The organism is Kitasatospora sp. NPDC059673 (genome assembly GCF_042734215.1).
In the GTDB taxonomy this organism is placed as follows: Bacteria; Actinomycetota; Actinomycetes; order Streptomycetales; family Streptomycetaceae; genus Kitasatospora.
Genome location: NZ_JBHWEN010000013.1, coordinates 114,433 through 170,034, shown reverse-complemented (window position 1 = coordinate 170,034; position 55,602 = coordinate 114,433). Strand labels below are relative to the sequence as shown.

Here is a 55,602-nt window from a genome sequence, read left to right as displayed (position 1 = left end):
GACGGGCCGGTGGAGTCGGTGGCGGTGACGGTGACCGTGCTGGTGCCGGCGGTGGTGGGGGTGCCGCTGATCAGGCCGGTGGCGGGGTTGACGGTCAGTCCGGCGGGCAAGCCGGTGGCCGCGTAGCCGAGGGTGCCGCCGGCGGTGTCGGTGGCGGACAGCTGGAGGCTGGTCGCGGTGCCGACGGTGGCGGTGCGGGCGCCCGGGTTGGCGAGGGAGACCGAGCCGGTGTTGCCGCCGGAGCCGCTGCCCTGGGCGAGCCAGGCGGTGGCGTTGAGGGCGAGCGCGGCGTCGGTGCCGGCCGGGTCGTTCCAGCCGTTGTAGAGGGTGTTGCCCGACTGGCCGGTGCCGTCGTCGATCGGCGAGGAGTCGCCCCAGATCGCCACCCGGCCCTTGCCGAAGGTCGAAGTGGCGAACGCCGCGCCGGTGTTGCCGCTGTAACCGGTGCGGTAGACCAGGCCCTTGACGTTCGGGTTGTCGGCGGGCTTGAGGGTGAAGGTGGTGCCGTTGCGGATGATCGAGCCGGTGACGGTGCCGAACGGCCCGTTGATCACCGGGTCGGCGGTGGCGGAGATCGCCCGCGGGTTGTCGGTGGTGATGTTCAGCAGATCGACGGAGAAGCCGAACGGGTCGTTGTTGTTGACGCCGTTGCTGGTCAGCAGGTCGTTGATGATGGCCGGGGAGTCCCAGCCGTCGTTGTTGCGGTCGCTCTGGGTGTGGTCGGAGATCAGGAACAGGCCGCCACCGTTCTGGACGAACGTCATCACGGCGGTCTTCTCGGCCGCGCTGAGGCGGATGTTGGGCTCGGGGATCACGAACTCGTCGAAGTTGGCGAGGTCGAGCGCGCCGCCGGTGCCGTAGGTGATGGTGTTGCCGGCGGGCAGCGTCTTCAGGCTGTAGTTGCCGGTCTTCTGCAGGGCCACGCCCCAGGCCGAGATGGCGCCGGTCCAGCTGGTCTCGCTGCTCGGGTTGGCGTTCTGCGCCAGCGGGTCGGGCTGGCTGGTGGAGATGATCCAGTCCGCGTTGCCCGCGGTCTCCGCCTTGGTGTTGTCGAACAGCACCCGCTTCGGGGTGGTGGTGGCGGCGGCCGCGGCGGCGTTCTTGGGGGTGGCCGCGGTGGCGTGCTGCGGGACGGCGCTCGCGCCGGCGGCGACCACCAGTGCGGTGGCGGCGAGGGCCAGCGGGCGGGCGGCCTTCCACGTTCTGATCATCTGTCAATCTCCTCGAACCACAGGAACCATGGGGGTGCGGGTGCGCCTGCGCTACGCGCGTAGGCGGGCACACGCTGCCATGGTGGGGTAATCGGAGCTTGAACGGAACATGTCGATCACACGCCGTCCGCAATGATGCGGTTTGTCCCCACGTGATGGTGATCACTCAAAGCCGCGAGCCCGGAACGCCAGGTGGGACGGCGTTCCGGGCTCGGGGCTCAGGGCTCAGGGCTCGGGGCTCGGGCTCGGGCTCGGGCTCGGGTGGTGACGAGGTGTCAGGCAGCTGCGGGTTCGAGCAGGGCCGGGACGGGGCGCGGGTGGCTGTCGGCGTCGATGGCGACGAACGTGAGCCTTCCGGTGGCGACCCGGGTGACCGGGCCGGTGGCGTTCCAGCGCTCGGCGGTGACGGTGACGTGGACGGTCATCGAGGTACGCCCGGCCCGCTCCAGCTCGGCGTGCGCGGTGAGCAGGTCGCCGGCCCGGACGGGGGCGAGGAAGGTCATGCCGTCCACGGCGGCGGTGACGGCCGGGCCTTCGGCATGCCGGGCGGCAGCGGCGGCCGCGGCGTCGTCGATGAGCTTCATCACCACGCCGCCGTGGATGGTGCCGTAGAGATTGGTGTCGTGCTCACTCATGATGTGCGCGAGCGTCACCTGGGACGCCTGCGCGGGCTTGGCGGCGGACACCACGGGTGCGACGGTCTGATCTGCCACGTCAACTCTCCTTCGCGAGTCGCGGCTTGGGCGATCCGCGGCACCGGTGGGCGCTGCGGGCGGCGGCAGGTCTTCGGACTCGCGGACATCTCCCGTGGAGGGCCTGCCTACTGGCCGTCGCTTCCCGGACCGGTCGGGCCCAGTGCGTGTGACGGCGGTCGTTCCCGCTCACCGCTGCGAGGCAGTCCTGGACTCGCACCAGGTTCCCTCTTACGACGCCCCTGCCCTGGCTCGGACGGGTGCGAACCGCTGCCCGACCAGCCTATATCCCCGCCGGAGGTGCTCAGTCCGCCCGGCGGTCAAGGGGGCCGCCAGCCTGCCGGACGACGCCACGGGGCGTCCACGCGGGGCGGGGCGGCGTGAGTCGCAGCGCACAGGTCTCGGCGACGACGGGAGCAGGACGTGGTGGCAGGCCCGGAGCGCTCCCGTCCGACGGTCGGGCCCACGGCAGTCGGTGCTCCCGGCGGCCGCGCGAGTGGCGGGCCGGCCGGGGGGCGGTCAGGGTGTCGGGCGGTGCCAGGGGGCGTCGGGGCGGGTGGGGGTGGGGTTGGCGGTCAGGCGCAGGGCGTAGGTGTCGGTGGTGACGGGGCCGAGGTAGTGGTGGCCGGTGAGGTGGCACCAGGCGGGGAGGTCGAGGGGGGCGGCGGGGTCGGTGGCGTGGATGTGGACGAGGGTGCCGGCGGGGGCGTCGGCGATGGCGGCGCGCAGCCGCAGGAGCAGGGTGACGCAGAGCAATCCGCGTCCGTCGATGGTGAGTTGGGGGGTCTGGTGGTCCGTCATCGTCGGGCCCGGGTGGCTGCGGTGGCGAGGGCGGGGAGGATCAGCAGGGCGACCAGGCCGCCGCCGAAGGCGAGGACGGGGTAGCCGGCCAGGTCGACGACGGCGCCGGAGGCGAGGCCGCCGGTGGCGCCGGAGATGGCGATGGCGACGTCGACGCTGCCCTGGGTCTTGGCGCGGGTGGCGAGCGGGACGGCGTCGGTGAGGATCGCGGTGCCGGAGACCAGGCCGAAGTTCCAGCCGAGGCCGAGCAGGACGAGTGCGAGGGCGAGCAGCGGGAGGGAGTCTGCGGGGGCGAGGGCGGCGAGCACGCCGGCCGCGAGCAGGGTGAGTCCGGCGGCGGCGCCGACGGTGAGCGGGCCGTGCCGGTCGACCAGGCGTCCGGTGAGCGGGGAGGGCAGGTACATCGCGGCGACGTGCAGGGCGATGACGAACCCGGCTGCGGCGGTGCCCTGTCCGGCGTCGTGCATGTGGACGGGTGTCATGGTCATCACGCCGACCATGACGAGCTGGGTGACCACCATCACCTGCGCTCCGAGCAGGACGCGGTTGCGGGTGCGGGCCGTTGACGTGCCGTCGGCGGTGTCCGCCGGGGTCTCGGCGGCCGGGGCCGCCGCGGCGGCGGCGCGGGCGAGCAGCAGCGGGTCGGGGCGCAGCCGGGTGGCGAGGACGAGCGCGGCGGCGGCGTAGGCCACGCCGCCCAGCAGGAACGGTCCGGCGAGTCGGGGCAGGTGCAGGGCCTCGGCGAGGTCGCCGGTGGGGGCGGCGAGGTTGGGGCCGAGGACGCCGCCGAGGGTGGTGGCGACCAGCACGGTGGAGATCGCCCGGGCGCGGTGTCCGGGGGCGGCGAGGTCGGCCCCGGCGTACCGGGCCTGGAGGTTGGTGGCGGTGCCGGCGCCGTAGACGAACAGCGCGAGGAACAGCAGGACGGGGCTGTCGAGTGCGGCGGCGGCGATCACGCCGACGCTGCCGACGGCGCCGGTGGCGTACCCGAGGGCGAGTCCGGGGCGGCGGCCGCGGGCGGCGGATATTCGGCTGACCACGATCGCCGTGAGCGCGCTGCCGGCGGTGAACAGGGCACTGGGCAGCCCGGCCAGCCCGGTGCTGCCGAGCATGTCCTGGGCGAGCAGCGCGCCGACGGTGATGCCGGCGGCCAGCCCGGCACCGCTGAGGATCTGGGAGGTGACCAGGACCCGCAGGATGTGCCGCTGAACGGCGGGGTCGGCGGCGAGTTCGGCGGGTGGCGGCGCTGTGGTGCTGGTCTCTGACGTCACGGCTCTCCTCGGTTATCCAAAGTTTCGTGGAATATCCTAACGACCCCTCGCCGCAAAACCGCCCGGCGCACAGTTGGGGACGGGGCGCGCCAGGTGAGTGCGGCAAGCGCCCCCCTGGCGGGTGGTGAAAGGGGCCAGGTGGGCGGAGCGCGCGTCCCGGGGTGCGCGGCGCTGCCAAGGTGGGGCGGTGATCTCTCGACGCGGACTGCTCTTTGCTTCTGGCGGCGCGGCGGCCGCCGCCGCCCTGACCGGCCCCGGGGCCGGAATCTCTCGTGCGGCGGACGCGGCCCCGCCCGACCCGGCGCGGAAGGCGGCGGCGCTGATCATGGCGCGCCGGATCCTGCTGACCGACGCCGACCACAACGACCTGACCCTGGAGTACCTGAAGCTGCTGACCGGCCGTCAGCGCGTGAAGAAGACCGAGACGCGCGACGTGCTGGTGGTCGGCGCGGGCGTGGCCGGAATGGTGTGCGCCCGGCTGTTGCAGGCGGCGGGTCACAAGGTGCGGGTACTGGAGGCGAACCGCAGCCGGGTGGGCGGCCGGGTGAAGACCTTCCGCGGCGACGTGTGGCAGGACTCCCGGCTGCACGCGGAGGCCGGCGCGATGCGCATCCCGTCCAGCCACGTGCTGACCCTCGCGCTGGCCGACCACCTGAAGGTGCCGCGCCGCCCGTTCGACCTGGTGGACCTCCCGCCGCTGCCGGACCAGGTCTCCCACGACTCCAGGGTGGCGTACAAGTCGTGGACGGGTGAGGAGTTCACCAGCGGCGAAGCCCCCGCGTACGTCGCGCCGAAGGGTCTCGGCAGCCGCTTCGTGCACGTCAACGGACAGACCGTCACCAAGAAGCAGTACGCCGAGAACCCGGGCCCGATCAACAAGAGCTTCGGCTGGGACAGCAACCAGACCACCGCGGCGGCCTTCGACAAGGCGCTCGACACCGCCCGCGCCTACACCATGGACAAGAACCCCGACGGCACCTGGACCGACAAGCCGATCGCGGAGCGGGTCACCGGCATGGCCGACCTGCTGTACGACATGGACGGCTACTCGCTGCTGCGCTACCTGCAGGAGGGCGAGGGCTGGAGCGACGCCCAGATCCAGGCCGTCGGCACGCTGGAGAACCTGACCAGCCGGCTGTCCTACGGCTTCCTGCACTCGGTGTTCGACGCCGGTGACATCAACCCGTCGGTCACCTACTTCGAGTTCGACGCGGGCACCGACGCGCTCACCGAGGCGCTCGCCAAGGGCCTGTCGATCGAGCGCGGCCAGGTGGCCACCCGGGTCCGCACGGACGAGCACGGCGTGACGGTGACCGCCGAACCCGAGACCGGCCCGGAGGACGAGGCCTGCGACGGCGCGATCGGCAACAAGCCCACCGAGTACCGGGCCGACATGGTGGTGCTGGCGGTGCCGTTCGCGGCGCTGCGGCACGTCGACTTCGAGCCGCTGCTCCCCTACGGCAAGCGCCGGGCGATCAACGAACTCAAGCACGACACCGCGCACAAGGTGCTGCTGGAGTTCACCGAGCGCTGGTGGGAGTGGGACGAGGCGACCTGGAAGAACAAGCTCGGCAACGACTACAAGCCCGCCCCGCACGGCGACGCGGTGGCCGCGGTCGGCGGCGGCTGCGTCTCCGACGAGGCCGGCCGGTTCGTCTACTTCCCCTCCCACCCCAGCGACGGCGGCGCACCCGGCGGTGTGGTGCTGGCCGCCTACAACTGGGCGGAGGACGCGCTGCGCTTCGACGCCCTCACCCCCGCCGACCGGCACACCGAGGCGCTGGAACACCTGACCGGCCTGTACGGCGAGCGGATCCGGCGCTACGTCACCGACCGGCACGTCTCGCAGTCCTGGCTGCGCAATCGCTGGGCGCTGGGCGAGGCCGTCATCGAGACGCCCGGGCAGCTGCTCAGCCTCGGCCCGCACGTGGCGACGCCCGTCGAAGGGAAGCTGTTCTTCGCCGGCGACCACTGCCAGCCGCGCTACCACGCGTGGATCTCGGGCGCGATCGCCTCCGGCACGGAGGCCGCGCTGCAGGTCGCCAACACCGTCTGACCAGCGGCACCAAATCGCAGCGCCCGCAACGCTCGCACCGCCCGCCGCCGGTACCCGATGCTTCGTCAGTCGGGTGCTGGCGGCGGGCGTTTCGCCGTCCCGGCCGGAGCCCTTCCCGACGGCGGGTCGGGCTGCCCGACCGGCCATCAGCGGCCGTGTCCCGGCGGGCGGGGCGGCGGGCGCACCGATACCATCGGCGCATGCGCGACACCGGCGGGGACCAGCGGCGCTCCGTGCTGCTGGCGTTCCGCTCGGCGGTGGCACTGCACCGACTGCTGGACGTGCTGCCGGTGTTCGAGGGCGACGGCCGGATCTCCCGCTGGTTCACCCTGGTGCCGGGCTCCCGGTTCGACCTGGAGGCGCTGGCCGCGCTGGACCGCTCCGGCGCCCGGGTGATCGACTTCGAGCAGGCCACCGAACGGCCCTTCGACCTCGTCCTGACCACCAGCCCGAAGGGCGCGCTGGCCAGCCTGTCCGCTCGCGCCCGGGCCCTGCTGCCGCACGGCGCGGGCTTCAACAAGGCGCTGCGCGAGGAGGGTTCACCCGAGCTGCCGTCCGGCCTCGACCCGGCGTTCCTGCTCTCCGACGGCGCGCCGTGGGCCGATCTGCACGGTCTCGGTCATGCCGAACAGCTGTCCCGGCTGGCCGAGTTCTGCCCGCCGGCGGCCACCCGTGCGGTCGTCGTCGGCGATCCGACGCTGGACCGGATGCTGGAGTCGAACCCCCGCCGCGAGGTGTACCGGGCCGCGCTCGACCTCGGCGACCGCACCCTGCTGGCGGTGCTCTCCACCTGGGGGCCGGAGAGTCTGCTGGTCCAACGCCCCGAACTTCCGGGCGAGTTGGTGCTGGGCCTGCCGGTGGACCGCTACCGGGTCGCGCTGCTGGTCCACCCCAACGAGATCGGCGAACGCAGCCGCCTCGACCTCGCCGAGCAGTTCCGCCCCGAGCTGCGGGCCGGGCTGCTGCTGCCCTCCCCGCACCAGGACTGGGCGGCGGTCCTGGTCGCCGCCGACGCGGTGATCACCGACCACGGCTCCACCGCGCTGTACGCCGCCGCGCTCGGCCGCCCCGTGCTGAACGCCTACGACGGCGGGCGGGAGTTGATCGCCGGCACCCCGATGGCCCGGCTGCTGGCCGCCGCGCCGCGCTTCACCGGCCTGGAGAGCGTTCGCGGCCTGGACCTGGCCGCGACCACCCTCGCCCGGGGCCCCGCCGCTGACGCGTTCGACCGGCCCGGGCAGGCGCTGGGCCTGCTGCGCACCGAGCTGTACCGGCTGCTCGACCTGACGCCCCCTCGGCAGGTGGTGCTGCCGCAGCCGCTACCGGTGCCGTCGGTGCCGCGGTCGGCCGCGCCGACGCTCGCGGTGCGGGCCGAGGTCGACGGGCAGCGGGTGCGGGTGGAGCGTTTCCCGGCCGCCACCGAGCTGCCGATCCACCACCTGTCCGCCGAGCACCCGGTGGCCGCGCTGGCTCAGGTGCGCAGCGCCGCCGTGCTGTGGCGGCGCCCCGGTTCCGGCCGCTGGACGGTGTCCGGTTGGGCCACGCACGTACTGGACGAACTGCCCGCCTGCCTGACCGCAGCGGCGGTGATGTCCGCCGACCGCTGCGTCCTGCTGCACCGGCACCGCGGCCCACTGACCGTGCAGCTCGCGCCTGGCCGGGCCGGCGGCCGCATCCACCGGATCGATCCCACGGCCGCGGTCTCCGCCGTCCACGCCTGGCTCGGCGCCCACCCGGCGGCCGGTCTCCCCGCCGAACTCGACTGCGCGCTGGGCCCGTTCACCGCCCGGCTCACCGTCCGCCCGGCGCTCGCCGAGGAGCTCGACGCGGAGCTGTGACGGGCGGTGGCGGGAGGTCAGCTCTCGTCGGGGCCGGGGTTGGGCGTGGCGCCGGGGCCGGGTTCGGGGTCGGGCGCGGCGCCGGGGTCAGGGTCCGGGCCGGGGCCGGGTTCGGGGTCGGGCGCGGCGCCGTGGGCGGCCCGCAACTCGGCGGCGCGGGTGCGGTGTTGTGCGGCCTCGGCGGGGCGGCCGGTACGGTCGGCGAGGGTGGCGAGGTCGGTGCGGATGCGGGCCTCGTCGAAGGTGGAGCGGCGGGCTTCGGCGTCGGCGAGAGCGGCGGTCAGGTGGGGTTCGGCGTCCGGGTACCGGCCGGCCCGCAGCAGGGCCCGGCCGAGGCCGGAGCGGGCCCGGGCGGTCATGCGTTGGCGTCCGTCCATACCGGCGAATGCCTGGTGGGCCCGGGCGAACAGTTCGGCGGCCTCGGCCTGGTCGTCGGCGGCGGCAGCGGCTCTGGCGCACTGGTAGGTCTGGAGCGCCGCGCCGTACGCGTTGCCGATCGCCAGGTGGATCGCGCGGGCCGTGTCGAAGTCGGCGCGGGCGGTGGCGAAGTGCGCGCGGGCGGTGTCGGCGTCCCCGCGTTCGGTGGCCCATTGGCCTTCGGCGAGGGCGAGTTGGCCGTGGAAGTCGATGGCGGAGGCGGCGAGCCGGCGGTCGGCGAACTCCTCGCCGAGCAGCTCGGCGAGGGCGCGGGCCCGGTCGAGGGCGGTGGCGGCCTCCTCGAACCGGGCGGTCTCCCACAGCGGCCGGGCCAGCAGGCAGCGGGTGCGGATCCGGGCGGGCAGCTGGTCGGCGCGGTCGGCGGCGGCCACGGCGGCGGTGAAGGCGTCGATGGCGTCGGCGTGCCGGGGGTGGTCGAGGAAGTGCGTCCACAGCGATTCGGCGAGCGCCACGGCGTCCTGGTCGCGGCCGCTGTCGTGGGCGAGGGCGACCGCGCCGTACAGGGCCTGCCGGTTGGCCTCCATCCAGTGCAGCGCCTGGGACTTGGCGGTGCCGAGGTCGGCGTCGGGGACGCCCGGCAGCGGCGGCACCTCGGGTTCGACGGTGAGGCGGGTGCCGGCCATCACCAGGTCGGCGCGGGCGCTCTGGCGGCGCAGCCAGTGCAGGACGCGGCGCCGGGCGTCGGCGCGTTCGGTGCCGTCCGGGTCGGCCTGCCGGGCGCGGCGGGCGGCGTGGCCGCGTACCAGGGCGTGCTGGCGGTAGCCGCCGGTGCGGTAGTCGAGCAGTCCGGCGGCGACGAGTTCGGCGAGGGCGTCCTCGGTGGCCGGCAGGCTCCGGCCGAGCAGTGCGGCGGCGGTGTGCTCGGTGACGGACGGGCCGGGGCACTCGGGCAGGATGCGGTACAACTGGGCGGCGGCGGCGCCGAGTTCGGCGTAGGCGGCGTCCCAGACGGCCTCCACGGGCTTGCTCCCCTGCTGATGGAGTTCGGCGGTGAGTCGTTCGGCGAGCGCGGCGAGGCTGCGGTGCGGGAGGCGGCGGGCGAGTTCGCCGGCCACTTCGGCGGCCTTGGGCAGTCCGGCACAGGCGGTGGCCAGGGTGTGCACGGTGGCGGGGTCGGCGGCGGCCCAGCGCTGTTCGCCGGACAGCAGGCGCAGCAGTTCGGCGATGTGGTCGGTGGAGAGCGGAGCGAGGGCGAGCTCCAGCGGGGCGGTGTCGCCGAGGTCGTACAGCGGGCCGTGGCTGGTGACCAGCACCAGGCTGGCGGCGGAGGCGGGCAGCAGCGGCTGGACCTCGGCGCCGGTGCGGGCGTTGTCGATCACCAGGAGTCGGCGGCCGCCCCGGGTGCGGGCCCAGTACTGGCGGGCCAGCGAGCGGAAGTCCGTTGCCAGCCAGGCGCGTTCGACGCCGAGGCCGGACAGCAGGTCGGCCAGGACGGCGGCCAGGTCGGCCGCGCCCTCGCGGCGGTAGTCGTCCAGGTCGATGTAGTGCGCGCCGTCCGGGTGGCGGTCGGCCAGGCGGTGGCCGAGGCGCACGCACAGGGCGGTCTTGCCGATGCCGCCCAGCCCGCTGATCGTCACCACCTGCGGGGTGGCGGGCTGCGCGCCGTCGGGTTCGGGGAGGTCGGCGATGCGCGCCTGTTCCTCGGTCCGGTCGACGAAGTGGGCGCGCTCGGGCGGCAGTTCGAAGGCCGGGGTGTGGACGACGGCGGCCGCCTGGTGGATGTTCACCGTGCTGACGTGCTGCGCCTGCACCACGGTGTCCACCCGGGCGTGGTCGCCCACCACGTTGCGCGTCTGTTCGGTCACGCGCCAACCCTACGCGGTGGCGGGGGCGCTGACCGGGAGACACCGCAACCCGGGCGGGGGCGCGGCGCCCGGGGTGTCAGCGCTGGAGCCAGCCTTGGGGTGCCAGCCTTGGGGTGTCAGCCTTTGGGGAGAGTGAACCAGCGCCAGTCCTGGCTCTCGGCGACGCCGCGCCAGATGGCGAGCGGGATCGGCGGCGTGCTGCGGGTGTTCTTCTGCTCGGCGCCTCCGGTGAAGTCGCGTATCCCGCTGTACTCGGTGAACTCCAGTACGGTGCCGTCCATCCGCCACACCCGGACCCGGTAGTTGTACAGGGTCGGCGCCACCGCATCGTTGCTCTCCACCATCTCCCAGGTGCCGTCCGGCAGGAAGCCGTACGCGCAGCCCATGGTGGTGCGGGTTCCGTTGCCCAGGACGCTCTCCGTGCACTGGAACGGCAGGTCGCTGGGGTCGGCGGGAGCGCGCCGGTCCTTCGGGAAGACCAGCTGCGAGTGACGCATCGTCATCTCCAGGCTGGCGGTGACGCCGGAGCCGTCGACGAACTGCATCACCACCCCGGCGGTGCCGGAGGGGAGCGGGCCGGGGTGGACCTGGGCGTCCTTGAGGAACCGGCTGAACACGGGAAGCATGGAGTTGAGCGCCCTGTACACATTGTCGGGCGTGAACGGCATCTGACTGCCGGGGGCCGGGGTGTCGTTGCTCGACGGCCGACCGAGCACGGACGCCGGGGGCATGTTCAGCATCGGCGTGAACTCGGCCCCGGGGCTCGACCCGGCGGAGTCGAGCGGGCTCGGCGAGGTGGTGAGCGAGGGCACGCCCGCATTGGCCGTACCGCCCGCGCCGGCCGGGCCGACCGGGCCGGGGCCGTGGGCGGGCAACTTCGAGGCCACGGTGGACAGTCCGGCGTTCGCGCCGACCGCGGCCAGCGCGACGACGGTGAGCGCGGCGCCCGCCACCCGTAGCCGCCGGGCCAGTTTGCGGCGACGGCCCCGGCGGTTGCTCTCGGCGACGATCACGGCGACCGGGACGCTCAGTTCCTTGACGCTCGTCTCCATCATCCGGGAGAGCTCCAGGTCCAGGTCCAATGTCCGATGCCTTCCGTACTGGCAGGTGTATGTCACGAGAGTAGGCGGGGGTTCGTCCGGGGTGGGCCGTTGGCCCGGGTCAGTCCTGGAGCAGCAGGGCACGGTCCGGGCCGAGGATCGCGCGCAGGCGGGCCATCGAACGGGAGTTGAGGCTCTTCACGGCGCTGACGCTGATGCCCATCGCCTCCGCCGTCTGCTCCAGGCTGTAGTCCTCCAGGTACCGGAGGACCACGGCGGCCCGGTTCCTGGGCGGCAGTTGGCGCAGAGCGGCCATCAGGGTGATCCGCAGGGCGGCGGAGCTGCCCTCGTGGGCGCCGACCACCGGCTCCTCGGGGAATTCGGCGACGGCGAGTTCACTGGAGCGGCGCAGCCGACGGTGCGACAGGTAGCAGCGCAGCACCACCTTCCGGGCGTACGCGTCGACTCCGGCGTCCGCGTCGGCCCGCCGCAGCCGGCCCCAGACCGGGTACATCTTCGACAGCGCGGTCTGCACGAGGTCCTGTGCCTGGTGCCAGTCCCCGCACATCAGGTACGCGAGCTGGAACAGGCGGCGTGCCCGACTGGCCGCGAACTCGTCGAAGCCGAGCCCCTCGGTCATGTGGTCCCCCGGATGGAAAAGTGTTCGTCAACGTTCTGGATACACGCCGCACCCGGGCCGTTCGTCGCGCCACGAAGATCAAGATTGGGTAACGGCGGTTGCCTGCTGCCTCGTTGACGCTCAGGGCTGACCTGCGGGCGGCTCCTCGGCGGCAGCTGCGGGGGCGGCTGCGGCGTCGGGGGCGGGGGTCGCGTCGGGGGCGGCTGCGGCGTCGGGGGCGGGGGTCGCGTCGGCGGCTGCGGCTCGGAGGAGGTCGAGGAGGGCGCTGCCCGGGTAGCTCCGGAAGTCCGGGTACTCCTCGCGGTGATAACAGTTCCAGTAGCTCAGCACGCGCTGCCCGGTGAGGGCGAAGTAGGCCGGGTTGTCGGCGACGAACCGCCCGTAGACGCGGCGGCCTTCGGTGCCGGGCGCAGCGAGTCCGGCGAGTTTCCCGTGGATCAGGCACAGGATCACCAGCACGTACTCGCTTGCCAGTTGGAGGACGAACGGGACGACCCACGGGTCGGTCGAAGCGACGATCCGTTCCAGGTGGCGCTGGCGGATCCGGCCGTTGTGGTGCCGGGTGTAGAGGCAGTGCAGCAGTTGCCGCTGACGTCGCGTCAGTGCGGCCGCTGCTTCGGCGGACGGCTCGTCGTGGTAGATCCGGACGGGGACGACCACCCGCCGGCCGTTCACGAGGACGGTGAACCCGCGGTCGGTCGTGTGGCCGGCGGGCGGCATGACGGCCAGCATCGCGCGGGCGTCGTCGGCGAGTTCGGGCGGGAAGGCGGCGATCAGCCGGTCGGCGTAGGGAAGTTCGGGCGGGAAGGTCGTGATCGGCCGGTCAGGGGCGACCGGCTCGGGGGCGACCGGCTCGGGAGCGACCGGCTCGGACGACGCTCTGTGCTCGGCTGCGGGTTCGGGGCGTTCCTCGGGGCGGCCCTCGGGGCGGCTGCGCAGGCGGCTGCGCAGGCGGCAGATGGCGTTGCGCAGCGCGGTCTCGACCGTCCTCTCGGCGAGCGGGAGGACCATCAACGCGGGGTGGTACAGGCGCATCCGGCCGACGACCGTAGCCACGTTGACGGGCAGGGCGTCGGCCTGGATGTAGGCCGTGCCGGACTCCGCCTTGCGGTTGGCGCGGGTGATCCAGGCACCGAACTTCGACGGCCGGGGCGGGAAGGGCGCGCCGGGGTGGCCCGTCAGTTCGACCATCCACATGTTGCCCGCGACTCTGCACCGCACCGTCCGGATCTCCTCCCAGCGGATTCGGCCCAGCTGGCGGCTCTCCAACCCGTCGGCGTCCAGCACCAGTTCGGGGCCCACTGGATCCATTGGTTCAGCACCGCCGCGCCACAGAGCCCGAAGAACAGGATGCCGGCCACGCCGGGCATCACTGCGTCGCCCGTCACCACCATCAGCACGCCCACCGCGACGAACAGCGCGCTGACCAGCAGCACGCCCAGCGGCTTGGCGCGTGGGTAGCGGTAGACGGTGGGTGGCAGGACCGCCGATGCGTCGTTGATCACGCGCACAAGCTAGCGGCCGGGCCTTTGGGCGACGAAGGTTTTCCACTTCATATTTTGGCAATCCCCGCAGCACGCCCAGCGGCCCGGCGCGGTCAGTCCTCGGACGGCAGGATCGTCAGGCCGGGGTGGTACCGGCGCATGTCCGCGATGAGCGCCTTCGCGTCCATCGGCAGGGCGGCGACCGTGAAGATCGCCTCGCGGGCGCCCGTCCGGCGGTTGGTGCGGGCGGCCAGGCGTCCGAGCAGCGGGGGCCTGGGCGGGAAGGGCGCGCCAGGGTGGCCGGTCAGCAGGATCACCTCGTGCGGGCCGGCCGTCGAGGGCCGCACTCCCGCGATCTCGTCCCAATGGATCCGTCCGAGCTGGGGAACATGCAACCCGTCGGAATCCAGCACCAGTTGGGGAGTCCGCCGGATCAGGACGTTCAGCCCGATCACGACAAACAGCCCGGAGACCGGAAGGGCGATCACCCCGAAGAGCATCAGGACCGGGGTCAGGCGCGCTGCGACGACCAGTGCGGCCACCACGAAGACGGCCGCGGAGCCTGCCAGCGAGCGCCAGACCTTTCCGCGCCGGGCCAGGTGCACCGTGGGAGGTGGAACGACGAGTTCTTTGTCGATCATGCGCACAAGATAGCGATCAACACCCTTGCCCGGCGCGGATTTTCCCGCCGTCCTCGGTCGTCCGTCGGCCCTCCGTCGCCCGCCCGCCGTCGCCCGCCCGCCGTGGCCGCCTGCCGCCGCCCGTTCGCTGTCCCGCCCGCCGTGGCCGCCCGCCCGGTGGCGGCACACTGGATGCCATGGACCCCAGGGAACGCGTCGAGAGCGAGGGCGGCGAGCCCGCCTGCCGGCTGAATCTGGTCTGTGAGGAGTGCGGCAAGGTCCGGGAGGGCAGGCGTTGTCCGGTCTGCGAACCCGAGGTCGAGTCCGGCTCGCCGCACGGGAGTTGAGCGGGGCGCTCAGCGCAGCAGGCCGTGCAGGAGCAGCTCGGCCAGGTGCCCGTACGCCTCGGCGTCGGCGAGGCCGGTGGCCTCGGCGACCTGGCGTTGCTGGATGCGGACCATCACCGAGCTGATGACGTCCGCCGCGAACGCCACGTGGGTCTCGCGGAAGGCGCCTGCCGCGACCCCGTCGTCGATCAGCCGCTGGATCTGCCGGGCGGCGGCGCGGGTGTTGCGGCCGTACACCTCGGCGGCGGGTTCGAAGGCCGCCAGGTCGTCGAAGAACCGGGCCGAGCCGGGGGCGAGTTCGGCGGAGACGGTGCGCAGGTAGGCGGCCAGTCGGGCGGCCGGGTCGGTCTCGGCGGCCAGCGCGGCCTCCACCCGGGCGGTGGCGCTCCGGAAGAAGTGCACGACAGCTGCTCGGACCAGTTGCTCCTTGGAACCGGCCAGCCCGTACAGCGTGCGCTTCGAACAGTGCAGCCGGGCGGCGAGGTCGTCCAGCGTGAACTGGGCGAAGCCCTCGGCGACGAAGAGTGCGACGAGTTCCTCGAAGAGGGCGCTGCGGCGGGCGGCGCCCCGTCCGCTGGGCTGGGGTGCGGCGGCGCTGTCGATCACCCGGCCAGTATGACAGTCGGCCTCTGCTCGGCCGCCGATCCGCCCGCCCGGCGCACCCCGGCCCCGCTCCGCACTCCCCCGCGCCTCCCACGCGCCCCTGCTTTTCCCCGTTCTTTCCCGGACTTTTCCCTGTTCACCGCTCCCTGGTCCCCCGCAGCGGGCCCTCCTGCGCTACGCTCACCGGTACTGACGTACCGCTTTGCGTACCGCTTGGAGCCGGAACATGGCCGTGGATCGCCTGCTTCCCACCGAGGAAGCCGCCGACCTGATCGCGCTGACCCGTGATCTCGCCGACAAGGAACTCGCCCCGAAGGTCGAGTCCCACGAGAAGCAGGAGCTGTACCCGGAGGGCCTGTTCGCGCTGATGGGCCAGGCCGGTCTGCTCGGCCTGCCGTACTCGGAGGAGTTCGGCGGCGGCGGGCAGCCGTACGAGGTGTACCTCCAGGTGCTGGAGGAGCTGGCGTCGCGCTGGGCGGCCGTCGCGGTCGCCACCAGCGTGCACACCCTGGCCTGCCACCCGCTGAACGCGTTCGGCACGCCGGAGCAGAAGGAGCAGTGGCTTCCGCAGATGCTGGCCGGCGAACTGATCGGCGGCTACAGCCTGTCCGAGCCGCAGGCCGGCTCCGACGCGGCCGCGCTGACCTGCAAGGCCGAACCCGTCGAGGGCGGGTACCGGGTGACGGGCACCAAGGCGTGGATCACCCACGGCGGCAAGGCCGACTTCTACGCCCTGTTCGCCCGCACCGCGCCCGGGGCGCACGGCATCTCCTGCTTCCTGGCGCCCGGCCAGACCGAGGGCCTGACCTTCGGCGCGCCGGAGGAGAAGATGGGCCTCAACGGCGTGCCGACCACGGCCGCCTACTGGGACGGCGCGCTGCTCGGGCCGGAGCGCCTGATCGGCGCCGAGGGGCAGGGCCTGTCCATCGCGTTCTCCGCCCTCGACTCGGGCCGGCTCGGCATCGCCGCCTGCGCCACCGGCCTCGCCCAGGCCGCACTGGACACCGCCGTCGCGTACGCCAACGAGCGCACCACCTTCGGCCGCAGGATCGTCGACCACCAGGGCCTGGGCTTCCTGCTCGCCGACATGGCCGCCGCCGTGGACTCCGCCCGCGCCACCTACCTGGACGCGGCCCGCCGCCGCGACCTCGGCCGCCCGTTCAGCCGGCAGGCCAGCGTGGCCAAGCTGATCGCCACCGACGCCGCGATGAAGGTGACCACCGACGCGGTGCAGGTGCTCGGCGGCTACGGCTACACCCGGGACTTCCCGGTCGAGCGGTACATGCGCGAGGCGAAGATCATGCAGATCTTCGAGGGCACCAACCAGATCCAGCGCCTGGTCATCAGCCGCCAGTTCGCGCGCTGACCCGACCCCCCTGTCGGTTCGTCACCACCCGTTCGGGGCCGCTGCTCACCCACCGGCCCCGAACGCCACTCGGAAAGGGCTTTCCAGCATGCAGCTCACCGGTACCGCCGCCCTGGTCACGGGTGCCGCCTCCGGCCTCGGCGCCGCCACCGCCGTCCACCTGGCGGGCCTCGGCGCCCACGTCTACGGCCTGGACCTGCCCAAGGCCGTCGAGTCCGCCCCGACCCCGCCCGAGGGCGTCACCCTGCTCGGCGCGGACGTCACCGAGGAACAGCCGGTGCGCGACGCGCTCGCCCGGATCGCCTTCGACGGCCACCCGCTGCGCCTGGCCGTCAACTGCGCGGGCATCGCCCCGTCCGCCCGGATCGTCGGCCGCCGCGGCCCGCACGACCTGGACCTGTTCCGCACCGTGCTGAACGTCAACCTGATCGGCACCTTCAACGTGATGCGGCTCGCCGCCGAGGCGATGTCCGCCCTGGAGCCGGACGAGGCAGGCCAGCGCGGCCTGGTCGTCAACACCGCCTCCATCGCGGCGTTCGAGGGCCAGGTCGGCCAGATCGCGTACGCCGCGTCCAAGGCCGGCGTCGCCGGGATGACCATCACCGCCGCCCGCGACCTCGCCCAGTTCGGCATCCGGGTCGTCACCATCGCGCCCGGCATCGTCGACACCCCGATGATGGCGAGCTTCTCCGACGAGATCCGGGCCGGCCTGGCCGCCACCGTCACCTTCCCGCAGCGGCTCGCCCACCCCGAGGAGTACGCCCGGCTGGTGGCCATGGTCGCCGACCACGACTACCTCAACGGCGAGACGATCCGGATGGACGGGGCGCTGCGGATGTCGGCGCGGTGAAGGCTGGTTGACGTCTTTTGCGGGCCTTGACGTTTCCTGTGGGGCCTTGCCGTCCTTTGCGGGGCCGCCTTTCGGGGCGGTCCTGCTTTTTTGATCCATCAGCTCTTGGGGAGGCACTTGGTGCTGCCGTTGGCCGTCACGCCGCCGTTCGCCACCACCACACTGGCGTGTGCCTCGATGCAGCCCAGGCCGGTCAGTAGCAGGTCGGGGTAGCTCTGGTCGATGTGGCCGAGGTGGAACGTGCTGGAGGTGGAGTCGGCCGTGCGCAGCGTGGTGGTGGACACCGTGCCCTGGCCCGGATCGCCGAACACGTACTCGGCGGGGTCGTACCGCGCCCACGCCCCCCGCGCAGTGGACCGAGAAGCGCAGACTGACCGTCCCGAGCGCCGTTCCGGCGGGCTGCACCCGGCCGTTGATGGTGACGTCCTGTGGCAGGAGCACCGGCACCTGGTCGAGGTTGATGGCGTCGTCGGCGCAGTGGTAGGCCTTCGGGTCGGTGGCGTCCGGAACCGCCGGGGTGGGGCTCGGCGTGGTCGGTGCGGACGCGGCGAACAGGTACAGCAGCCCGAGGTTGGCCGCGAGCGAGGCCGCCAGCCGTTCCTGCTCTTCGCGATGCGCGGCAGCACCGGCGCCAGGTTCTACTCCCGTGGCCGCTGACCGCTCTCTGAGCCTTCCCCATCGTGCTCCCCCACTGGTGGTGGCACTACCTCTACTCGCCGGCCACCGGAGCGCTGTGGATGCTGTCCATGCTTGTCGGCCCCTTCATCAGACAGGCCGTCAACCGCTCATGGATCCGCCAGGGCACCCGGAAGGGCCGTGGTTCGGACGGTCCTGGTGTCCGTCACCACTCCGCGACTTGATAGTCCTTCAGGAAGACGCCGACGCAGGGCTCACCGGCCTCGCCGCGCACGATCGGGTCGTAGATCCGGGCCGCGCCGTCCACGATGTCGAGCGGGGTGCGGAAACCGGCTCCGGCCATCCGGGACTTCTTGGGGGCCGGGTTCTCGTCGGTGATCCAGCCGGTGTCCACGGCGCACATGTGGATGCCGCGCTCGGCGAGTTCGGCGGCGCTGGTGCGGGTGAGCATGTTGAGGGCGGCCTTGGCCATGTTGGTGTGCGGGTGGCCCGGCATCTTGTTCCGGACCGCGAACCGGCCTTCCACGGCTGTCACGTTGACGATGTACCTGGACCGGTGCGGTGACGCTTCCAGCAGGGGCAGCAGTCGGTCGCAGAGCAGTGCGGGGGCGAGCGCGTTGACCAGTTGGGTCTCCAGCACCTCCGCCGGGTCGAGTCCGCCGAGCGTCGCCGACCAGGAGTTCTGCGGGGCGCGGTCGGGCAGCAGGCCGGCCTCGTCCACCGGGGCGGGGAGCGGCAGCGCCGGTGTCACGTCCGGCGTCGTCAACTCCCGCTCCGGCGCGGCGAGTTCGACGGCGGGCCAAGCGGTGGCCAGGGTGGGCATCGGGCGGAAGCCGGGCGCGTGGGTGACCTGCGCGGGGGCGGGACCGTGTTCGCCGGCGGCGAGCTGGGCGTACGCCTCGGGCGGGCGGCGCACGGTCTGTGCCGCGTTGTTCACCAGGATGTCCAACGGCCGTCCCTCGGCGCGCAGTTGCTCGCACAGGCCGAGGACCTGGCGCGGGTCGCGCAGGTCGATGCCGACGATCCGCAGGCGGTCCAGCCACCGTTCGCTGCCCTCGGCGGCGGCGAAGCGGCGCAGCGTGTCGTGCGGGAAGCGGCTGGTGACGGTCAGCTCGGCGCCGTCGCGGAGCATCATCAGCGCCAGCTGGAAGCCGATCTTGACGCGGGCGCCGGTGAGTAGCGCACGTCGGCCGGTGAGGTCGGTGCTGAGGGCGCGCCGGGTGGTGTGGTCAGCGGCGCAGTCGGGGCACAGGCGGTGGTAGAAGCCGTCGAGTTGGCGGTAGGTGCGCTTGCAGACGTAGCAGCGCCGGTGGCGCCGGAGTTCGCCGATCGGGGTGTGGCCGGACGTGCTGGGGAGCGGGGCGTCCTCGCGGCGGTCGGTGCCGCCGGTGGCGGTGGCGGCGGTCAGTTCGGCGTCGGCGAGGGTGGCTTCGGTGCGGCGCTCGCGGCGGCGCCGCTGGCGGCCGTCACGGACGAAGGACTCGGCGACGCGTTCGGCGCGCAGTCGCAGTGGATGGTCGGCGGGGAGGGTGCGCAGCTGCCCGATGGTGCGGTCGAAGGCTGCGAGTTCGGCATCCGTGAGGCTTTGGACCGCGCCATCGGAGCCCTGAATCCCACCCGGGCCGTCTGTCTCGTTCAGCTCGGGCGCGCCCATCAGGTCCTCCGGGTGGCGGTGCGTCAGCGGGGTCGGGCCCGGCCGGAATCGAGGCGGCGTGTTCCGCCTTGGCTGGACGGCGCGTCTGCCAATGCGCCACGGGCCCGTCGCCCGAGCCTCCCGGGGGCCGGATTCGAACCGGCGTGACCCGCCATGCGGATAGCGATGCGTCTGCCTCTGCGCTACGCCCGGCAGGTGAAGGAGATCCTATGGGACCGCACCCGGCGACCGGCAAGCGCTTTCCGCACCCGGCGACTGGCAAGCGCTTTCCGCAGCCGCTCCACAGAACGGGAAACCGCTTTCCGTTCATCCCTGCCGTCAAGTCGGCGCGGGCGTACGGAAAGCGGTTTCCCGCTCGGTGCGGCGGGCGCACTCAGCCCTGGCGGAGTTCCGGGAAGTCGCTGTCCCAGTACTCGTTCGGGTTGCGGTTCTCGGTGCGGTCGGCCTCGTGGGTACGCAGTTCGACGCGGCGGATCTTGCCGGAGATGGTCTTCGGCAGGTCGGCGAACTCGAGGCGGCGGATGCGCTTGTAGGCGCTGAGCTTCTCCCGGGTGAACGCGAAAATGTCGCGGGCGAGTTCGGGGCTGGGGGTGCGGCCGTCGACCAGCACCACGTACGCCTTGGGGACGGCCAGGCGCAGCGGGTCGGGCGAGGGGACCACGGCGGCCTCGGCGACGGCGGGGTGTTCGATCAGGACGCTCTCCAGCTCGAACGGGGAAATCCGGTAGTCGCTGGCCTTGAACACGTCGTCGGCGCGGCCCACGTACGTGATGTATCCGTCGGCGTCCTGCGCGGCGACGTCGCCGGTGCGGTAGTGGCCGTCGCGCATGGCGTCGGCGGTGCGCTCGGGGTCGCCGCGGTAGCCACGCATCAGGCCGAGCGGGCGGTGGGCCAGGTCGAGGCTCAACTCGCCTTCGCCGCCGGGCTTTCCGTCCGGATCGAGGAGGGCGACGTGGTAGCCGGGCAGCGGCCGCCCCATCGAACCGGGGCGGACGGGCTGGCCGGGGCTGTTGCCGATCTGGCAGGTGGTCTCGGTCTGGCCGAAGCCGTCCCGGATGGTCAATCCCCAGGCGGCCCGCACCTGTTCGATCACCTCGGGGTTCAACGGCTCGCCGGCCCCGACGAGTTCGCGCAGATCGGTGCGGTGCGCGCCCAGGTCGGCCTGGATCAGCATCCGCCAGACGGTGGGCGGGGCGCACAGCGTGGTGACCCGGCAGCGGGCGATCACCTCCAGCAACTGCTGGGCGTCGAACCGGCCGTAGTTGAAGACCAGGACCGTGGCCTCGGCGTTCCACGGCGCGAACAGGTTGCTCCAGGCGTGCTTGGCCCAGCCCGGCGAGGAGATGTTGAGGTGGACGTCGCCGCGGCGCAGCCCGATCCAGTACATGGTGGACAGGTGGCCGACCGGGTACGAGGCGTGGGTGTGCTCGACCAGCTTCGGCTTCGAGGTGGTGCCGGAGGTGAAGTACAGCAGCAGCGGGTCGTCCGCGAGCGTGACGCCCTCGGGGGTGAACTCCTCGGCGGCGGTGTCGACTTCCGCGTAGTCGTGCCAGCCCTCGGGGGTCGGTGCGCCGACGGCGATCCGCAGCGGGGCGCCGGGGAGATCGGCGAAGCGGTCGGTGACCTCGGCGGCGGCGATCACGGCGCGCACCTCGCCGCGTTCCAGGCGGTCGGCGAGGTCCTCGGCGGACAGCAGCAGGGTGGCGGGGATCAGCACCACACCGAGCTTGATCGCGCCGAGCATCACCTCCCACAGTTCGCTGACGTTGCCGAGCATCACCAGCACCCGGTCGCCGCGCCCGAGGCCGAGCGCGCGCAGGTGGTTGGCGACCTGGTCGGAGCGGCGGGCGAGCTGGTCGAAGCTGTGGATGCGCTCGCTGCCGTCCGCCTCGACCACCCACAGCGCGGGCCGGTCGTTGCCGCGTGCCATCGGGTCGAAGTGGTCCAGCGCCCAGTTGAACTCGCCCAACTCGGGCCACTGGAAGGTGCGGTACGCGGTGTCGTAGTCGGTGGCGTGCTGCCACAGCACCTCGCGGGCGGCCCGGAAGTTGGCCACCGACGCCGCGCGGTCGAGCCGCGCCCCGGCCCGGGAGTCCGCGCCGGTGGTCGCACCGTCGCCCGGCCGGGACGGCGGCTGCTCATTGTTCTGGACGTTCTCGGCTGAGCCCATGGCCTGACCCCTCTGTGTTCAGTTACCGTCGCACCCAATATTTCCGCTGGCCGTGGGCCTGCGGTCCCCCCACCTGGAGAGGAGAGTTCGCTCGGATGGCGGATGGCTCCACTGGTCGTACGGTACGGGTCCTGGTGGTCGACGACCATCCAGTGGTGTGCGACGGCGTGTCTGCGCTGATTCGGCGGGCCGAGGACGTGTCCGTGGTCGGTTCGGCCCGGACCGCGCGCGAGGGCGTGGCGCTGGCCGCGACGCTCCGTCCGGACGTGGTGCTGCTGGATCTGCGGCTACCGGACCTGCCGGGTTCGCGGACCGTGCCGCTGCTGCGGGCGGCCGCGCCGGATGCGCGGGTGGTGCTGTTCACCGCGTTCGAGGACCAGAATGCGCTTTCCGCGGCGCTCGCGGCGGGTGCGCACGGCTGCCTGCTGAAGGACGTCACGGACACCGACCTGGTCGCCCAGCTGCGGCTGGCTGCGGCGGGACGGCGGGTGCTCGACCCGCGGCTGAACGGTTCGGCCCCGGCCCAGTTGCAGGCGCGGCTGTTCCGGTTGTCGCTCAGCCGGCGCGAGTACGAGGTGATCCGGTCGGCCGCGACCGGCCGGACCAACCCGGAGATTGCGGAGGAGCTCGGGCTGACCCGGAACACCGTGAAGACGTACCTGCAGACGGCGATGCACAAGCTCGGCGCCCGCAACCGGGTGGAGGCGATCCGCCGGGCCCAGCAGGAGCAGCTGCTCTGAGCGGGGCGGCCGGCGCGGCGTCCGATCAGGCCGGGGCGGGCGGCGCGGCGTCCGATCAGGCCGGGGCGGGCGGCGCGGCGGGGGCTTGATTCGGGCACGGGGGCGGTGGCACGGGGTGTGACGGGGACGGCTGGGCGGGGAGCGGGAGTTCGCCGCGCAGGGTGGTGCCGTCCTCGTCGCTGTGCAGGTGGAGGGTGCCGCCGAGGCGTTCGTACCGGGCGCGCAGGGCGGGCAGGCCGGCGCCGGTGGCGGTTCCGGGTCCGCATGCGAGTGCGGGTATGGGTGCGAGCGGGCCCGGATCCCAACGGGAAAGCGGTTTCCCGTTGGGGTCACCGTGCGGATCCGGACCCGGTCCGTCGTCGATGACGGCGAGGCCGAGGCGGTGCCGGTCGTGGGTGAGTGTGACGGCGACCGAGTCGGCCCGGGCGTGTTTCTCGACGTTCAGCAGGCCCTCGGCGACGGTGCGGCGCAGCAGGGCGGCGCGTTCGGCGTCCAGGCGCGGGGCGGGTCCGATGGGGACGAACGTGGCGGGTATGCCGGTGCGTCGTTCGAAGTCGCGGAGTGTCTCGGCGAGGTCCGCTGCGAGCCGGTCGCCGTCAGGCCCGGCGCCGTCGGACCTGGTGCCGTCGGGGGCGGCGGGCCGATCGTGGTGCAGGCGGGCGACGGAGGCGCGCAGGGTGGCGGCGGCGTCGCCGAGTTCGCGTTCGAGGCGGCGCAGGCGGTCGGCGAGTTCGGGGTGCTGGGTGGTGTCGGCGCGCAGGTCGCGGACGGAGCTGCCGATGCCGAACAGCATCGCGCCGAGGCCGTCGTGCAGTTCGGCGGCGATTCGGCGGCGTTCGCCGGTGACGGCGGCGTCGGCGAGGGTGGCGGCTCCGTCGGCGACGTCCACGGCGAGGGTGGCGAGGTGGGCGAGTCGGGTCAGGCCGTCGATCGCGCTGTCGCCGATCTCTCCGCTGCCGCGGATGGCGCCGTAGAGGACGCCGCGCGCGGGGCCGGTGCCGATCGGGAGGCCGACCATGCCGGTGACGGCTTCGCTGCCGACCTGCTGGTCGAAGTCGTGGGTGATCCGGCTGGAGCGGTAGTAGTCGCGGACCACCACGGCGTTGCCGAGGGCCACCACCCGCCCGCCGAGGCCGAGTCCGAGCGGGATCCGCAGCTCGTGCAGGGTGGTCCGAAGGGTCCCCGACCAGGCCCGCAGCACCAGGTCCCGGCCCTCCACCAGCCCGCCGAGGCCGAGTTCGAAGCCGTGCTCGATGCGGGCCCGCTCGGCGACGGCCCGGAGCGTGTGCCGGGCGTCCAGCAGCCCGATCCGATGGGTCCGCTCGCGTTCGATCCGGTCCAGCTCTGCGAGGGCTGCCAGTACCTCGGCCTCCCGTTCGCTCCCGCCACCGCCGTTCATGCGCGGCAGCGTACCTGGTCCACACATCCGCGCGGTCCGCTGATCACATCGTCCGATCGTCGCCGCGCACCTGGCCCGCGACGTAGCTACCCACTCCCCGCGAGGTCGCTACCCACCACCCGCGACGTCCCTACCCGCCGCCCGCGAGGTCGCTACCACCGCGTGCGGCCTCGATACCACCGCCCGCCGCCTCGCGCAACCGCACGCGACCCCGGCGGCGGCTCGGCGTGGCGGTTTGAGGCGTCTGCGTCGCGGGGCGATGCTGAAGGCATGGCCTGGGGGTTGCTGCTCCGAAGGGGAATGTGCGGACATGGCGACACGGGTACCGGGCCGTGCGGCTACTGCGACGGTGAACGGCGACGGCTCGATCACGGGGTGGTCGGCGGCCGCTGAGCGCATGTCGGGGTTCTCGTCGGCCCGGGTACTGGGGCGTTCCGCGTTCGATCTGCTGGCCGGTGACGCGCCGATCGCCGTGCTGCGCGCGGTGGTTCGGCGCGAGCCGTTCACCGGCATGGTCCGGTTGAAGCGTTCGGAGCGCGATCCGGTGGCGGTGGAGCTGGCGATCGTCCCGGTGCGGACGGCGGACGGCGAGCAGAGCTGGGTGCTGTCCGCGCTGCCCTTGCAGCCACTGGGAGGGGAGCCGCCGGTGGCGATCGCCGAGGTGTCCGACCGGCCGACCCGACCGGAGGATCTGGCCCGGCGCCGGCTGGCGCTGCTCGGCGCGGCCGGCCTGCGGATCGGTTCGACCCTCGAAGTGCAGCGCACCGCACAGGAGTTGGCGGATGTCGGGACGGAGGACTTCGCGGATTTCGTCGGCGTGGATCTGCTGGAGCCGGTGTTCCGCGGCGGTCCGTCGTCCAACGCGGGCCTGGTCTTCTACCGGGTGGCGCAGCAGTCGGTGCTGCCGGGCTGCCCGGAGTCGGCGGTGGCCACCGGGGCGCGCGATGCGATCCTTCCGGAGTCGCCGATGGCGCAAGTACTGGCCTCGGGCCGGCCGGTGCGAACGGACATGCGGGATCAGCGGCTTCAGGGGTGGATGCAGCAGGAGCCGCGGCGGCAGAAGTCCGCGGCGGAGTTCGGGATTCATTCCTCGCTGCTGGTGCCGCTGACGGCACGCGGGGTGACGCTGGGCGTGGCGATCTTCCTGCGGCACCGTTCGCCGGAGGCGTTCGACGACGACGATCTGGTGCTGGCCACGGAGTTGACGGCGCGGGCGGCGCTGTCCGTGGACAATGCCCGGCAGTACACCCAACAGCGGGACACCGCACTGGCGTTGCAGCGGTCGCTGCTGCCGGCCCGGACGCCCCGGCAGGCGGCGGTGGAGGTGGCCTTCCGCTATCTGCCGGTGAACGACCGGGACGGGGTGGGCGGCGACTGGTTCGACGTGATCGCTCTGTCGGGTGCCCGGGTGGCGCTGGTGGTGGGTGACGTGGTGGGGCACGGGGTGCCCGCGTCGGCGGCGATGGGCCGGCTGCGGACGGCGGTGCGAACGCTGGCCGACATCGACATGCCACCGGACGAACTCCTCACCCACCTGGACGACTTGGTGCTTCGGGTGGATCTGGAGGAGGTGCCGGACAGCGCCACGACCTGGGCGGGCGGCAGCGTGGGCGCGACCTGCCTGTACGCGGTGTACGACCCGGTGGCGCGGACCGCCATGATGGCCCGGGCGGGTCACCCCGGTCCGGTACTGGTCGGCCCGGACGGCACGGTGACGTTCCCGGAGCTGCCGCCGGGCCCGCCGCTCGGTCTGGGCGGAATGCCGTTCGAGGCAATGGAGTTGCCCGTCCCGGAGGGCAGCGTACTGGCGCTGTACACGGACGGCCTGCTGCGGGCCTCGGAGTTGCGCGGCGATCCGGCGCTGGGCCTGGACGGGCTGGCGTCAGCGCTCGCCGAGCCCGCGGACTCGCTGGAGGTGCTGTGCGACCGGGTGTTGAACGCGACGCTGGGCTCGGCCGCGCCCAGCGACGACGTGGCGCTGCTGCTGGCCCGCACCCGGGCGCTGCATGAACAGGACGTCGCCGGCTGGGAGTTGCGGCACGACCCGTCGGAGGTGGCCCGGGCCCGCAAGCTGACCGCGACGACGCTCGTCGAGTGGGGGCTCGAAGAGGCCGCGTTCATCACCGAGTTGGTGGTCAGCGAGCTGGTCACCAACGCGGTCCGCTACGGTCAGTCGCCGATCGGTCTCCGGTTGATCCGGGACGGCGGGACGCTGATCTGCGAGGTGTCGGACGGCAGCAGCACGGCCCCGCATCTGCGCCGGGCGCGCACCTTCGACGAGGGCGGCCGGGGCCTGCTGCTGGTGGCGCAGCTGTGCCAGAACTGGGGGACCCGGCACACGCCGCGCGGCAAGACCATCTGGGCCGAGCAGCAACTCTGAGGCGCGGCCTGTGGGTTGGTCAGTTCTTCAGGGCGGCCTGTACGGCCTCGCGCAGGCGTCCGCCGTGCTCGGTGAGCAGAGCGGCCGCGGTGCCGGCGTCGAGGTCGGCGAGCAGCAGCAGAATGGCGTCCTTGACCTTGCCGCCGGTGGCGTCGAGTGCGGCGGTGACGGCGGCCGGTTCGGCGTCGGTGGCGAGGGCGACGATGCGGCGGCTGCGGTCGCGGAGTTTCTCGTTGGTCGCGCGGAGGTCGACCATCAGGTTTCCATAGGTCTTGCCGAGCCGGATCATGGTGATCGTCGAGATCATGTTGAGCACCAGCTTCTGTGCCGTTCCGGCCTTCAACCGGGTTGATCCGGTGAGCAGTTCGGGCCCGGTGACGACCTCGATGCCGTGTTCGGCGGCGACGGCGAGAGCGGACTCACGGTTGCCGGAGAGGCCGACGGTGAGCGCGCCGAGGGCGCGGGCGTGCTCGACGGCGGCGACGGCGTAGGGGGTGCGGCCGGAGGCGGAGATGCCGACCACGGTGTCGGCGGCGGTGAGCTGCAGGGCGTCGAGGTCGGCGACGGCGGCGGCGCGGTCGTCCTCCGCGTTCTCGACGGCGGCGGTGAAGGCCGCGGGTCCGCCGGCGATCAGGGCGACGATCTCGCCGGGCGCGGTGTTGAAGGTGGGCGGGCATTCGGCGGCGTCGAGCACGCCGAGCCGGCCGGCGGTTCCGGCGCCGGCGTGGATCAACCGGCCGCCACGGCCCATCCGTTCGGCGATCGCGTCGATGGCGGCGGCGATCGCGGGCAGTTCGGCGGCGACCGCGTCCGGGACGGTGCGGTCCTCGGCGTTCATCAGCCGGGCGATCTCCAGGGTCGGCAGCAGGTCGATGCCCGCGTGCTCGGGCCGCCGGGTCTCGGTGGCCAGCCCGGCAAGCGCGGCCAGGTCTGCGGCCGGCTCCGTGGCACCTGGGTGGCCGAGGCCTTCGGCACCGGGCCGGTCGGGGTCGGCGGCGGACGAGAGGGGCAGGTCACTGGGGTGCGGGGTGCCGTTCACAGCGCCCGAGCCTAACCGTGGGGCCACTGCCGAACAATCGCCCCCGGCCCTCGACCGGACGGCCCGGCGGAGATATCTTGCCGTCCACCTGGTGGCGCGGCCCGCCGTTTCTGCCACACTCCCCCCATGGACCTTCGGGGGGATGGATCCACTGCCGCTGCCATGCCCGTCGGGCTGTCGCGGTTCGCGCTCAAGCCGGTGCTCGGCGTCGCGGCGGGGGTCGCAGTGCTCGAACTGTTGCTGGTGGGGCGGTACGGCTTCCACCGGGACGAGCTCTACTTCCTGTCCGCCGGGCGGCACTTGGCGTGGGGCTATGTCGATCAGCCGCCGCTGACACCGCTGTTGGCCCGGCTTTCCACGGCGCTGTTCGGCGAGAGCCCGGCGGGGCTGCGGGTGGTCGCGGTGCTGCTCGCCGCCGCCACGATCGTCCTGACGGCGCTGGCCGCACGGGAGTTGGGGGCGCGCCAGGGCGGTCAGCTGCTGGCGGCGGCGGGCGCGGCGGTGTCGGCGATGGTGCTGGCGCTGGGCCACATGCTGTCCACGGCGAGCTTCGACCTGTTCGCCTGGATGGGGATCGGCGTGCTGGTGCTGCGGCTGCTGCGCACCGGTGACCGCCGCTGGTGGCTGCCGATCGGCGCGGCAGTGGGTGTCGCGCTGCTGAACAAGGACCTGGTGCTGCTGCTCGCGGCGGCGCTGCTCCCGGCCGTCCGGTTCACGGGCAACCGGCAGGTCCTGCAGGGGCGTTGGCTGCCGCTGGGCGTGCTGCTGGCGGTGCTGGTGGCCGCGCCGAACCTGTACTGGCAGGCCCGGCACGGCTGGCCGCAGGTGACGGTGGCCTCGGGCATCAGCGACCAGGACGGCCTGACCAACCGGCTGACCTTCGTGCCGATGCAACTTCTGTATCTGTCACCGGTGTTGGTGCCGGTGTGGCTGGGCGGCCTGCGCCGTCTGCGGCACGGTCCCGAGCTGCGCTGGGCACGGCCGTTGGCGTTCGGCTACCTGGGGCTGTGCGCGCTGGTGCTGCTGCTCGGCGGCAAGCCGTACTACGCGCTGCCGCCGCTGCTGCTGGTGCTGGCGGCCGGGTGCCAGCCGGTGGTGGACCGGACCTGGCCGGTGCCGCGCCGCCGGGCGCGGTTGGTGGGGGTGCTGCTGCTGGCGGCGGCGGTGAACACAGCGATCACCTTGCCGGTGCTTCCCGAGCATCAACTCCCCGCCGTGGCCTGGGTGTACAAGGAGTCGGCGGAGCAGGTCGGCTGGCCGGAGCTGGCCGAGGCGGTGGGCGCGGGCTGGGCGGCGATCCCGCCCGAGCACCGGGGCCGGGCGGTGCTGTTCGCGAGCAACTACGGCGAGGCGGGCGCCCTGGCCCGGTACGGCGCCGACAACGGTCTCCCCATGCCGTATTCGGGCCACATGTCCTTCGCCGACTGGGGCCCGCCGCCGGACTCCGCGACCGGCCCCGTCCTGCTGATCCACCCCGCGTCGTACCCACAGGTCGAACGCGCCTTTACCGACTGCCATGAGGTGGCCCGGGTCGACAACGGCCACGACCTGGCCAACGAGGAGCAGCACGCCCCGGTCCTGCTGTGCTCGGTCCCGGCCGCACCGTGGTCCCAACTCTGGCCCCGGCTGCGGCACTTCTACTGAGCGGTACCGACTACGCCGGGGGCGCCGTGCGCAGGACGGTGTCGGTGACGCCGCCCGGGCATTCGCGTTTGCGGCCCCAGCCGGCCAGGTCGGCGCCTGCCCGGTAGGCCGATTCGAGGAAGTCGAGGGCGGTCGCCCAGGGGTCGGCGGCGGTCCGGACGTCCTGGTACTTCAGCAGGGCGAGGTGGCTGCCCCGGCTTGTGGTCCAGGAGGCGGCGGCGGGGTGCAGGGGGCGGGTGGTGAGGTCGGCGGGTTCGGGGGCGGTGTAGCAGTAGAAGGCCGACTCGGGGACACTGTCGTCGCCGAACCAGAAGCCGGCGCTGATGACTTCGCGGGAGTAGGCCTCGCGGGTGACGGGGTCGGCGGCGGGCTGGTCGATCTCGCGGTCGGAGAAGCGGGTGACGGCGAGGTCGAAGGTGTGCCAGAAGTGGTGGACGGGGCTGGTCTTGCCCGAGTAGCCGGTGGCGTACTCCTCCAGCAGCAGGGCGACTTGGCTGAGGATGTGCCAGTAGGTGGTGACGGCGGCCGGGTCGTAGCTGCGGTGTTCGTCGTCGTCGGCGAACGGGCGGTGCGAGTCGGGGAGGTCGTACGGGTAGGGGTGGTCGGGGACGATGTCGATGTCGAGGTGGACGAGGGCGCGCAGGGTGTCGCGGTAGAAGTCGCCGACGGAGCGGCCGGTCAGCGGGAAGGAGTCCTCGGCGCCGTCGAGGGTGCGGATGTACAGCCGGTGGTCGGTGAAGTCGAAGTCGATGGTGAAGGCGTCGCCGCCGCGGGTCGGGCCGGTGGGGCGGGTGGTGATGCCGCGTCCGGTGAGATGGAACGGCACGTTCCACCAGTGGTTGCGGCGGGGGCTGCCGGCCAGCCGGATCTTGCCGATGATCTGGGCGAATCGGTGCAGGGTCTCCTTGGTGTCCCGCCAGGACTCCAGGGGCAGGGGCGGGAAGAGTTCCATGGTGCGCTCCGGCTGAGGTGGGTCGCGACGGGTGGTGCGTCCCATCCTTGCGGGGCCTGCCGCGCCGTCGGGGTGCGACGCGCCCGGGTGACGGGGAGACTGCTCCACCCGGGTGCGCCGCGTCCAACCGATGTGGGCGTCACTCCCGTCCGCTGCCGCTGCCATCGCCCAGTACGTAGCGGTGCGGTGCCATCGCGGTGTCGTGCCCGGGCAGCGCGGCCATCGCGGCGGCGTGTGCCTGCCCGGGGCTGAGCACCGTCCCGCCGGTTTCGATCGTCGCCGTCAACTCGCCGTCCTGGACGTCCACTTCGACGTCGCGGGCGCCGAGTGCGGTGCGCAGCAGGTCGGTGACGGCGTCCAGGTCGATCGGAACTGGACCTCTCCCGCTCGGCAACCTCGACCGGAGTGGGTGCAATGGGTGCGGGCAGGGTGCCGCCGGCCGCCAGGGTCAGCCATTCCTGTACAGCAACCCGGTTGCGACGCCGTCCAGTACCGGTTCGAGGCGCACCACACCATGGATCGCCTCTTCCGGCTCGCCTACCGCACCCCGCAGGAAGTGGCAGCCTGGCGCGCACGCGACCCGCTCGTCCCCACTGCTGCGGCACTGTCGGCCGGCGCTGCTGCCGCGATCGACGCGGAGGTCGTCCAACTCCTTTCCAGTGCAGTCGAGTTCGCGCTAGCCTCGGCGGACCCTGATCCGGCGACGGCAGGCGACCACCTGTACGCAAGCGGGCTGTGGCCCCGGTCGGGAGCGGCACTGTGACCCTGCTGTCGTAAGCGAAGGCGATGAACCGGGCGCCGGCGGGTGCCGCTGACGGTCTGGACCGGGCGTTGCAGCCGGACGCCGAGCAGCTGCGCGATGCGATCCGCGCCGTCCTGAAGTAGCCCACCGGTCCCGCCGACCGCTCGCCACCCCGAGACCTTCCGACGCACGCACCTCCGCCCGCGATGCCCACGCACCCTCCCCGCCGCACAACACCACACGCACCACACCACGCGCACCACACCGCACCGCACCACACCATCCGAGGAGAGCAGCCATGAGCGACCGCTACCACTGGGACCGCAGCCACCCCGGCCTGACCGCCCTGCGCGAGTCGATCGAGGAGGTCCGCCGCGAGGTGGTCTCCCACCCGATGTACCTCGCGCTGGACAGCCTGGAGAAGGTGCGGACCTTCCAGCAGACCCATGTGTTCGCCGTATGGGACTTCATGTCCCTGCTCAAGTGCCTCCAGCAGAAGCTCACTTGTGTGACCCTGCCGTGGCTGCCGGACGGTCCGACCGCGAGCCGCCGGCTGATCAACGAGATCGTGCTGGTCGAGGAGAGCGACGAGCTCGGCGAGGGCTACATCAGCCACTTCGAACTGTACCTGGACGGCATGGCGAAGTCGGGCGCCGACACCGCCCCGGTCGAGGCCTTCCTGGCGGCGATCCGTTCCGGCCGGTCGGTGGCGGAGGCCTCGAAGCTCGCCGAAATCCCGCAGGCGGCAGCCGAGTTCACGGCCGTCACGTTCGGGATCATCGAGGACGCGCCGGTGCACTGCCAGGCCGCGGCGTTCGCGTTCGGCCGGGAGGACCTGATCCCGGAGATGTTCCAGCAGGTGGTCCGGATCGACGACGCCGCGGGGCGGTTGGGCGTCTTCAAGGACTACCTGGTCCGGCACATCGAGGTGGACGGCGAGCAGCACACTCCGATGGCGATGCAGATGCTGATCGACCTGTGCGGCGACGACGCCGGGCACTGGGAGGAGTGCGCGGCGACGGTCCGCACCGCGCTGCGGGCCAGGGTCGCGCTGTGGGACGCGATCACGGCCTCGCTGTGACCGACGGGCCCGGCCCCGGCGCGGACTTCACCGCACCGGGGCCGGAACTCCCTTACCCGGCAGGTCAGTTCTGGCCGAGCCACATGTCGGGGCCGAACACCTCGTAGTGGATCTCGGCGGCGGGCACGCCCGCCTCCAGCAGCTGGGTACGCACGGAGCGCATGAACGGCAGCGGGCCGCACAGGTAGGCGACGGCACCGGCGGGCACGTCCAGGCCGCTCAGGTCGACCCGGCCGGTACGGTCGGCGGGCCACTCGCCCTCGGGACGCTCGTACCAGACGTGCGCCTCGGCGTTCGGCAGCTTCGCCACCAGGCTCGCGAAGTCCTCGCGGAAGGCGTGGCTGGACTCCTGCTGGTCACCGTGGACGGCGATCACCTTGCGGGTGGTGCCGGTCTCGGCGAGGTGGTTGAGCATCCCGATGATCGGGGTGCAGCCGATGCCGGCCGAGACAAGCACCACCGGGCGGTCCTCGTCGGCCAGCTGGACGTCGCCGAACGGGGCGCTGACCAGCAGGGTGTCGCCCTGGTCGACGTGCTGGTGCAGGTGGTTGGAGACCTCACCGGCCGGGTCGCCGGCGACTCGCTTGACGGAAATCTGCAGGCCGCCGTCAGGCCGGCCGGACAGGCTGTACTGGCGGATCTGCCGCGCGCCGTCCGCGAGTTCGACCTGCACCGAGACGTACTGGCCGGGCTTGTGCGCCGGGACGGGGCCGCCGTCGGCCGGGTGCAGCAGGAAGGTCGCCACGTCGGCGGTCTCGGCGGTGCGGGACACCACGGTGTAGGGGCGGCGCTCGCCGTGGGTGCCGCTCTCCTCGTACAGCCGCGCCTCGATGGCGATCAGCGCGTTGGCCATCAGCCAGTACACCTCTTCCCAGGCCTCGGCGACCTCGGGGGTGACGGCCTCGCCGAGCACCTCGACGATGGCGGCGAACAGGTGGTCGTGGACCACCTGGTACTGCGGGCCGGTGACACCCAGCGAGGCGTGCTTGTGGGCGATGCGGGCGAGCATGGCGTCCGGTCGCTGGTCGGGGTTGTTGACCAGGGCGGTCGCGAAGGCGGCTATCGAACCGGCCAGCGCGGACTTCTGGCTGCCGTCGGCCTGGTTGCCCCGGTTGAACAGGTCGCGCAGCAGCTCGGGGTGAGCAGCGAAGAGCCGGCCGTAGAACGAACCGGTGATTTCCTCGATGGCCGCTCCCACCACGGGCAGGGTGGCACGCACGGTCTGCGCGGACTTCTCGGACAGCATCCGAAGCTCCAAACTCGCATCTGAGATGCGTATTTTAGGGTATGGGAATACCCACTGTTGACCGCTGACGACTACAGGTGACTGCTACTGACTACTACTTGCTCATTGCCGACTGCTGTTGATCACCGCTGGCTCCAGGCAAACGGAAAACGCTTTCCCGGTGGCGCGCCACCACCCCGGGCCCCCGACTCCGCTCCCCGCTGTCCGGCCGAACCGGCCCGGCTAGCCACGGCCGGGCAGTCCGAGCAGGACCGGGCCGGACGGCGGACTGACCAGGTCGTTCACGGTCATCGGGTCGAGCGTCGCGAAGAACGCCTCCTGCGCCTGGCGCAGCATCCCGCGCAGTCGGCAGGAGTGGCGCAGCGGACACGGCGGCTGATCCTCGCAGCCGACCACGTCCCCGGCGCCCTCCAGCTCCCGGACGATCCGGCCGAGCGATCCGTTGCGGCCGGCGGCAGTCAGGGCAAGCCCTCCACCGCGCCCGCGCCGGGCCTCGACCACGCCCAGGTGCTGGAGACGACTGACCACCTTCGCCGCGTGGTTGTAGGGGACATCGACCGCCTCGGCCACCTCGCGGGTGGTCGGGGTCTGGTCCTCGCCCAGCACCGCCAGGCGCATGGCGATGCGCAGTGCGATGTCGGTGCTCTTGGTCAGCCTCACGGCGCCGACTCTAGCCAATTCGGCATCCTGGATACCAATTAGCCCGGCGTGTGCTGCGTCACGTTCCACGGCCGTGCGCGATGGGTAGGGCGCGCGAGGCGACCGCCCCACCGGCGGTGATCCACGTCACCACTGTGCGCCGCACCCGGCGGCGGCCTGCGTCCACCCGTAGGCTCTGCACCGGCTCTGCGCCGCAACGCCCCTCCCCCACTCCCCTTGCCCTTGTCCTTGCCCTTGTCCTTGCCCTTGCCCTTGCCCGCGACGGAGGCCCCAGGTGTCGGCACGTCAGCTTCTCGATCTGCTGGTCGATCCCGGCAGCTTCACGTCCTGGGACGAGCTGATCAACACCGAGCCCGCCGACCCCGAGTACCGGGACGCCCTGGCCCGGGCCCGCGCCCGCACCGGGATGGACGAGGCGGTGCTCACCGGCCGCGCCCTGCTGGACGGTCGGCCGCTGGCGCTGATCGCCTGCGAGTTCGGCTTCCTCGGCGGCTCGATCGGCGTCGCCACGGCCGAACGGATCACCCGGGCCGTGGAGCGGGCCACCGCCGAACATCTCCCGCTGCTCGCGCTGCCGGTCTCCGGCGGCACCCGCATGCAGGAGGGCTCCGCCGCCTTCCTGTGCATGGTCCGGGTCACCGCCGCGATCCACGCCCACCGCGCCGCCGGCCTGCCGTACCTGTCCTACCTGCGCAACCCCACCATGGGCGGCGTGTTCGCGTCCTGGGGCACCCTCGGCCACCTGGTCCTCGCCGAACCGGCCGCCCGTCTGGGCTTCCTCGGCCCGCGCGTCTACGAGGAGTTGCGCGGCGAGCCGTTGCCACCCACCGTCCAGCGCGCCGAAACCCTCGCCGCCAACGGCCGGTTGGACGCCATCGTGCCGCCAGAGCGCCTGCGCGCGTTCCTGTCCCGCGCGCTCACCGTCCTCACCACCCGGCCTCCCCGGCCGAGTTCACCGCCGCCCGGGCCGAGTTCACCGCCGCCCGGGCCGGGTTCACGGCCGCCCGCCGCGTCCGCCGCGCCGCCCGCCGCTGTGCCTGCTGGTTTGCCCACTGCTTCGCCCGCCGCCGAGGACGCCTGGGAATCGGTGCTCCGCAGCCGTCGGCCCGACCGCCTCTCCGCGCTCGAACTCCTCGCCCACACCGCCGAGTTGTTCCTCCCGCTGGACGGTGACAGCGCACTCGTCCGGGCCCTCGCGCTGATCGGTGGGCGCCCGGTGATGGTGGTGGCCCAGCAGCGCTCCGGCCCCGATCAGCCCGAACTTCCCTTCACGGCGGCCGATTTGCGGGCCGTTCGCCAACAGGCGGAGCTGGCCGAGGAGTTGGGCATGCCGCTGCTCACCGTGGTCGACACGGTCGGCGCCGAACTCTCCGTCGAGGCCGAACTCGACGGCGTGGCACTGGAGATCGCACACTGCCTGACCACTCTGGTCGGCCTTCGCACACCCGTACTCGCCGTCCTGCTCGGCCAGGGCAGCGGCGGCGGCGCCCTCGCCCTGCTGCCCGCCGACCGTGTCATCGCCGCCCAGCACGCCTGGCTCGCCCCGCTGCCACCCGAGGGTGCCTCCGCCATCGTCCACCGCGACGGCGAGCACGCCCCTCAACTCGCCCGCGCCCAGGGCATCACCGCCACCGCGCTCACCGCCACCGGACTGATCGACCAGGTCGTCCCCGAGACCGACGACCCCGCCGACCTCCGCACCCACCTGGCCACCGCCATCACCCACGCCCTCGCCGAACTCTCCCAACTCCCCACCCCCACCCGCCTCGCCGCCCGCCACACCCGCAACCGCCACCTCGGCGGCCCGCTCACGGATTGAACAGGCAGTACAGATCGGGACGGACCGCCCGCGCGGTCCCGTCCCCACGTCGCCCGGGCCGGTCGGTGCCGTGCCGGGCAGGGCCGATCCGTGCCGGTCAGCCCACCGGTGGGCCGGCGGGCCGTCGTCGCGTGGTGGGGAGCTTCCCCTACCCGATGATCAGGGTGTAGTCGACAGCCTCACCCTGGATCGTGCCTCCGCTGCCGACCGTGGGCAGCGAGGTCTTCACCTCCGTACCCACTCCGCTGGAGAAGCCGTTGCCGGTGCTGCTGGTGACCGTGCTGCTCCAGGTCTGATTGGTGCCGTTGCAGGTGTTGACGGTGAACGCGACGGTTCCGGCGGCGGCCTGGTTGCTGCTGTTGACCTGTTCGGCGGTGACGAACTCGGTGGCCGGGGTGGACGTGCCGCTGGCGCAGTTGTACGTGCCGGTCAGCAGGACGGTGCCGTTGCCCGGATAGGTCGCTGTCGGATCGACGTGCAGGTAGGAACTGTTGACGAGGGTGACGTTGCTGTTGGAGGCCGTCTTCGTGCCGTCGTCCAGCACCGCGAACGTGGTGATCTCCTGGCTGCCGCTCATGCCGAGCTGCGTGGCCGTCACGGTCTGCGTCTTGTTGACGTCGCCCGGGCCGCACGGCACCGCGACCTCACCGCTGACATCGTTGTTGTTCTGGTCGAACTGCACCCGCAGCGCGGCGTTGCCGCCGGGAGCCGAGGAATCGGTGCAGGTGTACGTGACGACGGCGGAGACGCTGCCCAGGCCGACGGTGACGCTGCCGGGGTTGATACTGGCGTTCAACCCGCCGGTGACGGCGGTGAACGGCTGCACCGGCCCGGCGGCGGAGGCCTCGGCCTGTGCGGTGGGCGCGCTGTGCACCTGGTACGCCCAGAGCCCGGCGGCCACGAGTGTGCCGGCACCCAGGCAGGCCAGGATCTTCTTCTTCGCGCCCGCCCGGACCGGCCCCCGGCCAGGGTCGGAAGCGGCGGGAACGTCCCCGGACGGGGAGCTTGCGGCGCGGCGCGGACGGCCTTTCGTCATGGGATCACCTTCGAAGTGGAGGAGAGGGTGCTGCTCACCGCACGCACCCGGCTGCCCCGGCCCGCGAGGCCCGTCCGGGGCCTGCCGTCGGACACCGGGCCTCGGACACCGGCCGCACCCAATCGGGTTACGGGACAGGCTGGTTGTGCGCCGGTGCCACCCACCGGGGGGTGCAGCCAGCTGCGAGTCTGCCACCGCTCGTCGGACGCGGTTCTGCCCGCGACGCCCCTTCACCGGTGGGCCGACGCCCTCCGCCACGACCCGACGAATCGTCACCTCCCGTGGCCGCGAAGGCTTCCCGCGACCTGCGTCCGCCCGCACGACGTGCCCGCGCTGCGGGCGATCGGGGGCCCCGGTGCTCTGCCATCCGGGTGCGGTCGGCGGGATGGTGGTGGGAGGGCGATGGGAGGGTGGTGGGAGTGCGTCGACTTCCGACTCACGTCGGTTCCCCGCCCGCCGGGGAGTCCAGGTCATCGGGCACCACCTCCCGTACGTCTGCGCGCTCGCCGATTCGAGGGATTGGCCGCGGTGTCCCGTGGCGGGCGGGCCGCAACGGGAATCCCCCGTCCGAAGAGGCACCCGCTACCGGTCGGGCGCCCTCGGAAGGGAGAACAGTCATGCGTCGTCGTCTCATCGGAGTCGGCCTGCTGGCCGTCGCCGGCGTGCTCGCCCTCGCCGTCCCCGCCCAGGCAGCCACGGGCACCCTGATCGTGAACGGGGTGTCCCACCACAACCCCGCGCGGGGCTGCTACAGCACCACGTCCCCGGTGACCATCACGAACTTCACCGACTCGATCGTGCTGGTGCACGCCGCCGCGAACTGCCAGGGCCCGGTGACGGCGGAGGTGGATCCCGGAATGTCCGAGCAGGCCGCTGGGACGAGCTACTTCGTCCTCTGAGCCGCGCCCCGCCGCGCCCCGCCACGCCCCGCCACGCCCTAACGGGAAGCCGGCCGCTCCGGCTTCCCGCTCCGGCTCATCCGATCGGAACGGTCAGTTCCATGGCACGCACTGCCGCTGCCAGCGCGGGCCCGTCGCCCACGTCCAGGGCCGTGTCCGTCAGCTTGATGACATGTTCGTCGCCGTGCGACAGGGCCCGGTCGAAGACCTCCTCGGCAGTGAGGCTGCCGAATGGCACGCGGGGGGCCGCCGTGGCCGGCGAGTACATCGCGGTCACGGCCGCAGCGGCCGTCCAGGCGGCCCGCAGGCTCGGCGCCCACAGGGCGGGCGGGAGTGCGGGCAGCGTGCGCAGGACGGCGTTGGGAGCCGTGGCGGCATGGACGAGCATCGTCTCCTCGCCGTGGCCGTGCGTTGCGTACCGGTGGGTTGCCGCCCTTACCAGTTCGGCAAGTTGACGGTGTGCCTCGGCCGGTTCCATCGCCGCAGCGGCCCACTCCGGCAGGGCCTCGACGTGGGCGATCCGGGACGGGAAGCCGCCGTCCTGGACGGCGATGCGCGGCACCAGTTCGAGAGCGGCGGCCGCACCGCCGGCGCCGGGCAGCGAAGTGCCAGCCGTGACGGGCCGGTGCCGGGCGGCCCAGTAGCCCAGGCCGTGGGCGAGTTCGGCCAGCCGGGGCCTGGTGACCGCACCGCCGGACAGCAGTGTGCGCACGGCGTGGCCCACCCGAATCACCGGGTGGGTCGAGCCGCCGCAGATACCCGGCAGCAGACGCGGCCACCACTCGCCGACCACCTCGCGCCAGGGACGTTCCGCAACCTCGCGCTCGAAGTAGCCGATCCAGTCGGCCGCACGATCCGAATCCCCCAGCGCAGTACGCCAGTTGTCGGCCGTGACCCGCTCGACGCCGGACGGGAACTCCTCCAGCTTCCGCGCATACAGGTCGAGCCAACGGTGCACCGCACGCGCCCGGCCGTGCGCGGCAAGCGCCTCGACGGCCATCGGCGCATGGTTGGTCAGCCGCCCGAGCCGCTCGGGCCCGCAGCGGTGCAGGCGTTCCAGCGCCTCGTCCAAAGTCCCTGTGACATCCATGCCGTGGACAGTAGGCAGAACCGCACCCCCGCCGTAACGGGCTGAGGACGTAGGCCGCCCCCCGAATCGGCCCAGGTCTTCCGCCGCACGCTCGATGACACCACCGCACGCACCAGCGTTCCTTTCCGCACGTCATACGGGGTTGCGCAGCCAGGCCTTCAGCACGGTGAAGTCGCCTTCCACCAGCCCGACTTCGGGGTCGACTCGATGAAGCAGCGCGGGGCCGGGGTGATGGTGGGCAACCCATTCACGATCACACTCGCCGATCTCGTCGTCCACCCAGACGAACGGGCCTCCGGCCGCGTGAGCAACGATCGCCGGCGTCTTCCAGTGAACACCGTACGCAGCCTGGGCCGCATCGAACGCTGCATCGAACGGCGAGCCCGGCGACGATTCGGACGACGGGCCGGACGGTAGGTCGGGCAGGTCGGGCAGGTCGGGCAGAACAGGAAGCGCCGGCAGACCGAGTAGCGGAGCGATACACACATTGGCATCGTCGAACCACGTGGTCGCCCAGACCAACCGGCATGGCAGTGCGGCAAGTTGACGCCCGAGCGCCGGATCGACCCGCGACAGCAGGGGGTTGGCCTCCCCGGTCAGCTCGCGAATGCGACGTCCCGTCAGGTGGGTGCGATAGCGCGCCGGGTCGCCGCCGAACGGGATCAGCGGACCATCGACGTCGAGAAAGAGCAGGGGCAGCTGAGACTTCATCGGGTCGATGATGCCCGGGTGGGAGGCTTCGCCGCACCTGCCGCACCTGCCATATCGCACCTGTCATGCCGCACCTGTCATGCCGCACCCGTCATGCCGCCCGCAGCGCGTCGGCCAGCCAGTCGGCGGTGTCGGGCAGCCAGTCGGCCTGCGCGTTGCCGAGCAGGTGGTTGCCGTGCGGGACGTGCAGTACTTCGGCGTGCGGGAGGTCGGCGGCGAGGGCCTCCGCGTTGGTGACGCCGGGGATTCGGTCTTCACCGCCTTCGACCAGGAGCAGCGGGCCGCGCAGGCGTGGGGCGAGGGCGGCCAGGTCCAGGCTGTCGGCGAAGTCGCGGGCGGCGTCCGGGCTGCCGCACCGCTGGCCGAGGGTGGCGGTGACGAACGGGACAAGCGCGTCCCACTCCAGCCGGTACGGCCCACTCACCAGTGCCGCCGCCCGCACTCGGGGGTCGTGGGCGGCGACCGCGGCGGCAAGGTGGCCGCCCAGGCTGAGGCCGACCACGGCGATCCGCCCGAGGTCGAGGTCGAGTTCCCACTCGTCGGTGGCCTCGGCGAGCGCGTCGAGAGCCCGGGCGGCGGCGCGCCGGTGATCCTCCGCGTTCAGCACCGTCCGGGTGGCCAGCACGCCCTGGCCGGGTCCGTCGATGGCCAGGACGGCGAGGCCGCGGGCGAGCAGGGCGTCCGCAAGGGCGTGGAACTCCTCCTTGGCGGAGTCCATGCCCGGGATCACCAGCACAACGGGAAAACGCTTACCCGTTGCGTCCGAACGAACGCCCGCGCCCAAATCCGCGCCCGAACCTGCGCCCACGCCCAAATCCGCGCCCACACCCGAACCCCCGCTCGCACCCGAACCCGCGTCCGCGATCACGTCCACATCCGTGTCCGAGCCCGTACTCGCGATCACGTCCGCAGGGGTGCGCAGCCAGCCGGTGAAACCGTCGCCGGACAGGCGGCGGGCCCGGGGTTCGAGGAGGGCCAGCGACAGTTCCATCGACCGGTCCGACTCCCGTTCGTTGTCCTCGGCCCGCACCCGGTCGGGATCGGGAATCAGGGCGGCGAGGTGGAACCACCGGGCGGCCAGGCGGTGGCGTTCGCCGGCCGTCCGGGTGCGGCCGCGTTCGACGGCCTGCTCGGCGGCGGCGCGGTGCCGGAGTGCGGTCGCCCGGCAGACGTCGGGCCACTGGAGCAGGGACTCCAGCGAAGCGGTGACGCGCTCGTACTCGTGGAGGTCGATGCCCGCACCATGGGCCCTCGGGCGGGTCTCCGCGATGAAACCGGCGGCCATGCCGGGGGCGGAGAGGAAGGAGAGGTGGTCGGTCATCGGTGTGCGGTCCCTCCGGAACAGGCGCCAGCCAAGCTGACAGATCGACAAATCAACACAGACGCAGGGGACAGCGGCGCAGCAGGCGGCGCCCCACTCCTCCCCGCAAGCTCAACGCCACGATCATCATCAACACATTGACGACTGTCAACGCCGATACACCGAGCAGCCCTTGTAACATCGGCGCATGGGAATGCCTGCCAGTGACCGCCTCGGCATCGATCTGCACCTCACCGTCCAGGAACTGCTGGCCGCGAAGCGAGCCGCCGTCGAACCCGCGGGGCTGACGGTTCCCCAGTACGCGGCCCTGTTCGTACTCGCCGAGAACGCGGGCATCAGCGGTGCCGCGCTCGCCCGGGCCTGTCAGGTCACCCCGCAGGCGATGGCCGTGCTGCTCAAGCACCTGACCGAACGCGGCCTGGTGGAACGCGCCCCGCACCGCTGGCACCGCAACGTCCTGGAGACCCGCCTCACCGACCGCGGCCGCGCCGCGCTGGAACTCGCCGACGACCGCGCCAGCGCCGTCGAAGAGGCCCTGTCCGAGGAGTTCACCGCCGCCGAACGCGACTACCTGCGCCGGCTCCTGGCCCGCGCCACCAGCGCCCTCCGCCACGCCGCCGACGACCTCGACTGACGCCTCCAGGAGCGTCCGCCGCCGGCCGAGCCGTCGGAGCATCCGCCACCCGGCCAAGCACCGTGCCCTCCCTGCACACTCGCCCCCCAGCCCTCCGACCGCCCGGCCTCCCTGCGCACTCCCCTCCGAGCGCCCGCCCTCCCTGCACACTCGCCCCCGACCGCCCGGCCCTCCCCGGCCGCCCGGCCCTCCCGGCCACCCGCCCCTCCCCCCTCCCCCGGGCGCCCGGCCGCCGTGCGGGGCGGAGGGTGGCATCTCGGGCCGAGTTCGCGGTGACCTCACCATGGGCGGCTCGTTGAACGGGTCGTGCCAGTACCAGGGCAGACCAACGCACCGACGGACATCCGGCCTGCGGAGCGTGCCGCGCTGGGAATACTGACGCGCGCCTTCCCTCCCGAACTGGTCGACCAGGTGCTGATCGAGTGCGGACGGGTCGAGCAGCGCAACCGCCTGCTGCCGGCCCGCGTGGTGGTGTACTTCGTGCTGGCGATGGCGATGTTCGCCGAACAGAGCTACCCGGAGGTCGCCCACCTGCTGATCAGCGACCTGGAACGGGAGCGCTGGTGGCCGAAGGGCCGCCAACTGCCCACCCCCGCCGCGATCGGCCGGGCCCGGCTGCGGCTCGGACCGGAGCCGCTGCGCCGCCTGTTCGAACGGACCTGCCCGCCACCGGCCTCCCGCACCGTCACCGACGCCTGGTATCGGGGCCGACGGCTGGTCGCCCTGGACGGCGCGATCCTCGACGTCCCGGACACCCCGCCGAACGCCGCCCACTTCGGCCGGGCCCTCGGCAGCACCGTCCGAAAGCCCGTCCGCACCACCGGCCCCCGCACCACCGGCCCCCGCGCCGCCGATCCCCGCGCCACCGGCCCCCGCGCCACCGATCCCCGCGCCACCGGCAGACCGCCCGTCCGGCCCGCCGCCCAGGAGCCCGTCAGCTACCCGCAGGCCCGGGTCAGCGCCCTGATCGAGTGCGGCACCCACACCACGCTCACCGCCGACGTCGGACCGCTCTCGACCCACGAACGCGCCCTGGCCGAGGCCATCTACCCGCTGCTGACCCGCGACATGCTCGTCCTCGCCGACCGTGGCACGACCGATCCCGCGATCTGGCAGGCGGCCCGCGCAGGCGGCGCCGACCTGCTCTGGCAAGTACCGATCAGCCTCCAACTCCCGCTCGCCACAAGGCTGGAGGACGGCTCCCACCTGATCGGTCCGACCACCGCGACCGACCTCACCGGCTCCACCGGCCCCACCGGCCCCACCAGACCGACCGGCCCCACCGGCCCGGGGCGCGAACGCGCTTGCCCCACCCAGGTCCGCGTCATCGACTACACCCTCGACACCGACCGTCCCAGCACGCCGCCCCACCGGCTGCTCACCAGCCTGCTCGATCCCGCCGTCGCCCCGGCGGCCGACCTCGCCGCCCGCTACACCCACCAGTCGCGCACCGGGACGGCACTCGACCACCTGACGCCGCCTCAACCGGCCCAGACCCTGCGCTCCCGCCATCCCGAGGGCATCGAGCAGGAGATCTTCGCCCTCCTGCTCCTCCACCGGGCCTTCCCCGCCACGCCCACTGCGCAGGCCTCCCCCACGCCGCCCACCGTCCAGTTGGTGTCCGCACCCGACTGACCGCCCGCCGAGCGGCACCGCGAGCTCCGGTGTGGCCAATGTCGCACGAAGGATCTCCGCAGCTCGTGGGGGGTATGACGGTCTGCTGCCGGTAGGCTGCGGCTGCCCGTCCCCCGAGCTGTGAGGAGTTTGCGCGTGTCTGCGATCACCGTGGTGGGGGTCGGTGCGGATGGCTGGCCGGGGCTGTCGGAGGCGGCCCGGGAAGCCTTGCACGCGGCGGAGGCGGTGCTGGGCGGGGCACGGCAGTTGGCGCTGCTGCCGGCCGAGGTGACGGCGGATCGGGTGCCATGGCCGTCGCCGTTGCGGCCGTCGGTGCCGGGGCTGCTGAATCGTTTCGCGGGGCGGCGGTTGGTGGTGCTGGCGAGCGGCGATCCGATGTTCTACGGGATCGGCCGGACGCTGATCGAGTGCGGGGTGCCGGCCGAGTCGCTGCGGGTGCTGCCGCATCCGTCCTCCGTGTCGCTGGCGTGCGCCCGGCTGGGCTGGGCGGTGGAGGAGACCGAGGTGGTGACGCTGGTCGGCCGTGCCCCCGAGTCACTGCACGCCGCCCTCTACCAGGGCCGCCGCATACTCGTGCTGAGCGCGAACGCCTCGACCCCGGCACTGGTCGCAGAGCTGCTGACGGAACGCGGCTTCGGCCCCAGCCGGGTGCGGGTACTGGAGCAACTCGGTGGCCCGGCCGAGACGGTGCGCGAGGGAGTGGCGGACGGCTGGTCGCTGCCGCCGGGCGATCCGCTGAACGTACTGGCGATCGACTGCGCGGCCGCCGATCCGAACGCGCCGCGCCAGCAGCTGACTTCCGGCCTGCGCGACGAACTCTTCGAATCCGATGGACAGTTGACGAAGCGTCACATTCGCGCGGCGACGCTCGCGGCGCTCGGCCCGGCGCCGGGCGAGCTGCTCTGGGACATCGGCGGCGGCTCCGGCTCGATCGGCATCGAATGGCTTAGGGCGCACCGCAGTTGCCGGGCCGTGAGCGTGGAGCGGGACCAGGTGCGGGCGGAGCGGATCGTCCGCAACGCGGCGGCACTGGGGGTGCCCCGGCTGCGGGTGGTGCACGGCGCGGCACCGACGGCGCTGGCCGAACTGGACGTCCCGGACGCGGTGTTCATCGGTGGCGGGCTGACCGTGCCGGGTGTGCTGGAGGCCTGCTGGGCAGCGCTGCGGCCCGGTGGGCGACTGGTGGCGAACACGGTGACGCTGGAGTCGGAGGCGCTGCTCACGCAGTGGTACCGGCGCCACGGCGGGGAGTTGGTGAAGCTGAGCGTCGCGCACGCGGTGCCGGTGGGCGGGTTCACGGGGTGGCGGCAGGCAATGCCGGTGACTCAGTGGAGCGTGGTCAAGGGCGGCGGCGCCGGGGTATCCGGTGCGGCCGAGGAAATCGGAGGAGCAGCGAAGTGACGGTCTATTTCATCGGTGCCGGTCCGGGTGCGGCCGATCTGATCACGGTGCGCGGGCAGCGGACGCTGGCGGCGTGCGGGGTGTGCCTGTACGCGGGGAGCCTGGTGCCGGCGGAGTTGCTGGCCGACTGCCCGCCGGGGGCGCGGCTGGTGGACACCGCGAACCTCGACCTCGACCAGATCATCGCGGAGATCGTCCGTGCGCACGCCGAGGGCCAGGACGTGGCGCGGCTGCACTCGGGCGACCCCTCGGTGTTCTCGGCGATGGCGGAGCAGATGCGCCGCCTGGACGCGGCGGACATCCCGTACGAGGTGGTCCCGGGCGTCCCGGCGTTCGCGGCGGCCGCGGCGGCACTGAAGCGGGAGTTGACGGTCCCGACGGTCGGCCAGACGGTGATCCTGACCCGGGTGGCCCGCCAGGCGACGCCAATGCCGCCCGGCGAGGAGCTGGCCGTCCTCGGCAGGAGCGGCGCCCTGCTCGTCCTGCACCTGGCGGCCCGCTACGTGGACAGCGTGGTGGACGAACTCCTCCCGCACTACGGACCGGACTGCCCCGCCGCAGTGGTGGCGCTGGCCAGCCGCCCGGACGAACTGGTGCTGCGCGGCACCCTGGCCGACATCGCCGTCCAGGTCAAGGCCGCAGGTGTGCTCCGCACCGCTGTGATCATCGTCGGCCGCACCCTGGCCGCGACCGAGTTCCGCGACAGCCACCTGTACTCCACCACCCGCAGCCGGTAAGCGCTTTCCCATTCTTCCGCAGGCCGTCGCCGACCACCGCAGACCGTCGCCGACCGCCGCCCGACCGCCGCCCCGGCCGCTCTCAGTCGAGCGAGGCGATGAACGCCTTGGCGCGGCGGGTGATCTCGGCCCAGTCGCCGTCGGCGACGGTCTGCGGGGGGACGACGTCGGTGCCGGCGCAGACGGCGAGGGCGCCGTGGTCGAGGAATGCCTTGGCGTTGGTGGCGTTGACGCCGCCGGAGGCGACCAGAGGGATGCGGGGGTAGGGGCCGTGCAGGTCCTTGAAGTAGCCGGGGCCGAACGCCTTCGCGGGGAAGATCTTCACGGCGGCGGCGCCGAGGTCGAGCGCGTCGGCGACCTCGCTGGGGGTCAGTGCGCCCATCACGACGGGGATTTCGGCCTCGTGGGCGACGGTGGCGACGGCGGGGCGCAGGCCGGGGGTGACCAGGAAGAGCGCTCCGGCGTCGATTCCTTCGTGGGCCTGCTCGGCGGTGAGGACGGTACCGACGCCGATCCGGCAGCCGGCCTTCGCGGCGGTGGCGACGTGGCGGGTCACGTCCGGTGTGGTGAAGGTGAGTTCGGTCCAGGCGATGCCGCCCTCGGCGAGTGCTTCGCACAGCGCGACCGCGTCGGGAATCACCGGCGCCCGCACCACGGCTATCACGGGCTGTGCGGCCAACGCCGCGCGCAGGTCGGTCAGTTCGGTCCCCATGCTCCCCAGCTCCTGTTTCCTGAAAGACGTCCGGTAGTAGCGCTCTGACGGGGCGTCAGTTCACCGCCCGCACCAGCCCGTCCGCGTCACGTCGCAGCGCCCGCCCCGCCAGTTCGCCGGTCGGCTTGCCGTCGGTGAGGGCGGGTATGCCGCCGACCAGGACGTGGGCGATGCCGTCGGCGGGTCGGCGAGGGCGGTCGAAGGTGGCGGTGTCGCGGACGGTCTGCGGGTCGAAGAGGACCAGGTCGGCGTGGTGGCCGGGCCGGATCAGTCCGCGCCGGTCGAGGCGCAGGCGGCGGGCGGGGCGGCCGGTCATTCGGGCGATCGTCTCCTCCAGCGTCAGGACGCCCAAGTCCCGGCTGTAGTGGCCGAGACAGCGCGGGAAGGTGCCCCAGGCGCGGGGGTGGGGGCGGGCGCCGACGAGCAGGCCGTCGCTGCCCACGGTGTGCGCGGGGTGGCGCATGATGGCGCGGACGTTCTCCTCGTGGCCGACGTGCTGGAGGATCGTGGTGCCCAACTGGTCGGCGAGCAGCAGTCGGAAGAACACCTCGGTGCCGGTGCGGCCCTGTTCGGCGGCGAGTTCGGAGATCTTGCGGCCGACGACGGCGGCGAGGGCGGTGTTGCGGACGCCGGAGATCTGGATGGTGTCCCAGTCGGTGACCACGCCGTGGCAGCCGTCGCTGCCGTGTTCTTCGACGTCGGCGCGGATGCGCTCGCGGGCGGCGGGGTCGGCGAGGCGGGCCAGGGTGGCTTCGGGGCCGCCTTCGGTGGACCAACTGGGCAGCAGGGCGGCCAGGGTGGTGGATCCGGGCAGGTAGGGGTAGCTGTCGAGGGTGACGTCGATTCCCTCGGCGAGGGCGGTGTCGATCAGGGCGAGGAGCTCGTCGGCGCGGCCTTCGTTGACGCCGAAGTTCATCGTGGCGTGGGTGAGGTGCAGCGGGCAGCCGGAGCGCCGGGAGATCTCCACCATTTCCGCATAGCCTTCCAACGCGCCTGCGCCGTACGAGCGTTGGTGCGGGGCGTGGTAGCCGCCGCGGGCGGCGACGATCCGGCACAGGGCGACGAGTTCGGCGGTGTCGGCGTACATGCCGGGGGTGTAGCTGAGTCCGGTGGACATGCCGACCGCGCCGTCCGCCAGCGCCTGGTCCAACAGGGCCCGCATCCGGTCGAGTTCGGCGTCGCTCGGTGGACGGTTGTCCCAACCCGTGGCGAGCATCCGGATGGTGCCGTGCGGGGCGAGGTAGCAGGCGTTGACGCCGATGGCCCGGTCGAGGCGGTCGAGGTACTGGCCGACGGTGCGCCAGTTCCAGTCGAATCCGTCGGGATCGCCGTTCCAGCCTGCGAGTTGGCGGCGCAGCGCGGCGAGGGTGGTGTCGTCGGCGGGGGCGTAGGACAGTCCGTCCTGGCCGAGGACGTCGAGGGTGATGCCTTGGGTGGTCCGGGAGGGGTGGTCGGGTTCGACGAGCAGGCTCAGGTCGGAGTGGGCGTGCAGGTCGATGAAGCCGGGGGCGAGGACGAGGCCGTCGGCGTCGATGGTGCGGCGGGCGGTGAGGCCGTGGCCTATCGCGTCGATGTGTCCGTCGGAGGTGACGGTGACATCGGCGCGGTAGCGGTCGGCGCCGGTGCCGTCGATGACGGTGGCGCCGCGCAGCAGGAGGTCGGGCATCAGAAGTAGGTCCTCACCAGGTCGACCACGCGCGGGTGTTCGGCGTCGGCGTGGTCGAGGACGGGGATCAGGTTCCACTTGTCGAAGGCGGTGCAGGGGTGGGAGAGGCCGAGTCGGACGACGGCGCCGATCGGGGCGGCGTCGCCGGCGCCGCGCAGGAAGGTGTGCTGGTCGTTGAGTGCGGTGACTTCTGCTCCGCTCAACTCTCCGGCGCCCCGGACGAGTTGCGGTTCGGGCAGGCCTTCGTCGAACGGCAGGTCGCGCTTTCCGGCGTCCAGCAGGGCGAGTTGGGGTTCGGGGTGGGAGACGACGCGGGCCCAGCCGTGCATGGCGGAGTGCAGGGGGGTGGCTCCGGTGGTGCGGGCGAGTGGGGAGATGCCGCGGTAGAAGCCGTCGTCGTGGGCGAGGTAGGCGCCGGCCCGGACGATGAGGCGGGTGCCGGGGACGTCGGCGGTGAGCGGGTTCAACTCCTGGGCGACGGTGTCGAAGTAGGCGCTGCCGCCCGCGGTGACGACGGGGGTGGGGGTGGGGTAGTCGGGGGCGAGGCGGCGGTGCAGGTCGGCGAGGTCGCGCAGGTAGGCGCGTACGGTGTCGAGGGCGCGGTCGGAGGCGTCGTGGGCGAGGGCGCCTTCGTAGCCGCCGACGCCGGCCAGCCGGAGGGTGGGGGCGGCGTGCACGGCGGCGGCGACGTCGAGGGCGGCGGGGATGCCGCGGGCGCCGGTGCGGCCGCCGGGGCCGCCGAGTTCGACCAGGACTTCGACGGGACGGGTGGCGCCGGCGGCGCGCAGGGCGGCGTCCATCTGCCGGACGCTGTCTGCGGAGTCGGCCCAGGAGGTGAAGGCGAACTCGGGGTCGCGGTCGAGTTCGGCGGCGAGCCAGGCGAGGCCGGCGGGGTCGAGCAGGGTGTTGGCGAGCAGCAGGCGCTGGACGCCGAAGGCGCGGGCGACGCGCAGTTGGGGCAGGTTGGCGAGGGTGATGGCGTGGGCGCCGGCGGCGAGTTGGGCCTGCCAGAGGGCGGGGGCCATGGTGGTTTTGCCGTGCGGGGCGAGCAGTACGCCGGCGTCACGGCACCAGGCGGCCATGGTGTGCAGGTTGTGGTCGAGGGCGGCGGCGTCGAGGGTGAGCAGCGGGGTGCCGAGGGTGTCGAGGGTGGGGCGGGTGGCGAGCCAGTCGCGGACGGTGTGGCCCCAGGCGTCGGCGGGGACGGCTTTGAAGCGCCAGTCGAGTGTCTCGTCGGCGAGTGCGGCAACGGCGGCGGGGTCGATGCCGGGCCCGTGGGCGGGGTCCGCGAAGGAGTGGTGTCCGGTGTGCTGGTGTGCCGCCCTGTTGCTCATGGCCGTGCCTCCGTTCCGATCCCGGCCCACCGACGAGCTGGGACGTTGCAACATGTGCAACCTCTATTGCGCATGCTGGTGTTACGGTTCTAGCATCACGCCGGATGGCGGTCAACGGACCGCGACGCGGCCCGTCCACCCTTCCCACCAGGTACGCAGCACCGGGGCTCACCGCCGAGCGACGGCCGCGCGGGCCGCTGTTGGCGGGAGCGGGGGCTGCGGGCCCGAGGGTGAGGGAGCGGGATTGATGGCGGATCAGGACGGCGGGGCGGCGGTCGCCCGGGCGGTGTGCCTGGGCGAGTCGATGGCGGCGCTGCTGCCCGACCGGCCGGGACCGTTCGAGGCCGTCGGCGCGTTCCGGCCCTCGGTGGGCGGCGCCGAGTCCAATGTCGCCGCGGCACTCGCGGGGCTCGGCGTGCCGGCCGCCTGGATCAGCCGGGTCGGCGCGGACGGTTTCGGCCGCCGTCTCACCGGCGACCTGGCGGCGGCGGGCGTGGACGTCTCGGCCGTCGCGGTGGACCCGCACCGCCCGACCGGCGTGTACCTGAAGGAGACCGGCGGCTCCGGGCTCCCGCACGACCTCGGCGCGGGCCGCTCCCGCCTGCACTACTACCGCACCGGCTCGGCGGCCTCCGCGCTCTCCCCCGCCCTGCTGGACGACCCGGTGGCCGCCGCACTGATGGACCGCGCCCCGCTGCTGCACCTGACGGGCATCACGCCGGCGCTCTCCGACGACTGCCTCGCCCTGGTGCGCGCCCTGCTGGCCCGCCGCCGCCCGGGCCGGCTGGTCTCCTTCGACCTCAACTGGCGCCCCGTGCTGTGGCGCCGCCGCGACCCGTCGGTGCTGCCCGCCCTGCTGGACGCCTCCGATGTGCTGCTGCTCGGCGCGGACGAGGCCGAGGACGCGTTCGGCACCGGCGATCCGACCGCGCTGAGAAAGCGCTTTCCCTCTCCTTCCGTGCTGGTCGTCAAGGATGCCGGACACCTCGTCACCGCACTCGACCGCAACGGTGGTTCGGTCACCGAGCCCGCGCTCGCCGTCGAGGTGGTCGAACCCACCGGCGCGGGCGACGCGTTCGCGGCCGGCTACCTCGCCGGCACCCTGCGCGGGCTCGACCAGCGCTCCCGGCTGCGCCTCGGCCACTTGTCGGCAGCAGGCGCGCTGACCGCGCCCACCGACCACGGCACCCTCCCGGACGCCCGCACCGTGGCCGCGCTGCTCGCCGCCGACGAGCGGGACTGGGCCGCGACCCGCGTCTGCGCGTCCGGCATCGTCTCCCCCGCGCTCACCACTGCCGCTGTCACCGACCCCGCGGCCGCGGCCGGTGTCGGAGCCCGTAACCTCCCCGAAGCCCTCGAAACCCTCGGAACATCGGGACACCCATGAGTCAGACCGTCACCCGCGCCCTGCGCCTGCTCGCCGAACTCGGCGAGGGCGAACGCTCCCTGGACCAGCTGGCCGACCTGATCGGCGTGCACAAGACCACCGTGCTGCGGCTGCTGCAGACCATGGAGGCGGAACGGTTCGTCCACCGCGACGCCCAGTACCGCTACCACCTGGGCGCGGGCCTGTTCGCGCTGTCCAGCCTCGCGCTGGAGCAGCGCGGCATCCGTCGCACCGCCGCGCCGCACCTGGCGGAGCTGAACGCGGCAACCGGCCAGACCGTGCATCTGGCCGCGTACGAGGGCGGCGAGGTGGTCTACATCGACAAGTACGACTCGCGGCACCCGGTGCGGATGTACTCGCGGATCGGGCTGCGGGCCGCGCTGCACAACACGGCCGTGGCGAAGGTCCTGCTGGCCGACCTGCCGCCGGCCGAGCGCCGCCGGGTGGTGGACACCATCGAGTTCACCGTCCACACGCCCAACACCCTCACCACCCCGCACGCCCTGCTCGCCGAACTGGAGCAGGTCGCCGCGCAGGGCTGGGCGCAGGACCATGCCGAGCACGAGGCGTTCATCAACTGCGTGGCCGCGCCGATCCGGGACGTCTCCGGCCGGGTGGTCGCCGCAGCGTCCATCTCCGTGCCGGACGTCGTCCTCCCCTACGAGCAGGTCCTCGACCTGCTCCCCCAACTGCTCGCCTGCACCCGGGCGATCTCCGCCGACGCGGGCCTTCCCGCCCGCGGCTTCCCGTCCTGACGAACACCGTCTCCGGCCAAAACGTTCCTGACGATCCGTCACCTCCTTTCTGGAGCACCGCACATGAGCGACAAGACCGAGATCCGCACCGACGGCGCGCCCGCCCCGGCCTGGATGTTCTCGCAGGGCGTCCGCAAGGGCCCGATCCTCCAGGTCTCCGGCCAGGGCCCGCAGGACCCGGCCACCGGCGAGTACCTCCACCACGGCGATGTGAAGGCCCAGACCCGCCGCACCCTGGAGAACGTCAAGGCCATCGTCGAGGCCGGCGGCGCGACCATCGAGGACGTCGTGATGTTCCGCGTCTACCTCACCAAGCGCGCCGACTTCCCGCTGATGAACGAGGTCTACGCCGAGTTCATCGACGAGAACATCAAGCCGGGTGGCGTCAAGCCGTGCCGCACCACCGTGTTCGTCGAACTCCCGCAGGAGCCCATGCTGGTGGAGATCGACGCCCAGGCCGTCGTCACCGACTGACATCCCGTCGGCCCCGCCCAGCGCCGTCCACCGGGTTCCCCCTCGGGCGGCGCGGGCGGCCCCGGCTAGGCTGGCCGTGTCCGTACCGCACCGGCCCCGGGAGTCCGCCATGCACGTCCTGATCCTCGGCGGCACCAGCGAAGCCCGCCGGCTGGCGGACGTGCTGGCCGCCGACCCGGCCCTGCGGGTGACCAGTTCACTGGCCGGGCGGGTGGCCCAACCGCGGCTGCCCGCCGGGGACGTACGGATCGGCGGCTTCGGCGGCCCGGCCGGCCTCGCCACCTGGCTGCGCACCCACCAGGTGGACGCGCTGATCGACGCCACCCACCCGTTCGCCGAGACCATGAGCCGAAACGCAGCCCTGGCCGTCACCGAAACCGGCACCCCGCTGCTGGCGCTGCGCCGCCCCAGCTGGCTGCCGCAGGACGGCGACCGCTGGCATCCGGTGCCGAGCCTGGCCGCTGCGGCCGACGCCCTGCCCACGCTCGGCTCCCGGGTGTTCCTGACCACCGGCCGTCAGGGCATCGCCGCGTTCGCGCACCTCAACACCCTCTGGTTCCTGGCCCGTTCGGTCGAGCCGCCGGCGCCCCCGATGCCCGCGTCCCTCGAAGTCCTGCTGGAACGTGGGCCGTTCACCCTCGAAGGGGAACGCGAGTTGCTGCGGACGCATCGCATCGACGTCCTGGTGACCAAGGACAGCGGCAGCGCCGCCACCGCCCCCAAGCTGACCGCCGCCCGCGAACTCGGTCTCCCGGTGGTCGTCGTCCAGCGCCCGCCCGCCCCACAGAGCGTGCGGACCGCCCCGGACGTCGCCGGGGCGGTCAACTGGCTTGGCACTCTGGTGAACTGATGAAGGATCAGCTGTCCGGGTAACGGCGCGGCGTCCACACCACGTCACGGTCGTCGCCGCGCTGCACCCACTGGGTCTGGGTGGAGCCGATCAGCAGCAGGGTGCGCATGTCGACCTCTGCGGGGTCGAGTTCGGCCAGTGCGACGGTGCGGACCCGCTCGGTGGGGCCGCCCACGTCGCGGGCCATCACCACGGGCGTCGCCGGGTCGCGGTACTCCAGCAGCAGGTCACGCGCCGAACCCACCTGGGTGGTGCGGGACTTGGAGCCGGGGTTGTACAGCGCGAGCACCAGGTCGGCCGCCGCGGCGGCGCGCAGCCGGCGGGCGATCACGTCCCAGGGCTTGAGCCGGTCGGAGAGCGAGATCACCGCGTAGTCGTGGCCGAGCGGCGCACCGGCCCGGGACGCGGCGGCGTGCGCGGCCGTCACCCCGGGCAGCACCCGGACGGCGACGTCCCGGTACGGGTCCTGGCAGGCGGCCTCCAGCACGGCGGTGGCCATCGCGAACACGCCGGGGTCGCCCGAGGAGACGACCGCGACCCGGCGGCCCCGACGCGCCAACTCCAGAGCGAATTCCGCCCGTACGCCCTCGACCTTGTTGTCGGAGCCGTGCCGCACCTGCCCCGCACGGACCGGCACCCGGTCCAGGTAGGTCGTGTAGCCGACCAGGTCGGTCGCGTTGGCGAGCGCCCCGCGCGCCTCGGGTGTCAGCCACAGCGGCCCGGCCGGGCCGGTCCCGACCACCACGACCTCGCCCATCTCCGGTTCGGCGTCCGGGAGTTCGTCTCCGCGCGCCGCCAGCGCCTCGAAGGGCCGGCCGTCGGAGCCGAGGGCGGCGACCCGGCTGGGCAGGACGGCGACCGAGAAGTACGGCACGCTGTCGGCGTCGATCTCGGCGAGCCGGCCGGTGCGTTCGCCGTCCATGGTGGCGCGCTCGACGTACCGGGCCTCGTCCAGCCGCCCGGCCCGCTCCAGGGCGCGGCGAACAGTGGGGAAGGTGCGGCCGAGCTTCATGATGACGGCGGAGTCGGTGGCGGCAAGGCGCGCCGTCAATTCCTCCTCCGGCAGGGTGCCTGGGATGATCGTCAGGACCTCCTCGGCCTCCACCAGCGGGGCGCCGAGGCGAGCAGCGGCAGCGCTGATGGAGGTGACGCCCGGCACCACCTCGGTGGGGTAGCGGTGCGCGAGGCGCTTGTGCATGTGCTGGTAGGAGCCGTAGAACAGCGGGTCGCCCTCGGCGAGCACCACGACAGTGCGCCCGGCGTCGAGGTGCGCGGCCAGACGGTCGGACGCCTCCTGGTAGAAGTCGTCCAGCGCACCCCGATAGCCGCCGGGGTGGTCGGTGGTCTCCACGGTGACGGGGTACATCAGCCGCTCTTCTATCTGATGGCCAGTCAGATAGCGCTCGGCGATGGCCCGGGCGTGCGAGCGGCCGTGGCGCGCACAGTGGTAGGCGATGACATCGGCCCGGCCGATGAGTTCGGCGGCGCGCACCGTGATCAGCGACGGGTCACCCGGCCCTACGCCGACGCCGTACAGCCGCCCGGCCGTCGCCGAGCGACCGGCCTCGACAGATTTCTGACGCTCCGTCATTCCTGTTCGCTCGCAATCGCGTTGATCGCGGCAGCGGCGATCGCGCTGCCGCCCCGGCGGCCCCGGACCACCAGGTGTTCCAGTGCGGCCGGGTGTTCGGCCAGGGCCTGCTTGGACTCGGCGGCGCCGATGAAGCCGACGGGGACGCCGATCACGGCGGCGGGTCGGGGCGCGCCGGCCTCGATCATCTCCAGCAGCCGGAACAGCGAGGTGGGCGCGTTGCCGACGGCAACCACGGAACCCTCCAGCCGGGGCAACCAGAGCTCCATCGCGGCCGCGCTGCGGGTGGTGCCCATGGCGCGGGCGAGTTCGGGCACCGACGGGTCCGTGAGGGTGCAGATCACCTCGTTGTCAGCGGGCAACCGCTTGCGGGTCACGCCACTGGCAACCATGTTGACGTCGCACAGGATCGGCGCGCCGGCCCGCAGGGCACGCCGGGCGTCGGCGACCACGTTCGGCGACCACAGCAGGTCCTCGACCAGGTCGGTCATCCCGCACGCGTGAATCATCCGGACCGCGACCTGAGCCACGTCGGCAGGCAACGCGGCGAGGTCGGCCTCGGCGCGGATGGTGGCGAAGGACTGGCGGTAGATGGCTGCGCCGTCCTTCTCGTAGTCGATCATTCGGTCCTCCGCCATTCGGCATTGCGCGCCTCGGCGACTGCCTCGGCGAGGTGGTTCTCGGTGCTGTCGTGCTCGGTGCTGTCGTACTCGGTGCTGTCGTACTCGGTGCTGTCGCGCTCGGTGCTGTCGTACTCGGTGCTGTCGTACCCGGTGCTGTCGTACTCGGTGCTGTCGTACCCGGTGCTGTCGTACTCGGTGCTGTCGCACTCGGTGGTGGTGCTGCCTCCGGTGTTGCTGTCTCCGGTGTTGCTGCCGACCGAGTTGATCCCCGCACGGACTATCTGTGCGTAGATGTTCTCGTCGGCGCCGCCCCCGCCGGTGAGGTCACTCCCATCGGAGTTGATCCCCGCACGGACGATCTCGCCGCTGTCGCCCGACGCGGTCCGGTCGATCTCCCGGCCCCGGCCATCCACAGCGATCCGGTACCCGGTCGCGGTGGCCAGTACATCGACCCAGCGGCCGGCGGGGTGTCCACAGCGGCGTTCGCAGCCGGACCAGTGCACGGGCAGACCCTCGACCGGAACCGCGGCAATCGCACGGGCGGCCTGGGCCCGGACGTCCGCAAGCGCTTTCCCGCAACCGGGCAGGCCGGTGCAGGCACTGACGCCCTCCCAGGGGCCGCCGGACTCGACCCGAAAGCCCGCGTCGGCGAGACGTGGCAACCAGTCCGCCCCGGCTCCGGGAACCACGACTCCGCGCCACGGGGTGAGCCGCACGCTCGGGCCATCGTTGCCCGCTCCCCCACCCGCCGACGCCAGCACGTCCGCCAGCAGTCGCCACTGCGCGCTGGTCGCGCGCCCGAAGCGCAGCCCGACCGACACTCCGCCACCGGGCACAGCACCCAGCGCGGGCCGCTCCCCCGCGAATCGTGGCAGCGGTACGTCACCGACCGGCAGTTCGTCCTGGACTTCGCGCAGGTGCCAGGCGCGGCCGGCGGCCAGGTCGAGGAAGTGGCGGGCGGCGTCGAGGGCGGCGGATACGGGGTGGTCGACGGTGGTGGCGTGGCGGGCGCGGCCGAGGCGCAGCAGGGCGCGGCCGTCGCCGATTGCGATCAAGGTCACATCGGCGGAGAGGGCGGCGGTGTCGCCGCGGCCGTCGTCGAGGGCGAACAGGAACTTGCCGGAGAGTCGGGCAGCCCAGGGGGCGGCGCACAGGGAAGCGTCCACCTCCCGTACCCAGCCCGGGAGATCGAGGTCCAAGCAGCCGCGGCCGTCGAGACCGGACAGCGGGGAGGCGACGATGTTGCGGACGCGTTCGTGGGTGTCGGAGGGCAACAGGCCGACGGTGCGCAGTCGTTCGGCGAGGTCGGTGGCGCACTGTTCGCGCAGACCGCGCAGCTGGAGGTTGCCGCGGGAGGTGATCTCGACTTCGCCGTCACCCAGCGCGTCGGCCGCGTCGGCCAGGGCGAGGATCTGACGATGCGTCAAGTAGCCGCCGGGCAGCCGGAGTCGGGCGAGGTGACCGTCCTCGGCGGGGTGCAGGCGGAGCGCGCCGGGGCAGGCGTCGGCGCGGCCTCGGTCGG

At 73.0% G+C, this 55,602-nt stretch carries 50 protein-coding genes, 1 tRNA gene and 1 riboswitch (2 of these 52 cut by a window edge); of the genes, 20 read left to right on the top strand and 31 right to left on the bottom strand.

Annotated elements, in window-relative coordinates; genetic code table 11:
• The 4 genes from ACFV18_RS17640 to ACFV18_RS17625 all read right to left on the bottom strand — a co-directional run.
• Positions 1-1,211, bottom strand: the 5' portion of a protein-coding gene (locus ACFV18_RS17640) for a putative Ig domain-containing protein (protein ID WP_380484081.1). It extends 517 nt beyond the left edge of the window; only the first 1,211 of its 1,728 coding nucleotides appear in the window; the start codon lies at positions 1,209-1,211; the stop codon falls past the left edge of the window.
• Positions 1,212-1,486: 275 nt separating this feature from the next.
• Entirely contained in the window at positions 1,487-1,924 is a 438-nt protein-coding gene (locus ACFV18_RS17635) for an acyl-CoA thioesterase (RefSeq protein ID WP_380484079.1), read from the bottom strand.
• A 67-nt stretch (positions 1,925-1,991) separates the two neighbouring features.
• Positions 1,992-2,137, bottom strand: a riboswitch (cobalamin riboswitch).
• 285 nt (positions 2,138-2,422) lie between these two features.
• Positions 2,423-2,704 carry a sulfurtransferase TusA family protein gene (locus ACFV18_RS17630; protein ID WP_380484077.1) on the bottom strand — a complete coding sequence of 94 codons (282 nt, stop codon included), beginning with the start codon at positions 2,702-2,704 and terminating at the stop codon, positions 2,423-2,425.
• On the bottom strand, positions 2,701-3,975 hold the full coding sequence (locus tag ACFV18_RS17625; protein ID WP_380484075.1) for an MFS transporter: 1,275 nt from the start codon (positions 3,973-3,975) through the stop codon (positions 2,701-2,703). The genes ACFV18_RS17630 and ACFV18_RS17625 overlap by 4 nt, the downstream gene beginning before the upstream one ends.
• A gap of 187 nt (positions 3,976-4,162) precedes the next feature.
• Between ACFV18_RS17625 and ACFV18_RS17620 the strand changes: the two genes are divergently transcribed.
• Entirely contained in the window at positions 4,163-6,031 is a 1,869-nt protein-coding gene (locus ACFV18_RS17620) for a flavin monoamine oxidase family protein (protein WP_380484073.1), read from the top strand.
• 200 nt (positions 6,032-6,231) lie between these two features.
• Positions 6,232-7,869 carry a translation initiation factor 2 gene (locus tag ACFV18_RS17615; protein ID WP_380484070.1) on the top strand — a complete coding sequence of 546 codons (1,638 nt, stop codon included), beginning with the start codon at positions 6,232-6,234 and terminating at the stop codon, positions 7,867-7,869.
• 17 nt (positions 7,870-7,886) lie between these two features.
• Here ACFV18_RS17615 and ACFV18_RS17610 read toward each other — a convergent pair whose 3' ends face one another.
• From ACFV18_RS17610 to ACFV18_RS17585, 6 genes are all read right to left on the bottom strand, one after another.
• Complete coding sequence (locus ACFV18_RS17610) at positions 7,887-10,112, bottom strand: tetratricopeptide repeat protein (protein ID WP_380484068.1); 2,226 nt, start codon at positions 10,110-10,112, stop codon at positions 7,887-7,889.
• A gap of 116 nt (positions 10,113-10,228) precedes the next feature.
• A complete protein-coding gene (locus ACFV18_RS17605; protein WP_380484066.1) occupies positions 10,229-11,194 on the bottom strand; it encodes a hypothetical protein in 966 nt (321 codons plus the stop codon).
• Between the two features lie 79 nt (positions 11,195-11,273).
• Positions 11,274-11,792 carry a SigE family RNA polymerase sigma factor gene (locus ACFV18_RS17600; RefSeq protein WP_380484064.1) on the bottom strand — a complete coding sequence of 173 codons (519 nt, stop codon included), beginning with the start codon at positions 11,790-11,792 and terminating at the stop codon, positions 11,274-11,276.
• A 120-nt stretch (positions 11,793-11,912) separates the two neighbouring features.
• Positions 11,913-13,013, bottom strand: a complete 1,101-nt coding sequence (locus ACFV18_RS17595; protein WP_380484062.1) for a hypothetical protein — start codon at positions 13,011-13,013, stop codon at positions 11,913-11,915.
• Positions 12,971-13,297 (bottom strand): hypothetical protein, encoded by a 327-nt coding sequence (locus ACFV18_RS17590; protein WP_380484060.1) that lies wholly within the window; start codon positions 13,295-13,297, stop codon positions 12,971-12,973. The genes ACFV18_RS17595 and ACFV18_RS17590 overlap by 43 nt, the downstream gene beginning before the upstream one ends.
• Positions 13,298-13,389: 92 nt before the next feature.
• Positions 13,390-13,917, bottom strand: a complete 528-nt coding sequence (locus tag ACFV18_RS17585; protein ID WP_380484058.1) for a hypothetical protein — start codon at positions 13,915-13,917, stop codon at positions 13,390-13,392.
• A gap of 176 nt (positions 13,918-14,093) precedes the next feature.
• Here ACFV18_RS17585 and ACFV18_RS17580 point away from each other — a divergent pair, with 176 nt between their 5' ends.
• Positions 14,094-14,243: a hypothetical protein gene (locus tag ACFV18_RS17580; RefSeq protein WP_380484056.1), complete on the top strand. Its 150-nt coding sequence runs from the start codon at positions 14,094-14,096 to the stop codon at positions 14,241-14,243.
• A 9-nt stretch (positions 14,244-14,252) separates the two neighbouring features.
• On the opposite strand, the gene ACFV18_RS17575 is transcribed toward ACFV18_RS17580, so the two are convergent.
• Entirely contained in the window at positions 14,253-14,849 is a 597-nt protein-coding gene (locus ACFV18_RS17575) for a TetR/AcrR family transcriptional regulator (RefSeq protein ID WP_380484054.1), read from the bottom strand.
• Positions 14,850-15,072: 223 nt separating this feature from the next.
• Between ACFV18_RS17575 and ACFV18_RS17570 the strand changes: the two genes are divergently transcribed.
• The gene (locus ACFV18_RS17570) at positions 15,073-16,212 is read left to right on the top strand and encodes an acyl-CoA dehydrogenase family protein (RefSeq protein ID WP_380484052.1); all 1,140 of its coding nucleotides are present in this window, start codon (positions 15,073-15,075) and stop codon (positions 16,210-16,212) included.
• A gap of 88 nt (positions 16,213-16,300) precedes the next feature.
• The gene (locus tag ACFV18_RS17565) at positions 16,301-17,062 is read left to right on the top strand and encodes an SDR family NAD(P)-dependent oxidoreductase (protein ID WP_380484050.1); all 762 of its coding nucleotides are present in this window, start codon (positions 16,301-16,303) and stop codon (positions 17,060-17,062) included.
• 98 nt (positions 17,063-17,160) lie between these two features.
• Here the strand turns inward: ACFV18_RS17565 and ACFV18_RS17560 are convergent, their stop codons facing one another.
• The 4 genes from ACFV18_RS17560 to ACFV18_RS17545 all read right to left on the bottom strand — a co-directional run bounded on the left by ACFV18_RS17560 (position 17,161) and on the right by ACFV18_RS17545 (position 21,522).
• Positions 17,161-17,373, bottom strand: coding sequence for a hypothetical protein (locus ACFV18_RS17560; protein ID WP_380484048.1), 213 nt, complete (start codon positions 17,371-17,373; stop codon positions 17,161-17,163).
• A 530-nt stretch (positions 17,374-17,903) separates the two neighbouring features.
• Complete coding sequence (locus ACFV18_RS17555; protein ID WP_380484045.1) at positions 17,904-19,352, bottom strand: SDR family NAD(P)-dependent oxidoreductase; 1,449 nt, start codon at positions 19,350-19,352, stop codon at positions 17,904-17,906.
• A 33-nt stretch (positions 19,353-19,385) separates the two neighbouring features.
• Positions 19,386-19,458, bottom strand: a tRNA-Gly gene (locus tag ACFV18_RS17550).
• A 267-nt stretch (positions 19,459-19,725) separates the two neighbouring features.
• Positions 19,726-21,522: an AMP-binding protein gene (locus tag ACFV18_RS17545; RefSeq protein WP_380484042.1), complete on the bottom strand. Its 1,797-nt coding sequence runs from the start codon at positions 21,520-21,522 to the stop codon at positions 19,726-19,728.
• Between the two features lie 95 nt (positions 21,523-21,617).
• Between ACFV18_RS17545 and ACFV18_RS17540 the strand changes: the two genes are divergently transcribed.
• Entirely contained in the window at positions 21,618-22,262 is a 645-nt protein-coding gene (locus ACFV18_RS17540) for a response regulator (RefSeq protein WP_380484040.1), read from the top strand.
• A gap of 55 nt (positions 22,263-22,317) precedes the next feature.
• On the opposite strand, the gene ACFV18_RS17535 is transcribed toward ACFV18_RS17540, so the two are convergent.
• Positions 22,318-23,661: a histidine kinase gene (locus ACFV18_RS17535; protein WP_380484038.1), complete on the bottom strand. Its 1,344-nt coding sequence runs from the start codon at positions 23,659-23,661 to the stop codon at positions 22,318-22,320.
• A gap of 310 nt (positions 23,662-23,971) precedes the next feature.
• On the opposite strand from ACFV18_RS17535, the gene ACFV18_RS17530 reads away from it, so the two are divergent.
• The gene (locus ACFV18_RS17530; protein WP_380484036.1) at positions 23,972-26,041 is read left to right on the top strand and encodes a SpoIIE family protein phosphatase; all 2,070 of its coding nucleotides are present in this window, start codon (positions 23,972-23,974) and stop codon (positions 26,039-26,041) included.
• Between the two features lie 19 nt (positions 26,042-26,060).
• On the opposite strand, the gene murQ is transcribed toward ACFV18_RS17530, so the two are convergent.
• Positions 26,061-26,969: an N-acetylmuramic acid 6-phosphate etherase gene (murQ, locus tag ACFV18_RS17525; RefSeq protein ID WP_380484137.1), complete on the bottom strand. Its 909-nt coding sequence runs from the start codon at positions 26,967-26,969 to the stop codon at positions 26,061-26,063.
• 273 nt (positions 26,970-27,242) lie between these two features.
• Here murQ and ACFV18_RS17520 point away from each other — a divergent pair, with 273 nt between their 5' ends.
• Positions 27,243-28,724, top strand: a complete 1,482-nt coding sequence (locus ACFV18_RS17520; RefSeq protein ID WP_380484034.1) for an ArnT family glycosyltransferase — start codon at positions 27,243-27,245, stop codon at positions 28,722-28,724.
• A 10-nt stretch (positions 28,725-28,734) separates the two neighbouring features.
• Here ACFV18_RS17520 and ACFV18_RS17515 read toward each other — a convergent pair whose 3' ends face one another.
• Together ACFV18_RS17515 and ACFV18_RS17510 are read right to left on the bottom strand one after the other, a co-directional pair.
• The gene (locus tag ACFV18_RS17515) at positions 28,735-29,676 is read right to left on the bottom strand and encodes a DUF5996 family protein (protein WP_380484032.1); all 942 of its coding nucleotides are present in this window, start codon (positions 29,674-29,676) and stop codon (positions 28,735-28,737) included.
• Between the two features lie 139 nt (positions 29,677-29,815).
• Entirely contained in the window at positions 29,816-30,070 is a 255-nt protein-coding gene (locus tag ACFV18_RS17510) for a hypothetical protein (RefSeq protein WP_380484030.1), read from the bottom strand.
• Between the two features lie 120 nt (positions 30,071-30,190).
• Between ACFV18_RS17510 and ACFV18_RS17505 the strand changes: the two genes are divergently transcribed.
• Positions 30,191-30,439 (top strand): hypothetical protein, encoded by a 249-nt coding sequence (locus ACFV18_RS17505; protein ID WP_380484028.1) that lies wholly within the window; start codon positions 30,191-30,193, stop codon positions 30,437-30,439.
• 277 nt (positions 30,440-30,716) lie between these two features.
• Positions 30,717-31,499, top strand: coding sequence for a DUF3050 domain-containing protein (locus ACFV18_RS17500; RefSeq protein ID WP_380484026.1), 783 nt, complete (start codon positions 30,717-30,719; stop codon positions 31,497-31,499).
• Positions 31,500-31,563: 64 nt separating this feature from the next.
• Here ACFV18_RS17500 and ACFV18_RS17495 read toward each other — a convergent pair whose 3' ends face one another.
• Both ACFV18_RS17495 and ACFV18_RS17490 read right to left on the bottom strand, forming a co-directional pair.
• A complete protein-coding gene (locus tag ACFV18_RS17495; protein ID WP_380484024.1) occupies positions 31,564-32,745 on the bottom strand; it encodes a globin domain-containing protein in 1,182 nt (393 codons plus the stop codon).
• A gap of 222 nt (positions 32,746-32,967) precedes the next feature.
• The gene (locus tag ACFV18_RS17490; RefSeq protein ID WP_380484022.1) at positions 32,968-33,405 is read right to left on the bottom strand and encodes an RrF2 family transcriptional regulator; all 438 of its coding nucleotides are present in this window, start codon (positions 33,403-33,405) and stop codon (positions 32,968-32,970) included.
• A 274-nt stretch (positions 33,406-33,679) separates the two neighbouring features.
• On the opposite strand from ACFV18_RS17490, the gene ACFV18_RS17485 reads away from it, so the two are divergent.
• Positions 33,680-35,224: a carboxyl transferase domain-containing protein gene (locus tag ACFV18_RS17485; protein ID WP_380484020.1), complete on the top strand. Its 1,545-nt coding sequence runs from the start codon at positions 33,680-33,682 to the stop codon at positions 35,222-35,224.
• Between the two features lie 148 nt (positions 35,225-35,372).
• Here the strand turns inward: ACFV18_RS17485 and ACFV18_RS17480 are convergent, their stop codons facing one another.
• On the bottom strand, positions 35,373-36,260 hold the full coding sequence (locus ACFV18_RS17480) for a DUF6299 family protein (protein WP_380484018.1): 888 nt from the start codon (positions 36,258-36,260) through the stop codon (positions 35,373-35,375).
• 617 nt (positions 36,261-36,877) lie between these two features.
• On the opposite strand from ACFV18_RS17480, the gene ACFV18_RS17475 reads away from it, so the two are divergent.
• Positions 36,878-37,159: a hypothetical protein gene (locus tag ACFV18_RS17475; RefSeq protein ID WP_380484015.1), complete on the top strand. Its 282-nt coding sequence runs from the start codon at positions 36,878-36,880 to the stop codon at positions 37,157-37,159.
• A 76-nt stretch (positions 37,160-37,235) separates the two neighbouring features.
• Here the strand turns inward: ACFV18_RS17475 and ACFV18_RS17470 are convergent, their stop codons facing one another.
• From ACFV18_RS17470 to ACFV18_RS17460, 3 genes are all read right to left on the bottom strand, one after another.
• Positions 37,236-38,249, bottom strand: coding sequence for a questin oxidase family protein (locus tag ACFV18_RS17470; RefSeq protein ID WP_380484013.1), 1,014 nt, complete (start codon positions 38,247-38,249; stop codon positions 37,236-37,238).
• Between the two features lie 132 nt (positions 38,250-38,381).
• Complete coding sequence (locus ACFV18_RS17465; RefSeq protein ID WP_380484011.1) at positions 38,382-38,960, bottom strand: hypothetical protein; 579 nt, start codon at positions 38,958-38,960, stop codon at positions 38,382-38,384.
• 91 nt (positions 38,961-39,051) lie between these two features.
• Entirely contained in the window at positions 39,052-40,281 is a 1,230-nt protein-coding gene (locus ACFV18_RS17460; protein WP_380484009.1) for an alpha/beta hydrolase family protein, read from the bottom strand.
• Positions 40,282-40,468: 187 nt separating this feature from the next.
• On the opposite strand from ACFV18_RS17460, the gene ACFV18_RS17455 reads away from it, so the two are divergent.
• The 4 genes from ACFV18_RS17455 to cobM all read left to right on the top strand — a co-directional run bounded on the left by ACFV18_RS17455 (position 40,469) and on the right by cobM (position 44,688).
• Positions 40,469-40,915 (top strand): MarR family winged helix-turn-helix transcriptional regulator, encoded by a 447-nt coding sequence (locus tag ACFV18_RS17455; protein ID WP_380484007.1) that lies wholly within the window; start codon positions 40,469-40,471, stop codon positions 40,913-40,915.
• 306 nt (positions 40,916-41,221) lie between these two features.
• On the top strand, positions 41,222-42,550 hold the full coding sequence (locus ACFV18_RS17450; protein WP_380484005.1) for a transposase domain-containing protein: 1,329 nt from the start codon (positions 41,222-41,224) through the stop codon (positions 42,548-42,550).
• 135 nt (positions 42,551-42,685) lie between these two features.
• The gene (gene cbiE, locus ACFV18_RS17445; protein WP_380484004.1) at positions 42,686-43,951 is read left to right on the top strand and encodes a precorrin-6y C5,15-methyltransferase (decarboxylating) subunit CbiE; all 1,266 of its coding nucleotides are present in this window, start codon (positions 42,686-42,688) and stop codon (positions 43,949-43,951) included.
• Entirely contained in the window at positions 43,948-44,688 is a 741-nt protein-coding gene (cobM, locus tag ACFV18_RS17440) for a precorrin-4 C(11)-methyltransferase (RefSeq protein WP_380484002.1), read from the top strand. The genes cbiE and cobM overlap by 4 nt, the downstream gene beginning before the upstream one ends.
• Before the next feature lie 82 nt (positions 44,689-44,770).
• Here the strand turns inward: cobM and ACFV18_RS17435 are convergent, their stop codons facing one another.
• From ACFV18_RS17435 to ACFV18_RS17425, 3 genes are read right to left on the bottom strand one after another with little or no spacing between them, the layout of a single operon-like run.
• Positions 44,771-45,400 (bottom strand): bifunctional 4-hydroxy-2-oxoglutarate aldolase/2-dehydro-3-deoxy-phosphogluconate aldolase, encoded by a 630-nt coding sequence (locus ACFV18_RS17435; protein ID WP_380484000.1) that lies wholly within the window; start codon positions 45,398-45,400, stop codon positions 44,771-44,773.
• Between the two features lie 55 nt (positions 45,401-45,455).
• Positions 45,456-47,066 (bottom strand): amidohydrolase family protein, encoded by a 1,611-nt coding sequence (locus tag ACFV18_RS17430; protein WP_380483998.1) that lies wholly within the window; start codon positions 47,064-47,066, stop codon positions 45,456-45,458.
• Positions 47,066-48,400 carry an amino acid deaminase gene (locus ACFV18_RS17425; protein ID WP_380483996.1) on the bottom strand — a complete coding sequence of 445 codons (1,335 nt, stop codon included), beginning with the start codon at positions 48,398-48,400 and terminating at the stop codon, positions 47,066-47,068. Before ACFV18_RS17425 ends, ACFV18_RS17430 begins: the two co-directional genes overlap by 1 nt.
• A 247-nt stretch (positions 48,401-48,647) precedes the next feature.
• Here ACFV18_RS17425 and ACFV18_RS17420 point away from each other — a divergent pair, with 247 nt between their 5' ends.
• The 4 genes from ACFV18_RS17420 (at position 48,648) to ACFV18_RS17405 (ending at position 51,866) form a co-directional block, all read left to right on the top strand.
• Positions 48,648-49,787 (top strand): sugar kinase, encoded by a 1,140-nt coding sequence (locus ACFV18_RS17420; RefSeq protein WP_380483994.1) that lies wholly within the window; start codon positions 48,648-48,650, stop codon positions 49,785-49,787.
• The gene (locus ACFV18_RS17415) at positions 49,784-50,542 is read left to right on the top strand and encodes an IclR family transcriptional regulator (protein ID WP_380483992.1); all 759 of its coding nucleotides are present in this window, start codon (positions 49,784-49,786) and stop codon (positions 50,540-50,542) included. Before ACFV18_RS17420 ends, ACFV18_RS17415 begins: the two co-directional genes overlap by 4 nt.
• Before the next feature lie 63 nt (positions 50,543-50,605).
• Positions 50,606-51,016: a RidA family protein gene (locus ACFV18_RS17410; RefSeq protein ID WP_380483990.1), complete on the top strand. Its 411-nt coding sequence runs from the start codon at positions 50,606-50,608 to the stop codon at positions 51,014-51,016.
• Between the two features lie 109 nt (positions 51,017-51,125).
• Positions 51,126-51,866: a cobalt-precorrin-6A reductase gene (locus ACFV18_RS17405; protein ID WP_380483988.1), complete on the top strand. Its 741-nt coding sequence runs from the start codon at positions 51,126-51,128 to the stop codon at positions 51,864-51,866.
• Positions 51,867-51,873: 7 nt separating this feature from the next.
• Here ACFV18_RS17405 and ACFV18_RS17400 read toward each other — a convergent pair whose 3' ends face one another.
• The 3 genes in view from ACFV18_RS17400 to ACFV18_RS17390 are tightly spaced (each overlapping or abutting the next) and all read right to left on the bottom strand, a layout consistent with a single transcriptional unit that may run on beyond the window.
• Positions 51,874-53,457 (bottom strand): precorrin-2 C(20)-methyltransferase, encoded by a 1,584-nt coding sequence (locus ACFV18_RS17400; RefSeq protein WP_380483986.1) that lies wholly within the window; start codon positions 53,455-53,457, stop codon positions 51,874-51,876.
• The gene (locus ACFV18_RS17395) at positions 53,454-54,080 is read right to left on the bottom strand and encodes a precorrin-8X methylmutase (RefSeq protein ID WP_380483984.1); all 627 of its coding nucleotides are present in this window, start codon (positions 54,078-54,080) and stop codon (positions 53,454-53,456) included. The genes ACFV18_RS17400 and ACFV18_RS17395 overlap by 4 nt, the downstream gene beginning before the upstream one ends.
• Positions 54,077-55,602, bottom strand: partial view of a hypothetical protein gene (locus tag ACFV18_RS17390; RefSeq protein ID WP_380483982.1) — the 3' portion only. Its footprint extends 43 nt past the window's final position; only the last 1,526 of its 1,569 coding nucleotides appear in the window; its start codon lies off the right edge, out of view — the gene reads right to left on this strand; its stop codon occupies positions 54,077-54,079. Before ACFV18_RS17390 ends, ACFV18_RS17395 begins: the two co-directional genes overlap by 4 nt.

What these genes read in the sequence shown, in the direction of transcription:
- ACFV18_RS17535 (WP_380484038.1), bottom strand. Translation starts at nt 23,661, where the DNA reads ATGAACGGCGGTGGCGGGAGCGAACGGGAGGCCGAGGTACTGGCAGCC.
- ACFV18_RS17455 (WP_380484007.1), top strand. Translation starts at nt 40,469, where the DNA reads ATGGGAATGCCTGCCAGTGACCGCCTCGGCATCGATCTGCACCTCACC.
- ACFV18_RS17555 (WP_380484045.1), bottom strand. Translation starts at nt 19,352, where the DNA reads ATGGGCGCGCCCGAGCTGAACGAGACAGACGGCCCGGGTGGGATTCAG.
- ACFV18_RS17540 (WP_380484040.1), top strand. Translation starts at nt 21,618, where the DNA reads ATGGCGGATGGCTCCACTGGTCGTACGGTACGGGTCCTGGTGGTCGAC.
- ACFV18_RS17460 (WP_380484009.1), bottom strand. Translation starts at nt 40,281, where the DNA reads ATGACCGACCACCTCTCCTTCCTCTCCGCCCCCGGCATGGCCGCCGGT.
- ACFV18_RS17470 (WP_380484013.1), bottom strand. Translation starts at nt 38,249, where the DNA reads ATGGATGTCACAGGGACTTTGGACGAGGCGCTGGAACGCCTGCACCGC.
- ACFV18_RS17520 (WP_380484034.1), top strand. Translation starts at nt 27,243, where the DNA reads ATGCCCGTCGGGCTGTCGCGGTTCGCGCTCAAGCCGGTGCTCGGCGTC.
- ACFV18_RS17420 (WP_380483994.1), top strand. Translation starts at nt 48,648, where the DNA reads ATGGCGGATCAGGACGGCGGGGCGGCGGTCGCCCGGGCGGTGTGCCTG.
- ACFV18_RS17465 (WP_380484011.1), bottom strand. Translation starts at nt 38,960, where the DNA reads ATGAAGTCTCAGCTGCCCCTGCTCTTTCTCGACGTCGATGGTCCGCTG.
- ACFV18_RS17505 (WP_380484028.1), top strand. Translation starts at nt 30,191, where the DNA reads ATGGATCGCCTCTTCCGGCTCGCCTACCGCACCCCGCAGGAAGTGGCA.
- ACFV18_RS17585 (WP_380484058.1), bottom strand. Translation starts at nt 13,917, where the DNA reads ATGATCGACAAAGAACTCGTCGTTCCACCTCCCACGGTGCACCTGGCC.
- ACFV18_RS17400 (WP_380483986.1), bottom strand. Translation starts at nt 53,457, where the DNA reads ATGACGGAGCGTCAGAAATCTGTCGAGGCCGGTCGCTCGGCGACGGCC.
- ACFV18_RS17410 (WP_380483990.1), top strand. Translation starts at nt 50,606, where the DNA reads ATGAGCGACAAGACCGAGATCCGCACCGACGGCGCGCCCGCCCCGGCC.
- ACFV18_RS17500 (WP_380484026.1), top strand. Translation starts at nt 30,717, where the DNA reads ATGAGCGACCGCTACCACTGGGACCGCAGCCACCCCGGCCTGACCGCC.
- ACFV18_RS17545 (WP_380484042.1), bottom strand. Translation starts at nt 21,522, where the DNA reads ATGGGCTCAGCCGAGAACGTCCAGAACAATGAGCAGCCGCCGTCCCGG.
- ACFV18_RS17580 (WP_380484056.1), top strand. Translation starts at nt 14,094, where the DNA reads ATGGACCCCAGGGAACGCGTCGAGAGCGAGGGCGGCGAGCCCGCCTGC.
- ACFV18_RS17530 (WP_380484036.1), top strand. Translation starts at nt 23,972, where the DNA reads ATGGCGACACGGGTACCGGGCCGTGCGGCTACTGCGACGGTGAACGGC.
- ACFV18_RS17565 (WP_380484050.1), top strand. Translation starts at nt 16,301, where the DNA reads ATGCAGCTCACCGGTACCGCCGCCCTGGTCACGGGTGCCGCCTCCGGC.
- ACFV18_RS17425 (WP_380483996.1), bottom strand. Translation starts at nt 48,400, where the DNA reads ATGAGCAACAGGGCGGCACACCAGCACACCGGACACCACTCCTTCGCG.
- ACFV18_RS17570 (WP_380484052.1), top strand. Translation starts at nt 15,073, where the DNA reads ATGGCCGTGGATCGCCTGCTTCCCACCGAGGAAGCCGCCGACCTGATC.
- ACFV18_RS17430 (WP_380483998.1), bottom strand. Translation starts at nt 47,066, where the DNA reads ATGCCCGACCTCCTGCTGCGCGGCGCCACCGTCATCGACGGCACCGGC.
- ACFV18_RS17515 (WP_380484032.1), bottom strand. Translation starts at nt 29,676, where the DNA reads ATGGAACTCTTCCCGCCCCTGCCCCTGGAGTCCTGGCGGGACACCAAG.
- ACFV18_RS17495 (WP_380484024.1), bottom strand. Translation starts at nt 32,745, where the DNA reads ATGCTGTCCGAGAAGTCCGCGCAGACCGTGCGTGCCACCCTGCCCGTG.
- ACFV18_RS17475 (WP_380484015.1), top strand. Translation starts at nt 36,878, where the DNA reads ATGCGTCGTCGTCTCATCGGAGTCGGCCTGCTGGCCGTCGCCGGCGTG.
- ACFV18_RS17630 (WP_380484077.1), bottom strand. Translation starts at nt 2,704, where the DNA reads ATGACGGACCACCAGACCCCCCAACTCACCATCGACGGACGCGGATTG.
- ACFV18_RS17600 (WP_380484064.1), bottom strand. Translation starts at nt 11,792, where the DNA reads ATGACCGAGGGGCTCGGCTTCGACGAGTTCGCGGCCAGTCGGGCACGC.
- ACFV18_RS17435 (WP_380484000.1), bottom strand. Translation starts at nt 45,400, where the DNA reads ATGGGGACCGAACTGACCGACCTGCGCGCGGCGTTGGCCGCACAGCCC.
- ACFV18_RS17405 (WP_380483988.1), top strand. Translation starts at nt 51,126, where the DNA reads ATGCACGTCCTGATCCTCGGCGGCACCAGCGAAGCCCGCCGGCTGGCG.
- ACFV18_RS17415 (WP_380483992.1), top strand. Translation starts at nt 49,784, where the DNA reads ATGAGTCAGACCGTCACCCGCGCCCTGCGCCTGCTCGCCGAACTCGGC.
- ACFV18_RS17615 (WP_380484070.1), top strand. Translation starts at nt 6,232, where the DNA reads ATGCGCGACACCGGCGGGGACCAGCGGCGCTCCGTGCTGCTGGCGTTC.
- ACFV18_RS17480 (WP_380484018.1), bottom strand. Translation starts at nt 36,260, where the DNA reads ATGACGAAAGGCCGTCCGCGCCGCGCCGCAAGCTCCCCGTCCGGGGAC.
- ACFV18_RS17395 (WP_380483984.1), bottom strand. Translation starts at nt 54,080, where the DNA reads ATGATCGACTACGAGAAGGACGGCGCAGCCATCTACCGCCAGTCCTTC.